This is a genomic window from Parasphingorhabdus sp., assembly GCF_048269915.1.
In the GTDB taxonomy this organism is placed as follows: Bacteria; Pseudomonadota; Alphaproteobacteria; order Sphingomonadales; family Sphingomonadaceae; genus Parasphingorhabdus.
Window position 1 is genome coordinate 56,308 of sequence record NZ_JBLWTY010000006.1, and the last position, 57,360, is coordinate 113,667.

Genomic DNA, 57,360 nt, shown 5'->3' on the forward strand with positions numbered 1-57,360 from the left:
TCGCGAAAATGCGAAAATCAAATGTCATAAAAACTCACCATTTCCTGTTTATCCGCATTTAGGCTATTGGCGGCCTGCTTTCTATAGCCGCTTACATCAGTGAGGATCATTCGTGCAAAAACCGACCCTAGTTACAGCTCTTACCGCGCTTATCACATTTTCCGGAACCGCAAATGCCGAACATCACACGGCAGAGGAGATGGACAGTCCGAAGCTCGTTGTCGCCATATCGGTTGACCAGTTTTCCGCCAACCTCTTCAGTGAGTATCGCAGTAGCTATACTGGCGGCATGAAACGCTTGGCAGATGGCGTGGTGTTTCCGTCCGGCTATCAGTCGCATGCGGCAACGGAAACCTGCCCCGGTCACAGCACGATCATGACCGGTGTACATTCCGGGCGCGCCGGGATCATTGGCAACAACTGGATAGATCTTTCGATCAAGCGCGACGACAAAACCGTCTATTGTGCAGAAGACGAGCGGGTTGCAGGCACCAGTTTTGGTGACATTACCGCCGCTACGCAAGGGGAATATATCGCCTCGGCCTGGCATTTGCTGGTGCCGACGCTGGGCGAACGACTCAAGAAAATCTCGCCGAAATCCCGCAATGTCGCTGTCGCTGGCAAGGATCGGGCAGCCCTGATGATGGGCGGCAAGGCCGTCGACGAGATATATTGGTGGAAAGGCAAGGGTTTTGCCACCGCAGAGGGTCGCAAGACATTGCCTTCTGTGGTTGCGCTCAACGAAGCAATCGCGGCAAAAATCGACACGGCACGCCCGGCTTATGCCACGCCGGCCCAATGCGTTGCGCACAGCGCCAAAATCATGCACGGCGATGGCCAGTCCGTCGGTGACTACGCGTTCCAGCGCCCCGACGGTGCGGCGAGCATTTACCGCGGTTCTCCGGACTTTGACGGTTCGATTATAGCGGCGGCGACGATTTTGGTGAAGGATCTTGCACTGGGGCAAGGCGAGGCGACAGATATATTGTCGATCGGACTGTCGGCAACCGATTATATCGGTCATGCCTTTGGCACAGAAGGTCTCGAAATGTGTATCCAGATGAGCGAGCTGGATCGCTCGCTCGGAGAGTTTTTTGATGTACTGGATGGTGAAGGCATTGATTATGTCGTCATGCTGACCGCAGATCATGGCGGTCTCGACCTGCCGGAGCGGATGAGCCTGCAGGGTGTCCCCACGGCACAGCGGATCGATCCCGATCTCAATGCGAAGACAATCGGCAAGACGGTCGCCGAAAGCCTGAATATGCCGGGCGACAAACCTGTGCTCTACGCAGATGGACCATTTGGCGACTATTATGTCAGCCTCGACCTCTCCGAAAAGCAGCGCGAGCAAGTCAAAAATAGTGCCATCGCGCTGATTGCTGCTCATCCTCAGGTCGAAGCGGTGTTTGATCATGATGAGCTTTTGGCGATTTCGGTGCCCAGCGGGTCGCCGGAGTCCTGGACTTTGGCGCAGCGGGCCAGAGCCTCCTTCAATCCGGACCGGTCGGGCGATTTTATCGTTCTGCTCAAAAAGGCGGTCACACCAATTGCCTCAACCGCGCGCGGCTATGTCGCAACCCATGGCAGTCCGTGGGATTATGACCGCCGCGTCCCGATCCTGTTCTGGCGGGCCGGTATGCAGCATTTTGAACAGCCTATGACCGTGATGACAGTCGATATTGCCCCGACTCTGGGTGCGCTTATCGGCGTGGAAATCCCGACGGGAGAAACCGACGGCAAATGTCTTGATATCGACGGTGGTCCGGCGAATAGCTGCGAATGAATCAGGGGCGGCTGGACTAGCGCCGCTGATAGCGGGTCAAGCCGTGCCCGAGGCTGTTGTTCGCAATCCGCAGCTGATCGCCGCTCCAGTCGGCGACGAACCAGGTCTTGCGTTGCACCCCCTTCGCTAGCGACGCGCTGTTGGAATGGATGTTGAGGCCTGCCGAGCTATGGTCTCTGTCTTCAGCCGCGATGGCGATGAAGGCGCTCCAGTTTTCCTTGTTTTTGCCCTGGACAAAGACATTGCCGCTGATCACCCCGGTTGCACCGGCCGGGAGATCAATCATGTAATTGGTCGCGCGACCCTGCGTGTCGTCAAAGCTGTTGTTGTTGATGGTCGCGCGGGGCGCCCGGCTTTTGACATAATGTCCGCCGTTGCCCTTCTCGAAGCGGCTGTTGGTCACCTTTAACGATCCAAAATCGCCGATATAAATGCTATGCGCGCAGGACAGGCCTCGATCGCAGCGGCCCAATCGCTGAAAGGTCGACCGGTCGATGACAATATCTGCGGTGGAATCATCGGCGCTTAATATGCCTTGTTCAGCGTTGCGGAACATAGCGTTGTAAACATAGAGGTCACCCCGTTCAATCCGGATACCGGCACCATTGCCATCGGGAACGCGCTGGTTTTGAAAAATAATCCCGTCGATCGTTGCCGCTTTTCCACGCAGGACGAGGCTGGCCTTGCCTTCGCAGACACCGCCATTGAAGACTGTTTGACCCGGTATAGACGCTTTATAGGTGATGCGCCCGGCTTTCTGGACTGCGCAATCCCCATAGGTGCCTGGTGCGATGACAATCGTTGCATTATTGCCGCCAACGGCATCGACTGCGTCGGCTAGCCGCGAATAGGATTTTCCGGTTTCTATCACCAAAAAGGGGTCTTCGCGCTGGGCTTGGGCAGCGGCGCCAACGGTGTTCGAGACTATGACGGCGGCAATTAAAAAGGCTTTAGGCTTCATCTCGGTCATCCTGAATCGAGAAAACACGGTAGCTTCCATATCGCCAGCCGCACAGTCAAACAATGCAATAGCCTAGCCTGTCCCAGATGAATTCAGGCTGAGCGAGAGAGGTTAAAGGGTTAATTTTGCAGGCTTACTCATTGAGATTGGGCCGTAACCACTGCCGTGCCTGATCGACCGACGCGCCGCGCCTTGTGGCATATTCTTCGACTTGCTCTTCGCTGATCCGCGCCACGCCGAAATAGTCAGCCTGTGGATGGGCGAAGTAGAAGCCGGAAACCGCGGCTGTTGGAGTCATCGCAAAACTACTGGTCAGCTCGATACCCGTGTTTGCGGTTGCATCCAGCATCTCGAACAGAATCGGTTTAAGGCTATGGTCCGGACAGGCCGGATAGCCGGGAGCGGGGCGGATACCCTGATATTTTTCATGAATCAGCTCCTTGTTGCTCAAATGTTCATCGGCTGCGTAACCCCACAGATCTTTGCGAACATGTTCGTGCATACGTTCGGCAAAGGCTTCGGCGAGCCGGTCGGCCAGTGCTTTTAGCAAAATGCTGTTATAGTCATCCTTGTCGGCCTCGAACCGCTGGACATGTTCGTCAATGCCATGGCCGGTGGTGACCGCGAAGCCGCCCATCCAGTCGTCGGCCGTATCGATGAAATCGGCAAGGCAGTTGTTGGATCGTCCACCGCGCTTGACCACCTGCTGGCGCAACATCGGCAAGGTGACTTCCTCATTTTGCGGTGCGACCAATATGTCGTCGCCATCCCGCCGGGCGCGCCAGAGGCCAGCCACGCCTTTCGCCGTCAGCCATTTCTCCTCGATGATCTTGTCGAGCATAGCCTGGGCATCGCGAAACAGGTCGCTGGCGCTTTCGCCGACGACCTTGTCGGTCAGGATGGCGGGATAATTGCCGGCCAGTTCCCAGGCGCGGAAAAACGGCGTCCAGTCGATATATTTGCGCAGTTCGGCGAGGTCCCAGTCATCATACACATGCAGCCCGGGTTTCGCTGGTGCAGAGGCCTTGAGGCTCATGTCGACCTGCGCGGCATTGGCGCGGGCTTGTTCCAGCGTTGCCAGCTTTTTGCCCGTCTTGCCCGCGCGTGCGATTCGCACCTGCTCATATTCTTCCCGCGTCTTGGCGACAAATCCGGTCGCCTGTGTGTCGCTGACAAGCTGGGAGGCCACGCCGACGGCACGGCTGGCATCAAGCACATGGATGGTCGGGCCAGTATAGGCTGGTTCGATGCGCAGCGCAGTGTGGGTTTTGGAGGTGGTCGCGCCGCCGATCAGCAGCGGCATCTGCATCTTGGCCCGCTCCATTTCTTCCGCGACGGTGACCATCTCGTCGAGCGACGGTGTGATGAGACCGGACAGGCCGATAATATCCGCGTCATTTTCGTTGGCGGCTTTCAGGATATCCGTCCATGCCACCATCACGCCGAGATCGATGACCTCGAAGCCGTTACACTGCAGCACGACGCCGACAATATTCTTGCCGATATCGTGTACGTCGCCCTTGACCGTGGCCATGATGATCTTGCCCTTGCCCTTGGCATTTTCATCCTTCTCGGCCTCGATATAGGGGAAAAGATGGGCGACCGCCTTTTTCATGACGCGCGCGGATTTGACCACCTGCGGCAGGAACATCTTGCCCGAACCGAAAAGATCGCCGACGACGTTCATGCCGTCCATCAACGGACCTTCGATGACCTCGATCGGACGCCCCTTGCGATCCTGAACCGCCAGCCGCATTTCCTCGGTATCCTCGATGATATGCGCGTCTATGCCTTTGACCAGCGCGTGTTCGAGACGTTTGTGTACCTCATAGCCGCGCCATTCCGCCGCCGCTTTTTCCGCCACCGCATCGGTGCCGCGGAATTTCTCGGCAAGGGTGATCAGCCGGTCGGTAGCGTCATCGCGCCGGTCGAGCACGACATCCTCGCAATGCTCGCGCAGTTCAGGGTCGATATCGTCGTAGATGTCCAGCTGCCCGGCGTTGACGATCGCCATGTCCATGCCCGCCGGGATCGCATGATAGAGAAAGACGCTGTGCATGGCCCGGCGTACCGGCTCGTTGCCGCGGAAACTGAACGACAGGTTGGACAGGCCGCCGGAAATATGGACATGCGGGCAGCGTGCCTTGATCTCGCGCGTGGCCTCGATAAAATCGAGGCCATAGCGGCGATGTTCTTCAATGCCGGTTGCCACGGCGAAGACGTTGGGATCAAAGATAATGTCTTCGGGGGGAAAGCCGATGCCGGTCAGCAGCTTGTAGGCCCGCTCGCAAATTTCGACCTTGCGGTCTTTGGTATCGGCCTGTCCGGTTTCATCAAATGCCATGACGACCACAGCGGCACCATAAGCCATGCATTTGCGGGCATGTTTGATGAATTCCTCTTCGCCTTCCTTCATCGAGATACTGTTGACGATCGGCTTGCCCGATACGCATTTCAGGCCGGCTTCGATCACCGACCATTTGCTGCTGTCGATCATCACCGGTACGCGCGCGATATCGGGTTCGGCTGAGATCAGCTTTAGAAAGGTGGTCATCGCATGTTCGGCGTCAAGCAGGCCCTCATCCATATTGATATCGATCACCTGCGCGCCGTTTTCGACCTGCTGGCGAGCGACTTCGACTGCGGCTTCATAGTCATCGTTTAGGATGAGCTTCTTGAATCGCGCAGAACCGGTAACATTGGTGCGTTCGCCAATGTTGACGAAATTGGTGGAAGATGATGTGGTCATGAGAAGGTTATTTCGTCCGATCGTTTTGGGCGATGCCGGGAGACATATATTCTATTCTATCTGCGTTACGGCGATGCGCGACGCCGGGTTTTCCGATTGTTCAAGCCGCCATGGTGAACGGCTCCAGTCCGGAGAGGCGGGTGCGAACAGAGATTGTTGGTATCTTGCGAGGTTCTTTTCCTGCCACGGCCTTGGCAATGGCTGCAATATGCGCAGGCGTGGTGCCACAGCACCCGCCGACAATATTGACCAGGCCATCCTTCAACCAGTCGCCGATCAGTTCCGCTGTTTCTTCCGGCAGTTCATCATATTCGCCCAGATCATTGGGCAGGCCGGCATTGGGATAAGCCATGATCAGGCAGTCCGCCTCTTTTGACAGCATCGCCAGATGCGGGCGGAGCTGGTCGGCACCGAAGGAGCAGTTCAGTCCGATAGTGAGTGGTTTCAGATGCCGCACCGCATGCCAGAAGGCCTCGACCGTATGACCCGACAGGTTGCGGCCGGACAGGTCGGTCAGGGTCATCGATATCATCAGCGGTACGTCCCGCCCGCTCGCTTCGGCGGCTTCCATAGCAGCCATGCCGGCGCATTTGGCGTTGAGCGTATCGAAAATCGTCTCGATCAAGAGAAAGTCGACCCCGCCGTCGATCAACGCATCGCATTGCGCGCGGTAGACGCCCTTAAGATAATCATATTCAATCTCCCGGAAGCCCGGATCATTGACGTCGGGCGACAGCGACAGCGTCTTGTTGGTCGGACCGACGGACCCGGCAACAAAGCGCGGCCGGCCATCCCTGGCTTCGGCCTTGTCGCAGGCTGCTCGCGCGATTTCTGCCGATTTGACGTTCAGATCACGCACCAGATGTTCGCAGCCATAATCGGCCTGGCTGATTTCGGTAGAGCTGAACGTATTGGTTTCCACAATATCAGCACCGGCTTCGAGATAGGCGGTGTGAATGGCCTCTATAATATCCGGCCGGGTGAGGCTGAGCAGATCATTATTGCCCTTCTGGTCATCGGTCAGTTCCAGATTGCCGCGATAGTCCCGTTCGCCCAGCCCGTAGTTCTGGATCGCCGTGCCATAGCCGCCATCGAATACCAATATACGTTCTGCTGCCAGTTTCTGTAATTGTTCGCGTGCGTTGGTCATGCCGCTTTCTCCTGTCGCCTACTGGCGGGCCGCTTGCCGAGCAAATGGCAAATGGCGTAGCTGAGTTCTGCCCGGTTGAGCGTGTAAAAATGAAATTGGCGCACTCCGCCCGCATAAAGCTTGCGGCAGAGTTCCGCCGCCACCGTGGCGGCGATCAATTGTCGTGCTGCGGGATGGTCGTCGAGACCTTCAAACAGGTCATTCATCCAGATCGGGATTTCAGCACCGCACATGCCAGCGAATTTGCGCGTCTGGGCGACATTGGAAACCGGCAATATGCCCGGAACAAGTTCGGCGTCTATTCCCGCTGCTGCCGCCGCGTCACGAAAACGGAAAAAAGCTTCGGCGGTGAAGAAAAATTGGGTGATGGCACGGCTCGCCCCAGCATCGAGTTTGCGCTTGAGATTGTCCAGATCACTTTGCGGACAATCGGCTTCGGGATGGGTCTCCGGATAGGCTGCGACAGATATTTCAAACGGCGCGATATCTTTCAGCCCTTTAACCAGATCCGCCGCGCTGGCATATCCCTGTGGATGGGGCTCAAAAGTGCTCCCCTCTGCGGGCGGGTCACCGCGCAACGCGACAATATGCCGAACACCAGCATCCCAATAAGATCGCGCAACTTCCGCAATTTCATCTTTGCTCGCATCGACGCAGGTCAGGTGGGCTGCAGCCGGAATATTGGTTTCCTTGGCGATCCTCGAGACTGTGCTGTGGGTGCGCTCACGGGTCGTGCCACCGGCACCATAGGTCACCGAAACAAATCGTGGATTGAGCGGTTCGAGCGTGACAACGCTATCCCACAATGTTTTTTCCATCTTTTCCGACTTGGGCGGAAAAAATTCAAACGAGACATCGGCATCCCCGCTCAGTCCGGCAAACAGAGGGACATCCAGTGCCCGTTTGGCTTCTTCCAGCTCGCTAAATGCCATTGGCCGTGTGGGATTGGTCATGCTGTTGCTCTTTTCAAATTTTCAATATCGGAAGCCAGATTGCCGGCATTCGGGTGCAGGCTGGGTATCGTCGATTTCCGTGCTACCCAGATTTTGACGGTCAGTTCGCCACCATCAAGCGTCCTTGTCTGTATCAGGGGAAGCTTTGCGGCGGCAAGCCATCGCTTCATGCTGTCATCGCTGAAGCCAAGGCGCGCATGAGCATGTTCGCTGCGCAGGTCTTCGCGATCATGCGCGGCAAAATCCGCAATCAGGACGGTTCCGCCGGGCTTCAAAACCCTGGATAATTCAGCCAATACCGCTTCGGGATGTTGTGCATAATGCAAAACCTGGTGGACAATGATACTGTCCACCGCACCATCGGCCACGGGTAACTGGTTGAAGTCGCCCTGTTTCAATTCCGTTTTTTTTATGAGCTTTGATCCGTTCTCGGTTTCGCTCTCAAGCAATTTTGCCCGAGCCAGCCGCAGCATTTCCGGGCTTTTATCGAGCGCAATGACGGATTGGGCCGATGGTCCAAAAAGCTCTACCATTCGCCCGGTGCCGGTGCCGACGTCCAGCATATTTCCGAGCTGTGTGTCCCGCAGCAAGGCAAGCATTGCCCGCTCGACCTCTTCTTCGGGCAAATGGAGGGACCGGATCGCATCCCATTCTTCAGCATGCGCCGAAAAATATCGTTCCGCCATATCCGCGCGTGCTTTGCGGACTAATGAAAGCTGGGCTTGATCTTGCATGGCCTGTTCGGACTTTGCGACCTTGTCCGAACGGAAAATACGGCCCAATATTTCTAGTTCGGATGCCGGCCCGGGTTTCAGGAAAACCCAGCTGCCTTCCTTTCGGCGTTCCGCTAATCCAGCTTCGTCCAATATTCTTATGTGCCGTGAAATACGGGGCTGACTTTGATCCAAAATCTGCGCGAGCTCGCCTACCGCCAATTCCATTTTTTGCAGCAACAGCACGATTCGGAGCCGCGTAGGATCGGCGAGTGCTCTAAAAATGTTCAAGATATGGTCCATGGTTGGATGGTTATATAAAGAAATCTTTATATCTGGTCAATTGGCTTGATCTTATGGGGTTGGCTTTTGTTTGCCATGATTAACAGGGCAGAATTTACAATAGTGAAAATAGCTGAACAGGTTCTTCGTTGCGTTCGTTTCGCCAAATCGCTAAAGAATTGTCCGCAGGTTGGTGGAGCTAGAAAACTCTCATCCTGCTTGGTTTTTGAGGAATAAAATAAAGGGTTATCCCAATGAAAAAAGTTACCACATCAATCGTTCTGGCTGCTGCACTCGGCCTGGCCGCATGTTCTGGCGCAGACAATGCTGAAGCTGGCGCAGAAGAAGCAGTAGAAGGCACAGAAGCAACCGCTGAAGAAGCCGCTGCTGATGCTATGGATGCTGCTGAAGGCACCGCAGACGCCATGGGCGAAGCTGCTGCCGATGCAACCGCCGAAGCTGGTGCTGCTGCTGACGCCGCTGGCGAAGCTGCAGTTGCTGCTGGTGAATCCGCTAAGGATGCTGCTGCCGCTGCTAAAGATGCTGCTAAAGATGCTGCCAAGAGCGCAGTAGACAAAGCTGCAGACGCTGCGAAAAAAGCAGTCGAGTAAGGCTTTAGGCATTTTAAAGAAAAAGGGCTGCCTCCTGGCGGCCCTTTTTTTTGTCTTTGGCCTCGGCTCGATTGGCATTAAGGAGAGCCAATGAGAAGTTTCTTCATCATTTTAATATTAGCAAGCTTGGCGGCGTGCGGCCCTGCACAGAATGATCCGGGACCTGGTGGCGTTACCGTTGGAGAAGCCAAGGCACTGGATGAAGCGGCAAAAATGCTGGATGAACGCAATGCGGCGCCTGAATCGCTCGCGAATGATGACGCTAAAACCGTCCCTGATGAAGGCGAATAGTCTTAGTTGGTGTGGTAGCGGCCGACGGCACGGGTTACCGCCTGCATAAGGCGCATGCGTTCAGGGATAGAAGCCGTCGTGTCACCGAGCATCACAACCACCGCGTAACGCGTCCCGTCCGGCGCAGTCATGATGCCGATATCATTATATCCGGTCGCGACTGAACCAAGCACTTGCCCGGTACCGGTTTTATGCAGGAATTCCCAGCCCGCAGGAACGCCAGCCTTCAAGCGGTTCGGACCGCTCCGTGTGCGTTTCAATATGGATTGCAATAAGCGGGTGGAATTTTCTGACAGCAGCTCGCCCCGGGCCAGTTTATCGAGCGCACGGGCAATCGCTAATGGACTGGCCCCGTCAACAGGATCGGCCAGATAGGCGTTGAGCGCCTGTTGGCGTTGCTCGACCGGTATTTTCGCGCGAGCCGCGTAGAACGTCCGCCGATAGGACAGATTTTGTTTCCATTCCATGCCGGCGATACCGCTTTGCAACAATCGCTCGCCCGGACCAAAACGGATTTTTCCGAGCGTGTTTTTATCAATGAACCGGCGGACGGCATCTGGCCCACCCGCATGGCGCAACAGAGCATCATTGGCCGTATTGTCGCTACTCGCGAGAGCTTTTTCGAGCAGAGTATAGACGGATTTCACAACCGCGCCCTCGCGTTCCACTTCAACCGCCATGGGTTGGTGGAACACCGTCAAATCTTCTTTGCCAATGCGGATGGAGTCGGACAATGATGCCCGGCCCTGGTCAACCTTGTCGAGCAGCGTCATGGCGACCCAAAGCTTTGAAACGCTCTGCTGGGGAAAATATTCGTCGATCCGGTGGCCAAATTCCCAATCACCATCAATCCGTTTGACAGCAATCCCGGTTTTTCCCGGGAAACTTCGCCAGAGATCAGCGATCTCTCGGACAAGCGCGGGGTTCGGGCGTTCACGAGATTGATCGGCGCGAGGCAGGGACGATGGTGAACGATTTTGATAGGTCGGCGGGATATTGGTGGGGCTGTTGCCTGCCGGCCGGTTAGGCGCGGACACACAAGCTGCCAGCGTCGCCGTCAGCAGCAAAGTCAATAATGGCCGAATTGGAATCATGCGCGGTCGATCATTTCCTGTTGGATAGTCCATGGGCTCTTGTAACTAAGCGGTATTTTCTGAACAGAGCCATAATTGCGGATTGCGGTGAACGATTCTCCTGCTGCGGCAGATTGTTGATGCCCGTGCCCAGGTCAGAGTATTCGAGACCAGACCGCACTTATTCTTTGATGCCAAAATTGATCCGCCGCGCAACGCTATAGTCGAGCGTGTTCACCACAAAATAGGATAGAGTCCAGCGCAGGCGGTTGAGAAAAGTACGCCGGGATTTGTGCAATTTTGGGGTGATAGGCTCGGCTTTTTCATATAATATGCCGAACACCGCGCGCGCGTGATTGGCAAAATTCGCATCTTCAATCCGCAGCATCATTTCGACATTGATAAACAGGCTGCGCAGATCGAAATTTGCGGACCCGACGTAAACGGCATCATCGACGATCACCAATTTTGTGTGAAGTAGCTTGGGTTGATATTCGAAAATGCGAGTGTGTCGCTTCAGCAGATATCCGTATAGCAACCGACTGGCCCCAATCGTTGCAGCATTGTCCGTTTTGCCGGGCAAGATGATCCGGCTCTCGCCGCCCCGTTTTGACAATCGGCCAATCCGCCGCAAAAGCCCTTGGCCCGGTGAAAAATAGGCGGTGACCAGATCAAGCTTGCAGCCGTTTTCAAGATCGTTCTTGATAGCGGCTGCCCAGCGGCTCAGGCGATTGCTCGGCCCGCCAAGCAGCCAGCGAAACTGGCCGTTGCCCGACTCCCAGTGCCGCACCATCCGCTGAAGCGACCGCAGATTGCCATTGTCCTGATAGACCCAGTGGGACAACAGACGAAAATAATCGACCAGCTTCTGAACCTCCGGTCCTTCAATTTCGAGCCCGAGATCCTCCCAGCTATCGTCGATCTGGGCGCCATCCTTGTCCCGCTGATGAAGATTGAAATATGGTTCGGCGATATTGAAGCCGCCGATCAAGGCGCTGCGGTCATCGGCGATAATCATTTTCTGATGATTGCGTACGAAGTAGCTGGTTGAAAAGCGCGGGCTGAAAAACTTGAATTTGCCCCCTGCGAGCAGCAGTTGGTCAAAGAATTTTCGCGGCGTACGGTTTGATCCGAAGCTGTCGACCATCATTTCGACGGCTACGCCACGTGCACAGGCTGCAATCAAAATGTCCATGATCATCTGACCAATGCGGTCATCCTCGAACATATAGAAGAATAGTTTGAGGCTTTTTTCTGCCCCTTCAAGCATGTCGACCAGTCCAGCGAGCCGTTCAGCTGCGGTGCGGACAAGCCTCAGGCGGTTGCCGCCGACATATGACCATTGCGGTGCATCGGGTTCCAATAGTCGAATGTTCATGGGAGGGATTGGCATGGCGTTGGCATAGATTATGATCGGCTTACCGACAAACCATTAGATTGTCTGGCAATGTTTGCGCGGCTCCAGTTTTGTTGACAAATCTCGCCCATATCCCTAAATGCAGGCCTCTTTTCCAAAAGTTTGCAGAATCAGGAGCGCCTTATGGCTCGCGTTACGGTTGAAGATTGCGTTGATAAAGTCACAAACCGGTTTGATCTGGTATTGTTTGCTGCCCAGCGTGCCCGCGAGATTTCCGGCGGCGCAGAGCTGACTGTAGACCGCGACCGCGATAAAAACCCGGTTGTCGCGCTGCGCGAAATCGCAGAGGAAACCGTCAAGCCGAAGGATCTGGAAGAAAGCCTGATCCAGTCGCTGCAGAAGGTTCTCATCGATGATGATGATACACCGGACGAAATCGGTTCGATCAGCCAGTCGGCAGAAGCCCTTCGCCTGACCGCCGCTGCACCACCGCGCAGCGCCGGAGTTGCCGGAGATTATGGACGCCGCTAAGCGGATCGCGTTACGGCGCAGGAAATTTTAAGACACAAAGAAAAGGCCGCCGGGTTGTTCCCGAGCGGCCTTTTCTTTGCGTCTTAATTCTTTGTGTCTCAAAACGCCTCGGTGCCGATCAAGCGCCCTGCGGCTTGGGATCGCCAAACGGGCCTTTTTTCTTCCGTCCCGCTTTCGGGATCGACGTGCCACCGGCGGGAATGGCTGCCGGTTTGACGACATCGCCATCTGGCCGCGAGAATTTTCCAGTCTTGATCAATTCGTCAATTTCTTCGCCCGACAGGGTTTCATATTCGAGCAGCGCATTGGCAAGCGCATGAAGTTGATCCTCATGCGTTGTCAGCAAATCCTTTGCCCGGTCATAGCTGTCATCAATCAACTTGCGAATTTCCAGATCGATCTTTTTCGCTGTTTCGTCGGACATATGAACGCGCTGGGACTGCGAATAGCCGAGAAAGGTTTCGCCCTGTTCCTCTTCATATTGCAGCGGCCCCATCTCGTCGGACATGCCCCACTGGGTGACCATGTCGCGCGCGAGTTTGGTCGCATACTGGATGTCGCCGGAAGCACCGGAGGATACCTTATCATAGCCAAAGATGATTTCCTCGGCGACACGGCCACCCATGGACACTGCCAGATTGGCGTGCATTTTGTCCCGATGATAGCTGTAATTGTCGCGCTCGGGCAGGCGCATGACCATGCCAAGGGCGCGGCCACGGGGAATGATCGTCGCCTTGTGGATGGGATCAGACGACGGTTCATGGATCGATACAATAGCATGGCCGGCTTCATGATAGGCGGTCATCTTCTTTTCGTCCTCGGTCATCACCATGGACTTGCGTTCGGTACCCATCATGACCTTGTCCTTGGCATCCTCAAACTCGCTCATCGCGACCATCCGCTTGCCGCGACGGGCGGCCATCAGCGCCGCCTCATTGACGAGGTTGGCCAGATCGGCACCGGAAAAACCGGGCGTACCGCGCGCAATGGTCCGGGAATCGACGTCCGGAGCCAGCGGCACTTTCTTCATATGGACTTCAAGAATTTTCTCCCGGCCTTCGATATCAGGGCGGGGCACGACGACCTGACGGTCAAAACGTCCGGGCCGGAGCAGGGCAGGGTCAAGGACGTCAGGCCGGTTGGTTGCGGCGATGATGATAATGCCTTCATTCGCTTCAAAACCGTCCATTTCTACCAATAACTGGTTCAGCGTCTGTTCGCGTTCGTCATTGCCATTGCCGAGGCCAGCGCCGCGATGGCGTCCGACGGCATCAATTTCGTCAATGAAGACAATGCAAGGCGCATTTTTCTTGGCCTGTTCGAACATGTCGCGGACCCGGCTCGCGCCGACGCCGACGAACATTTCGACAAAGTCGGAACCGGAAATGGTGAAAAACGGCACGCCTGCTTCGCCTGCGATAGCACGGGCCAGTAGCGTTTTACCGGTACCGGGCGAACCGACAAGCAATGCGCCCTTGGGGATCTGGCCACCAAGCTTGGCAAAGCGACCGGGATTTTTCAGAAATTCGACAATTTCTTCCAGCTCTTCGCGGGCCTCATCGATACCGGCGACGTCCTGAAACGTAACCTTGCCTTGCTTTTCGGTGAGCATTTTAGCCTTCGACTTGCCGAAACCCATGGCTCCGGAACCACTGCCTTTCTGCATCTGGCGCAGCACGAAAAAGGCGATGCCGAGAATTAGCAGGAAGGGCAGGGACTGCACGAGAATGATCTGCCAGATGCTGGCCTGCTCCTGTGGCTTGCCACTATATTCAACGCCTTTTTCATCCAGCAGGTTGACCAGCGACGGATCGCTGCCAACCGGCGTGGTGGAAAATTTGTCACCGTTGGTGAATTCGCCGGTGATCTGGTCCGGTGAGATGGCGACGCTTTTGACGCTGCCCTCTTCAACCTTGTTGCGGAAGGACGAATAGCTGATGCCTGACCCTGCATCATTTGCAGCACCTGCACCAAACATCGACACGGTAAGCAAAAGCGCAACGATGACGCCAGCCCAGATGAACATACTCTTCATCCAGGGATTGTCTTTGGGATCCTGTTCGTCATTCATTACGCATCTCGTCCTGTAATCATTGTTGTCGCGGGCGATGGGCATCAATCCGCGATTTTTACACTCCTACAAAGATAGTCCTTTTGCAGCGGATAACAATATGGAGGGCAATGTTTTTACCGATCAGTGTGATCGGCGCGGTTCTGGGTCGGGATGATTCAGAAAATCTATATATTTCTGCGTTCTGGAGCCGCTTGAAAAGACCACGCCCCATCGCTGCGGCACAAAATATCCCCGAGAGTAACGGTATCACCCTGTTTCAGCGCGATGATCGTCTGGTCGATCTGACTGCCGCGCGGAGAAAGTGCGGGTTTGCAAATATGCAGGCATTTGAGCAACAGACGTCGCTGAATCTCGTGTGGAAAATCGGTCTTGACCAGGATGCACCCGCTATCCGTCACCCGGATATGTTCTTCGCCAAGCAGATCGACGACCCATTCAATGGCCTCGCGTGCCGCGCCCAATGCATCGGCGCTCTGGCTGGCAAGAGCAATGTCAAACCCTTCCAGATCCCTGAGCGTATTGCGCACCCGGACACGATCAAAGCCCTGATCTTTGTTGGAAGGATCGTCGACCGCTTCAATGCCCGCGTCGGCGACATAGGATTCAAGTTCAGTTTTTCGAAAATGGAGCAAAGGCCGAATGATGTTGGCTCGCTTCGCCCTTATGCCCGACATGCCGTCAATACCGCTTCCGCGCAATATGCGCATGATCATCGTCTCGAGTTGATCGTCCGCATGATGTGCCGTCGCCAGCCAGTGGAGATGATTATCCTTCATCCAGTCTTGCAGCAATCCATAGCGCGCGCGCCGGGCGGCACTCTGAATACTGCCGCGGATCGGAACAACAGGTCGCAGAATATCGTGCGGGATGCCACGTTCGCGGCAAATTGAGGCGACAAATTCCGCTTCAGTCCGGGAGGCCGGACGCAGACCATGATCAACCGTTGCAGCGGCAATGCGCCCTGGAAAGTTTTTGTAGGCTAGCAGCAGCAAAGCCATACTGTCGGGACCACCGGAAACCGCCAAACCCAGTTTCTCATCGGTGGTTTCAAACCGGGGAATAAGCCGGACAAGAGCTTCTACAAACCGTTGGTTCAGCGAGGCGCTTTCATTGTCCATGATCTACTTGCAGTTGGCGGCGGCCTTGCCTGACGTCACCCGATCAGCGAGCCGACCACTAGCAGCCTCTGGATAGACATCCTGCAATTCTGCCAGAACCCGGCAGGCATCTGCTTTTTTGCCCAGTTGGACCAGCGCCGTGCTCAGAAAATAGAGGCTGTCGGGTGCACGCTCTCCGCGTGGTCTCTTCTGGTAATTTTCGTAGAGAGCGACCGAAGCTAGTGCCGGCTTCCCATCGTCAAGATAGGCGCGGCCCAGTAAATTCTGGGCGAAGCTGGCGCGGCGGTGACCAGGCTCATCCTCTGCCATTTTTTTTAATTGTGCTTGTGCTTCGGGATAGAATTTTGCGTCCCACAGCCGATACCCATAAATATACGCATCTTCCCCGCTATCCCCCGTATCCGGCTTCACGATCGCGGCTACCCCTACAACCCGTTCCGGATCGGGTGCAGCCTCTGTCACCGTTTTTGGTTCGGAACCGGAAGAGTTTGCGCTCGTCGGACCAGCAGCGGGCATATCCGTGGCTGCCAACCGATCTTCAATTTTTTTCAGTCGAAAGCCATTTTCCTCGACCTGGCCGGTGAGGTTTGCCAAGCTGTTCTCTAGCGCATCGACCCGCGCGATAAGGTCCGTAACCGCCGATGTCGTGTTCGCGTTTGCGGATGAAGAGGGGGCACTTTCAGCGGTGATTTCAGGCTCGAAATAGCGGGTCGAACCACCAGGGAAAACCTTGCGCTGAATTGCACGTATCTCCTGCTCGAGCCGTTCGACACGTTTGTCTACATTTGCGTTCTGGGCCGCAGCTGGCGCACTGATGAGCAAGCTGGTGAGCAGGATTGTGATACCGAATCTCTTCATCGAAGTCTCCGCTGGTTTTGGCGCATATTAACCATATACTACGCTGAAAAGTAAAGAAAAACTACCCCTCGGTCGGCGCAATTCCGTAGCGCACTGCCCTGTCCTGGCACGTGCGTCGCTCAATCAACCGATAAGTCTTCCGCCGGATTGCTCGCGTCCGCACGGGCAAGCAAAGCCGCGGCACTGACGCCGACATCCTTGATTGTGCGTTCCGCAGTGCCCAGTTGCGGTACAACCTGACCATCTATGGTGACGGTTAATGCGTCGGGGCGTCCGGTAAGAATCTGTGGATTGTCGGCATCCGCCGGTACAGTGAAAGTGTCGCCAGCTGCCATTTGGTCTTCGAACAGACGTTCGCCCTCGGCATCATAAATTTTGATCCAGACCGTTTCGGTTGCGGTCAGGACTACGGTTCCTTCGCTTGATGGCGTTGGTGCTTTTTCATCGATATTCTGCAAATTGTTATTGTCCGAGGCGGTTTCTATCGCTGTGACATTTCCATCATCCGGAAGGTCATTTGCTTCCGTGGGATTAAGGACCAGCGTGCGCCAAACCAGATAACCCGCGAGCACCAATGCCGCGATGCCTGCGGCAGTCCAAACCAGAAAGCGGGGAGGGATGCTGGACGGGTTGGCCGGAGCATATCCGCTCATCTCAGGCTGGAAAGCCCCATGTCCTTGCTCTTCCATTTCTGCCCGTAGCTGGCTTCCGATTGAAGCATCGCTCAATCCGACCGTCCGCGCGAAGGACTTGGCAAAGCCGATCGCATAAGTGCGACCGGGAAGAGCTTCAAAATCGCCATTTTCGATTGATGCCAGATGGCGCTGCGGAATCCGGGTCTTTTTTGCAATATCTTCCAGCGACAAATTTTTCTGCTCGCGTGCCCGGCGCAATAGTTCACCGGTATTGTGCAGATTTAGTTCGACATTTTCGTCGTCATTGGTTTCTTCGGCCACTCTATACTCCCTTGGCCGGATCATTTTGCGACCCTTTTCGCGCACTTCCGGATAATCCATTGAAAAAAGCCAGTTTGGTGAACAAAAGTCAATGGCTATCATGGCCGATATGCTGCATTTTTGCGATTTTCGGTCAATCGGCGGAAAAATCACCCGCTGCCCGTCTGAATTAGGGTCAATCCAGGTCAACACCATTCTGAATCGCCCATTGTTCCAAGATCGCCCTTGGTTCTGCCGGTGCGTCGTTCAAAATCTCTTGGACGGCCAGTCTGGCCTTGCCGAGGTCCAGAGACCGCACCATCGCCTTGATCGGGCCAACCGAAGCCGGGGTAATGGACAAATTGCGGATTCCCAGCCCTAGAAGTGCAAGGGCGTCCAGGGGGCGGCCCCCCATTTCGCCACAAACACTGAGGTTGATGTCGAACCGTTGGGCATTGTCTGACACGCGGCGCACGAACCGGAGGATGGCGGGGCTCATCCAATCGAACCGCTCTGCCAGTTTCGGGTTACTGCGGTCTGCGGCGAACAGGAATTGGGTGAGATCATTGGTCCCGATTGACAGAAAATCGATTCGGTCAGCCATTAAATCAAGGCATTCGGCCAAGGCGGGGACTTCGAGCATCGCACCATATCGAACCTGCACGGGCGGCATTTTCTTCTGGGTTTGCAAATAGGCACGCTGATTTTCAAACACTGCCTTGGCTTTGTCAAACTCCCATGGCTCGGCGACCATCGGGAACATGACATTTAATTTGCGGCCAGCCGCTGCCTCCATCAAAGCGCGCGCCTGCACTTTCATCAACGTATCCCGTTCCAGCCCGATGCGAATGGCGCGCCACCCCATGGCGGGATTATCTTCCTTGAACTCGCTTGCCTGAAAATAGGGCAGGGGTTTGTCCCCGCCGATGTCGATGGTCCGGAATATGACCGGCTTGTCACCGGCCGCATCCAATACATCGCGGTAAAATCGCGTCTGGCCTGCCCGTCCAGGCATTGTTGCGGCGACGAGGAATTGAAATTCTGTCCGGAACAGCCCAATCCCGTCCGCACCGGTCAAGTTGAGCAGCGCCAGATCGTCGCGCAAACCAGCGTTGATGTTGACGGTGATCCGTACGCCGTCCTTTGTTATGGCTTCTTTGTCCCGCAGTTCGGAATAGGCGGCGCGCTTTCGATGGGTGAGCTCGAGTTGAGCTTCAAAAGCTTCCTCCATGGAAGGTGTGGGTCTCACAAACACGGCATTTTCATCGACATTGAGCAGAAGATGATCATCTTCCCGCACGACTTGCCGGATATTCTTGACCTGGCCGAGAATGGGAATGCCCATTGCGCGCGCAATGATTGTTACATGGGCAGTCAGCGAGCCTTCCTCCAGAACAACGCCTTTCAGCTTCCGCCGGTCATATTCCAGCAGCTCTGCGGGACCCAGATTGCGGGCAATCAAAATCGTGTCCTGCCGCAGACCCGTTTTGGCTGCGGTGCCCATTTGTCCAGAAACAATGCGCAGCAAGCGGTTGGCGAGGTCTTCCAGGTCGTGCATGCGCTCCGCCAGCAGCGGATCGTCAATCTGCCGCATTCGCATGCGGGTGTGCTGCTGCACTCTTTCGATCGCTGCTTCCGCCGTTAGGCCACTGTCGATCGCTTCATTGATCCGTCGACTCCAGCCTTCATCATAGGCAAACATCTTGTATGTCTCGAGCACTTCCTCATGCTCACCACCGACCCCGAATTCTGCCTGACTGGTCATCTGGTCGATCTGGTTGCGCATCTTGTCGAACGCGGAATAGACGCGATGCCGTTCGGCCTCGGTATCTTCTGCAACCGTATGTTCAATTTTCACTCTTGGCTGGTGAAATACGGCCTGGCCGCTGGCCTTGCCCTTGACCAGTTGCAGTCCCGAGAGACGCGTGGCCCCAAAGTCGGGTATTGCTGTTTCTTGCGCGAAATTGTCATCGACAAATTCGGCGCTTGTGATCAGTTCCGACAACACCATCGCCGCGGTTTGAAAGGCTTCAATTTCCTCTTCGGAATAGCGTCGCGGGTCGACATGCTGCGCGCATAACACGCCGATTGCCTGCTGGTTCCGGATGATCGGTACGCCGGCAAAGCTATGAAATTTCTCTTCGCCGGTCTCGGGCCGATATTGAAAATCGGGATGGCTGGCCGCCTCGTCGAGGTTTAGCGTCTCGACATTTTTTGCGATATAGCCGGTCAGGCCCTCTCCCATCGCGAGTTTTGTAACATGTACTGCTTCCGCATTCAGTCCGCGGGTGGCAAATAATTCCAATACCCCGTCGCGTCGCAAGTAGATTGAGCAGACCTCGCTGCTTACCGCCTCTGCGATTGTATCGACCACCTTGTTCAATTTTATCTGCGCATTGCCGCGCGATGCCATGATGGCTCGCAGGCCAGTCAGGATGCTGCGGGCTGTCTTGGTACTGGATGGATCTGTTGCGGGCATGATTTTCGCCTAGCAGAAAGGCCAAGTGAGTGCGATATCGAAAAGCGGCCTATCGACTAAAACGGATTATATTGCTGCCTGTTCAGTGGGAGCGGGGTCGTGCGCTCACGGCTAATTGAGCAATTCTTCTTTCACTCTAAGCTTCTCTTTTTTGAGGCTATGGATTCGAATTGTGTCGGGAAACGGCCGGGTTTCTTCTTCGTTGATCTTGCGTTCCAGCGCTTCATGCTTGTTGCGCAATGCTGACATGTGATTCTGAATCATTAAAGTCTCCTCAAAAATGTTGTTTTTGAAATTGAAAGAGGATGAAAGCTTCCTTTCCTGTTACCCCAGCATATTTTGCTGGCGTCCTGCTTCATGATTAATTTGTCTTGGTTTCGACAGGAACCATGAATAGGATTAGAATTGCAAAATTGTTGCACCGACGCAAGAGGCGAGGTTGATCCGGCATGGGGAAGAGCGATGAAGAGTTGCAAACGCAGCTTGAACTGCTGAAAATTGAACATCGCGATCTTGACCAGGCCATCGCCGCGCTGATCGAAGCCGGTAGTCCGGACCAGCTCCGGACCGCGCGACTCAAGAAGAGAAAATTGCAATTGCGCGACCGCATTATTTTGCTCGAAAACCAACTTATTCCGGATATTATAGCCTGAAGCAACGCTAGCCCGCGGGATTGGCAGTTGTTAACCAAGACTATCCACCAGTTAACCCCAGAATTCCGCACGTGTCAGATTGAAACAAAGATGTCTCCGGTCCGTCAGCGGACTGGAATTAACTGTCATTGGCCGGTGTTAATTTGCTACGGAGCAAATATGGCGGACCGTGAATCACTGTTGACCCTGAAGCTGCTGGACGCGCTTTATACTGAAGCGATGGTGCTTGCGGATGAGGCGCGGTCCTATTTCGAATCGGGCCGCTTCAATGACGAATCGAACGAAGACAGTCTTCTCGCGGTTTCTTTTTCCTGTGAATCACTCAAAGTCACAACGCGATTGATGCACTGCATCGCCTGGTTGTTGAACCAGAAAGCCCTGCACAGCGGCGAGCTGACTGAAGGAGAATCCTGGAACCATGATCGTGCGCTCGGTTTTGCGCCAGCGACCGATCGCTTGTTGGTGGAGCGCTTTCCGGAAGAAGCACGTCAGGTCATCATGGCTAGCGAAGAATTGTTTCAACGCCTGCAACGCCTCTCGGCGCGTCTGCAACTCGAAATGGAAGCCGAGTCTGCGGTACGAGACATGTTCCGCCGGTTGCAGAGCGCCTTTTAGCGGGACGAAAACCGCTCAGGCCTGCGCTGCTTCCTTTTGCGCCATCGTCGGATAGTCGACATATCCTTCCGGTCCCTGGCTGTACCAAGTCGGGGTGAAATCGATCGGATTGAGTTCAGCGCCTGCTTTAAACCGTTCCAGCAGATCAGGATTTGTCATGAACGTCCGCCCGAAACTGATCGCATCCGCCTTGTTGTCCGCCAGTGCTGCGGTTGCATTATCGTAAAAATAGTCGCTGTTCAAAACGAGCGGGCCGTTGAACACCGGACGGATATCGGGGCTGACCGCCGGAACATCGGTATTGCCATAAGTGCCGTGGGCAGGGGGCTCGCGCAGTTCGAGGAATGCGACCCCGATCTGGCTGAGCAATCTGGCTGCTGCAGTGAAGGTTTCGACCGGTGTCGCGTCATCGGCGCCTTGGGAATCGCCGTTGGGGGACAGGCGAACGGCAACCCGGTCACCGCCCACTGCATCGACGAGACGTTGGGTCACTTCTCCGAGCAGGCGGATCCGGTTTTCAACCGGGCCGCCATATTCATCGGTTCGCAAATTGGTGCCGGAACGGATGAACTGGTCAATCAGATAGCCGTTGGCGGCATGCAGTTGCACGCCGTCAAATCCGGCTTTGATCGCATTTTCCGCGGCATTTTGATAATCGTCCAGCAGGCCGGGAATTTCGGAGATTTCCAGAGGGCGTGCTTCCACATAATCTCTCTTGCCGGCATAAGTGCGCACACTGCCTGGCGCGGTCGTTGCCGAAGCTGACACCGGTTGTTCGCCGTTCAGGAAGTCGGGATGCACGATGCGGCCCATATGCCACAACTGGCAGATGATGCGGCCACCGGCTTGATGGACCTGTTCGACCACCGGCTTCCAGGCTTCGGTCTGTGCTTCGCTCCATATTCCCGGCGCGAACGGGGTGCCAAGGCCCTGCGGACTGATTCCGGTCGCTTCGGAAATGATCAGCCCGGCACCGGCGCGCTGGCTGTAATATTCCCCCATGATCGGAGTTGGGACAAAGTCGACGGTCGCCCGACAGCGGGTAAGCGGGGCCATGAACGCGCGGTTTGGGGCCTCGATGGCACCAACGGTGATCGGATCGAACAATGTGGTCAAGATGGAATTCCCTGAAACTGGAAGGGTGAACTGTTAACTAGACAATTAAGAGGCCATTCCTGCAAATGCAATGGTTTGAAACCCAGCAATTTCTGTCTATGTTGATAGCTCTGATTTCAAAGGAACTCTCATGTCCGTATCGCTTCCCGAAGATCCAACGCTGGATGAAGTGCGCGCCTTTCTCGCACCTCGATTGGCCGCACAGGCGGCATTTGACGGTTGGAACGAAAAGGCCGTTTTGGCAGCTGCGGAACTGGCTGGCGTGGATCATGATCTGGCCAGACTCGCGTTTAATGCAGGCCCGGTCGACATGATTGATGCCTGGTTTCAGGCGATTGATGCAAAAATGGCGGTGAAATATAGTGCCGATGAACTCGCCGCGATGAAAGTGCGGGACCGGATCAAGGCGCTCGTTGAAGCAAGACTCGAAGCCTTGGAAGGGGATCGCGAAGGATTACGGCGCGCGCTGGCGATACTGGCCGCACCACCCCATTTGCGCAAAGCGGCAAAAATGGGCTGGCGGGCAGCCGACAAGATGTGGCGGCTCGCCGGGGACACGGCAACCGACTATAACCATTATACCAAACGGACGCTGCTATCGGGCGTTTACGGCAGTACCCTCAGCGTTTTTCTGGATGATGAAAGCCAGGACCATTCTGACACCCGGACCTTTTTGGATCGCCGGATTGAAAATGTGATGCAGTTCGAGAAGGCCAAGGCCAAAGTCGTGGGCAGGGGTGGCGACCGTTTCAGTATCGCGCGTTTCATTGGTCGATTGCGCTATCGGGGAGCTTGAAGGCAAGCGCGCTTGCGGGGGCATTTCGGCATAGCTTGATGCGCCACTCAGTCGATATCTCCAAGATGCGGCATACCCACACAAAAAGACTCGCCAAACCTAGTCTATATTGATAATCAATCGCAATTAGAAAGGCCCCGCGCGATAAATGCCCATATCCACGACTCTAGACCAGCTGCCACTCAAGCAAAATGCCGAAGTGGTAGCGATTGACTGGAATGCAATTTCCGAGACCGAAGGGCGGCGTTTGCGGGCGCTCGGAATTGATGAAGGAGTGGCGGTCGAGAAATTACACAAAGGGATGTTTGGCCTGAATGATCCGATCGCGCTGAAAGTCGGAAGAATGATGATTGCTGTCCGAAAAGCTCATGCGCAAGTAATATCCGTTCAGCCGATTCCGGTAACGACCTTAGCCTGATCCATGACCGAAGCAGTCCCCCTCATTGTCCTCGCGGGCAACCCCAATTCGGGCAAAAGCGCCCTGTTCAACGCATTAACCGGTGCACGCCAGAAGATTGCCAATTATCCCGGTGTAACGGTGGAGCGCAAATCCGGTCATTTTTCTTTTGCTGACGGACGGCATGCCGAACTGGTCGATTTGCCGGGTAGCTACAGCCTTGATCCCACCAGCCCGGATGAGGAAGTGACGCGCGGAGTGATCATGGGGTTGCAGAAGGGTGAGCGCAAACCCGATGCCATTGTCATTGTGCTTGATGCTGCCAATCTCGACAATCATTTACGCTTTGCCCTGGAAGTAATCGCGCTCGGGCAACCGGTCGTCGTGGCGCTGAACATGATGGATCTGGCGGAACGGGACGGCTTAACCCTGGACCCGGCAAGACTTGAAGAGGCCTTGGGGGTTCCCGTGGTCCCGACTGTCGCGGTGCGGCGCCGCGGGTTAGAGCATCTGACCGCTGCGCTGGAAAGCCGGCTTCGCCAGAAATCGGGCGTGCTCAAGCCTATCGTCGTCAAAGAACGTGATCATGGCCTGCTCAAACAGGCCAAACAGATTGCCAATCAGGCGATAATTTCTGAAACCGCCAGTCGGCGCTGGTCGGAGCGGGCAGACAATCTGTTCCTTCATCCCTATGCCGGGCCATTGATTCTGTTCGCGGTCTTGTTCACCATGTTTCAGGCCGTTTTCGCCTGGTCCGAAGCGCCGATCGGCTGGATCGAAAGCGCCAGCGAATGGGTCGCGACGGCGGTGGAAACGAATATGGTGCCGGGATTTTTTCGGGATTTTATCATTGAAGGGGCTATCGCCGGCGTCGGTTCGGTGGTGGTGTTTTTGCCGCAGATTCTGATCCTCTTCCTCTTCATCTTGCTACTCGAAGCCAGCGGCTACATGACCCGTGCTGCTTTTATCATGGATCGTTTGATGGCTGGCGTTGGTCTGTCCGGACGGAGCTTCATTCCGCTGTTGTCGTCATTCGCCTGTGCAATCCCCGGAATCATGGCAACGCGCAGTATCTCCGACCCGAGAGATCGCCTGACCACGATATTGGTGGCACCGCTGATGACCTGCTCGGCACGGCTTCCTGTTTATGCAATCATCATAGGTGCGTTCATTCCGCCCGAGACGGTCGGCCCGGGCATTGGTTTGCAGGGACTGGTATTGTTCGGGCTTTATGTATTCGGCATTTTGGGTGCGATGATCGTCGCGCTGGTGTTGCGTTCGACGGTGACCAAGGGGCCGAACAGCGGCTTTCTGATGGAGATGCCGAAATATCAGCTGCCCAGCCTGCGCGACATAATGATCGGACTGTGGCAGCGTGCCTGGATTTTCTTGCGCCGTGCCGGAACGATCATTTTTGCCTCGACCGTAGTTCTATGGCTTCTGCTGACCTTTCCAAAGGTACCCGAAGACAGCGGCATGAGCCAAGTGGATTATAGCGTTGCAGGGCGTATCACCAATGTCATTGCACCCATTGTCAAGCCGGTCGGCTTCGACCGGGATATTGCACTCGCGCTGATTCCCGCCATGGCCGCGCGGGAAGTGGCGGTGGCAGCCCTGGCTACCACTTATGCGATCGACGCCCCGGATGAAGAGGCGGAGGCCAAATCGCTGACCGAGCGTCTGCAAAGCCGCTGGTCGCTGCCGACCGCGCTGGCCTTTCTCGCCTGGTTTGTATTTGCGCCGCAATGTATCTCAACCATTGCCGTCACCCGCCGGGAAACCAATGGCTGGAAATGGCCAACCTTCATGGTCATCTATCTTTTTGCGCTCGCTTATGCTGCAGCCGGTATTACATATTGGAGTGCCGTCGCGCTCGGTCTATAGAGTCCCCCAAGAATCGATAACCACGTTATATTTTTAGGGAATTTGAAATGGCCGGCGGCATCAACAAAGTCATCATCGTAGGAAATCTGGGCAAGGATCCGGAAGTACGTACCTTCGCAAATGGCGGCAAGGTCTGCAATTTCAGCGTAGCGACTTCAGAAAGCTGGAAGGATCGCCAGACCGGCGAACGCAAGGAAAAGACCGAGTGGCACAATATCTCGATCTATAACGAAGGCCTTGCCGGGGTTGCCGAAAAATATCTGCGCAAGGGCAGCAAGGTCTATCTCGAAGGCAAGCTGCAGACCCGTAAATGGCAGGACCAGTCCGGCAATGACCGCTATTCGACCGACGTTGTGCTGCAGGGCTTTGACGCCAAAATGGAAATGCTCGACAGCCGCCAGGGCGGCGGTGGCCAGGGTGGCGGCTCGAACGATGGCTGGGGCGGCGGACAATCCGGCGGTGGTTCCGGTGGTGGTTCGAACGACAGCTGGGGCCAGACCGGCGGCGGTTCCGGCGGTGGTCAGGGCGGCGGCGCCTTTGACAGCGATCTGGACGACGACGTTCCGTTCTAGGTCATTTCGGTCAGACTGAAAGAGACAGAGCCGGCGCTATCCAGAAAGCGGATAGGGCCGGTTTTCATTTCTGTGATCAGTCCCGATTTTCCACAAGGGCCTTCATCTGCGTCAGACCGGTTTTGCTGTCGCGTTCCAGAGCCTTTTTCACAAGCAAACGGATCAGAAACCGCCCGATGACGGATTGGCTGCGACTGAAGAATTTCCAGTGCAGTGAAGTTTCATTTTCCGATTCAGCGGACAGATGAACTTCCATTCGGGGATGGAGCGGGGCGAAGACTCCCTCTGTCACGAACAGCTCCGGTTGCCGGCTTTCTACGACCTTGATGGCGATTAATCCGTCTCGCCCTGTCGGCAAGCGGATGGCTTCCCTGTAGACTTTTCCAACCGTTCCGTGCGGCAGCTCGTTTGCAGACTCGATCGAGATGACCTTCGGGTACCATGAAGCGTAATTCTCGTGATTGGCCAGAAAGGCGAAAACCTGGGAAATCGGGGCTTTAATCGTGAGCGTCTGATCGACCAATGGGAGATATTGTTTTTTGTTCATCAATCAAAGTTGACATATAATGTTCAAAGTGTAAACCTAAATCATCATGACGAGCTTCACGACCACCAATGGCAAGCTGCTGGACGGGGCTATGCAGCAGTTTAACCGCCACGGTTTTGCCAAGACATCGATGTCGGATATCGCTGCCGCTGCTGGCATTTCACGGACTTCGCTCTACAAGCATTTCTCCACCAAGGAGGAGGTGTTCAAGGGTCTGAGCGAACGGATCAACGGGCGGGTATATGATGCGGTCGTCGAAGCATTTTCGGAGCAGGGGGCCTGGGATGCCCGGCTGCTTCGCGCGATCAATGCCCGCGTCAGCTGGGTCTATCAATTGTTGCACGATTCCGAATATGGACGGGAGCTGATCGACGAGAAAAACCGTATCTGCGGCGGAGAAATACTTGCGGCAAACGACCGGTTCCAGTCACTCGTCGCGGGTTTGATCGGGGAACAGGTCCATGACCGGGGACGCGCCGATCTCCTCGCCGGCCTGCTCATCCAATCGGTCAACGGCGTACTCGAAAAAGCTGAAACCAGTCGGGAGGCGCAAGCCAATGTCACCTTGCTGGTGGAGGTATTCTGCCGGGGATTGATGACGGGTTGAACAGAAAGCTCGAACGGACTGGATCACTGGCAATCGCTTGCCTCTATAATTGATGCCCCGTCCGGTCGCGCTTGGTATCAAGATAAAATTCATTATGTGGATTGGCGGCGATCTTGACCGGCAGGCGTTCTTCAACCGTTACGCCGGACGCTTCCAATCCCGCCACTTTCTCGGGATTGTTGGTCAGCAGTTTGACCTTCGGAATATTGAGCAACTCGAGCATTCGCGCCGCTATCGAAAAATCTCTGGCATCAATGGCGAAGCCCAGCCGTTGATTGGCATCGACCGTGTCAAAGCCCTGATCCTGCAAGGCATAGGCGCGCAGCTTGTTGATCAGGCCGATGCCGCGGCCTTCCTGGCGCAGATAGAGCAATACGCCCCAGCTGGCTTCGCCCATCTGCTCGAGCGCCGCGTGCAGTTGCGGGCCGCAGTCGCATTTCAGGCTACCGAGCACGTCGCCGGTCAGACATTCGCTGTGCAGGCGGACGACCGGCGTTGTCTCGTCGCGCTTGCCGACGACCAGCGCGACATGGTCGGTGGCGTCGGCGTCGCTGCGAAAGCCATAAATATGCGCCTCGCTATTGGCCGCGACCGGCAGTCTCGCATGGGCGCTGATGGCCAGTGCATTGGAATCGGCATAGGCTGCAGCATCTTCGGCCTGGAGCTGATCTTCGGCATCATCGACAATCAAAAATGCAGGGAGAAGGCCTCCTTGCCGGGCAAGTTCCATCGCCGCCTTGGCCGCCTGCGGGTTAGACAGCGGCTCGCTGCGAAACGGGCCTTTCAGCGGATATTGCATATCCAGCACCGGATCGACAATGGCGATGATTTCGGCAGCGGAAACTGGCGCGGGCAGGCTGATCTGGATCGGCAGACTGGGATCGGCCGCAGAAAACTGATTGAGCAGCTTGAGCGTATCTGCGCGGCTGGCTGAAATCAGCAGCGAGGCAGTCCCTGATGAAGGCAGGGCCTCGGCCAGCATCCCGGTCTCCACTGGCAGCAGGTTGAGCCGTTCGCCATCGGCTTCCACACCAATAGGCCAACCCCGCCGGAGCGCGTCAATCGCGCGGGCGGCGCGACGGCCGGCAGCCTTCTGGGCCTCGTCGAGAGGCGTTGCGTTCAAAATTTGAATTCCGTGATCAGTGGCGCATGGTCGGATGGCTTGCCCCAGCTGCGCGCATCTTCCAGCACAACATGGCTGACCGCCTTGTCCGCAAGTTCCGGACTGACCCAGACATGATCAAGACGGCGGCCCTTGTCTGATGCGCGCCAGTCTTTGGCGCGGTAGCTCCACCAGGTGTAGAGCCGCTCCGGATCGGGGATCAGCTTGCGACCGATATCGACCCAGCCATGGGCATCGCGCAGCTTGTAGAGGTGGTCAATCTCGATCTGGGTGTGGCTGACGACATTGATCAGCGCCTTGTGGCTCCAGACGTCGGATTCCAGTGGTGCGACATTGAAGTCTCCCATCAGGATCGTGGGTTCTTTGAGGTTTTTCGACCATTCGGTCATCCGCCCGAAGAAATCGAGCTTTTGCCCGAATTTCGGATTGATCTCGCGGTCGGCAATTTCGCCGCCCGCGGGGATATAGACATTCTCGATGCGCACCCCATTTTCCAGCACCGCGCCAATATGGCGGGCTTCGCCATTATCCTGCCAGTCAAACCGTTGGTCCTTGTGCAGCGGAATACGACTGATAGTGGCAACACCGTGGTGCATTGGCTGACCATGCAATATCTGGTGGTTATAGCCGAGGCGCCGGAACATCCCTTCGGGAAATTGGTCATCGCGCACCTTGGTTTCCTGCAGGCACAGGATATCAGGCGCTTCCTCTGTCAGGAATCGTTCGACAATGTCGAGGCGGGCACGGACGCTGTTAATATTCCAGCTGACGACTTTAAGGGTATCACTCATGGCGAGTCTACTAGCCACGGTCGCGCAGAAACCCAAGCCCAAAGGCAATAGAGTTGCATGGTAATTTACCGGGTCTGAAAAGTAAAACCCCCACCTCCGGGGGCATTAAGGAGGTGGGGGCTAACTCGCGTTCGTCACGCATAGGATGCGTTGAAACATATTTCGTCAGGTAACAGGGGGAAGACCTGACTGTCTCTTCGCATCCTGTGTTTGGTTATACTCGTGTGTTTCTGTCGCAAATATGAACGAGATATGCGGGTTGTTCTGCTGGTCGGCAACCCGCCTCGTTTCATCGCTTGCCGCGACTTTTTCGCCGGGGATCGACCCAGTTGAAACTGCTGTTGGCGACCGGAATCCCGAATTTCTGGTTTGAGAGGCGGATCGATGTGCGGTTATTTTTGGAATCCAGCGACACCCAGCCATCAAGGCTCAATCCGCCGGGCGCGCCGGGCTGTTTCGTGAAGACCATCGTGATTATGCCATATTCCGGACGCTTGGGGTCACGCACTTCGACGCTGAGCACATTGGGATTGCGAGTCGGAACGATCTTTCCGTATTTTGACAAATCCCGTTCCGGATTGAGCAGCGCGGCGAGCGGGCTGTTGCTGATTGGCCAGCGCTGTACCTGATTAACGTCATAGTCGATCAACGTCAGGGCTTTTCCGTCCCCCACGATCAGCAGATTGGCGTCCTTCTGATACTGAAAACGAACTTTTCCGGGTTGTTTCAGGGTGAGCGTCCCGGTCAGCAACTGGCCGCTGCGATCGGTCTGGGTGAAATTCGCCGTCATGGTCGACATGGACCGCAAATGGGTCGAGATTTTTGCCAGGCTGTCGGAAGGGCTTTGCTGGGCGGTGGCAGGCAGGCTTGCAGTCAGGGCCAAAGGCGCAGCGATCAAGGCGAAACCATATTTCAACATTTTGAAAACTCCAGATTATTCAGGTGATCGCCTAGCCGCCGGCGATTGAACAGCGGCTGAATTATTTTGTCAGCAAAGGACTAGAGCGGTTCACCATTTTGATCGCGTAGCACCTCGCGGCGACCGATATGGTTAGGCGGGCTGATATAATCATCTTCCTCCATCCGGTCGATGATCCGGGCGGCGGAATTATAGCCGATCCGCAATTGTCGCTGTAGCCAGCTGGTTGACACTTTCTGGCTCTCAAAGACGATCTGGCAGGCCTGAGCATATTGCCGGTCTTCCTTGTTATCGCTCAGGTCAGCGCCGTCGAGAGCAAAGCTGCCATCTTCCGGTTCCTCGGTCACCGCCTGAATATAGTCGGGCGCGCCCTGTGAACGCCAGTGGTCGGCGACGCGCCGCACCTCGTCATCCGAAACAAACGGTCCGTGAACACGCGTCAGTTGCTTGCCGCCGGGCATATAAAGCATATCGCCCTTGCCAAGCAGCTGTTCAGCGCCCTGTTCACCGAGGATCGTGCGGGAATCGATTTTTGAAGTGACGTGGAAGCTGATCCGGGTCGGCAGGTTCGCCTTGATGACGCCGGTAATGACGTCAACCGACGGCCTTTGCGTGGCCATGATCAGGTGAATGCCCGCCGCGCGCGCCTTTTGCGCGAGTCTCTGGATCAGGAACTCGACTTCCTTGCCCGCGGTCATCATCAGGTCGGCAAGCTCGTCGACGATGATCACGATCTGCGGCAGCACTTCAAAGTCGAGCTGCTCTTCCTCGTAAATCGGGCGGGAGGTCTCGGGGTCATAGCCAGTCTGCACCCGACGACCGAGCGGCTGTCCCTTGGCCTTTGCGGCCTTTACCTTCTCATTATAATTGGCAAGATTGCGGACCGAGATGGAAGACATCATGCGATAGCGTTCTTCCATCTGTTCGACCGCCCACTTGAGCGCGCGAATGGCCTTGGCCGGTTCGGTCACCACCGGCGACAGCAAATGGGGGATGTCGTCATAGGTGCTGAGTTCCAGCATCTTCGGATCGATCATGATCATTTTGCAATCTTCGGGGGTCAGCCGATAGAGCAGCGACAAAATCATGCAGTTCAGACCGACAGATTTACCCGAACCGGTCGTGCCTGCCACGAGCAGGTGCGGCATCGGAGCCAGGTCTGCGATGACCGGGTCGCCGGAAATATTCTTGCCGAGGATGATCGGCAGCTTGCCGGTCTGGTCGGCGAAACTGTCGCTGCCGATCATCTCGTGCAACACAACCATTTCGCGGTTGGTATTGGGCAGTTCAATCCCCATGACCGTACGCCCCGGAATAGCGGCAACGCGCGCCGATAATGCTGACATATTGCGAGCAATATCTTCGGCCAGCTGAATGACACGGCTCGCCTTGATACCGGGAGCGGGTTCCAGCTCATACATCGTGACCACCGGACCGGGTCGTACAGCATTGATTGTGCCCTTGACGTGAAAATCATCAAGCACGGATTCCAGCAGGCGCGCATTGCGCTCCAGTCCGGCTTTGTCGATCACATTGTTGGTTTGTTCGGGTGCAGGGGTAAGCAGGTCCAGCGAAGGCAGCACATAGGGACCGAAAAAATCACCTTGCTTGGCTTTGTCGGCGCTGGCTTTTTTCGGCGGCAATGCGCGGTCGCTGATCTCCGGCGGTGGCCGGTTGTCCGGTTTTACGGATCTGCGTGGTGCCGGCTCTTTTGGCGTTTTGATGACGTCGGGGCGTTCAGGCTCTATCACAAGCCCCTCATCTTTTTTGGCAAATGGGTTTTGCACCGACGGGATTTTGAAGGAGGCTCCGGAGAACAGAGGTTTGTCGAGCCGCAGGCTGCTATAGCCGAGGAAGAGACCACCAGCCAGAGTGACGGCAATCAGGATGCCGGAAATCAGACCGCTCCAGCTGGCAGATACCGCATTGAGGCCCGCGCTGGTGCCATTGGCCAGCAGCATTCCTGCAAGGCCGCCGGGGCCTGAGGGCAGTTCCATTTGGGAATCGGGGAACCATAAAGCCAGACCGGCACCAACCAGCAATGTCGCGAGCAGGCACCGGAGCAATTGTTGCTTCCAGCCAGGCTGTGCAATGTCTCGCCACAGCCGATTGGCCAGCACCAGCAGCAGTGGCAGGAACAGAATGACTGGCAACCCGATCAGCGACAAAAGCAAATCCGACGTATAGGAACCAAAAAGGCCCATCCAATTATGGTCGACGCTGCCTGCGGCCGTATTGAATGAAGGATCACTGGGAGAGTAGCTGATCAACGCAAACGCGAGAAACACGGTCGCCAGAATAGTCACGATGGCTCCAATCAGGGCGCCGCTGCGTAGCAGGCTGAGACGCATGATCTCGCGCCAATTCGCTTGTTTGGCTTTTTCCGCCATAATATACTCCTGCGCATCGCCCCAGCCCAAGGCGTGCATTAACTATAGGCTCCTTTGCGCGAATCGGGGACTCGCCGTCAAGTTTCTTGGCGTTATTTTACCGGATTTGCCTTTCCTTCCGTGCGGTCGATGCCTACCTAGATCGTATATTTTGGCTCGGAAAGGCGAACTCCATGGGATTTGATTCTCGCAATAGCGATATCATTATACTGGGCGCGGGCATGATTGGTCTGACTCAGGCACTGACGCTTGCTGCTCATGGATTGTGCGTCTCGATCATTGACCGCGCTGAACCGGCAGACCTGGTTAACCCGCAAAATGATGCCCGGGTTTCCGCGATCAACAGCGCGAGCTGGAACATGTTTGACGCCATCGGCCTGGCCAGCAAACTGAGACCGAATGGCTGTGACATCGCGAAAATATTGGTGAATGACGGGCTGAAACCCGGCACCCTGGATTTTGTCCCGGGTGCGGATGAAGGCCCGATGGGCATCATGGTCGAAAATGCCGTGCTTCGTCGCCTCTTGTTCGAGGCAGCACAGGCGCATGAAAATATTGCGCTGCATCTTTCGTCGCAAGTTGCATCCTGCGACCGCAATGCGCATCGCGTCGAGATCACGCTTGATGGTGGAGAACAGCTCGCCGCCCCGCTTCTGATTGCCGCCGATGGGCGTGGTAGCCGGATGCGCGAGGAGGCCGGGATCATCATGGCGCACTGGCAATATGATCACAACGCGATTGTCTGCAAGATTGCGCATGAAAAGCCGCATGGCAACACAGCCTATGAACTGTTCTTTCCGTCCGGACCCTTTGCGCTGCTCCCGATGCTCGATGATGCGGACGGCAGGCATCGTTCGGCCGTCGTATGGACAGTGTCCCGGAAAGATGGTCCTGCCTATGCGAACATCAACAAACGCGCATTCGTCGCCGAAATGATGAAGAAGACCGGTGGCTTTCTTGGCGAGATCGAGTTGCTGACCGATCGCCCGACTTACCCTTTGGGCTTCCATCATAGTTCGCATCTGACCGCCGAGCGGCTGGTGCTGGTCGGCGATGCTGGTCACGGCATCCATCCGATCGCGGGACAGGGGCTCAATCTAGGCCTCCGTGATGTTGCGGCTCTGACCGAATGTCTCGTCGATGGTGCCCGCACCGGCCTTGATCTCGGCGATGCGCAGATTCTTGCGCGCTACGACCGGTGGCGGAGCCTTGACAATATGATGGTTTCTGCAGCGACCGATATGCTTACCCGTCTGTTCGGCCTGCCGGGAGAAACCTCCTCCGCAATCCGGCGTATGGGAATCGGGCTGGTCCAGCGTATCGCCCCGCTCAAGGCGCAATTTATGGCGGAGGCCAAAGGAGAAACCGGCGATTTGCCCAAATTGCTTCGGGGGGAGATGGTCTAGGGGCAGCCGCCTAGCGAGAACCCTGGCCGTCATCGATTTTGATCACGGTTCCGGTCACTGCATCCGAAGAAGGCGACACCAGATAGAGCAAAGTGCTGTCCATCTGTTCGGGTTGGCCCAGGCGCTTGCGCGGAAAATGAACAGAAAAGTCGCCCATCCGGTCGAGCATGCCATCCATCATGTCCGATGAAAAGGCGCCCGGTGCGATCCCGTTGACATTGATGTGGAATTTCGACCATTCAACTGCCAGTGTTTCGGTTATCCGCACTACCCCTGCCTTGGTTGTCGAATAAAGTGCGGCACCATGACCGTCATAATGGGACGCGGCCATCGAGGCGATATTGACGATCCGGCCCAGCATTTTCTTTTCGATCAGCGGCCGGGCAAATTCGTTCGAGAGAATGAAGACGCTGCGCAAATTGGTGTCCAACACGTCATCAATCAATTCGATCGACATCCGCGTGGCGCGTTCCGCGTCGACGATCCCGGCATTATTGATCAATATGTCCGGCTGGCCGAGCAACTCGGTCACGGTCGGGATGATAGCCTGAAGCTGTGCGGCATCGCGTACATCTAGCGCAAAGGCTTCTGCCGCCCCGCCGTCGGCGGAGATCTCTGCGACCAGATCATCAAGCTTGTCTTTACGGCGTGCCGTGCAAGCGACCTTCGCCCCGCAGGCCGCCAGCACTTTGGCGAAGCGGCGTCCCAATCCGGCCGATGCACCAGTCACGATGGCAGTACGCCCTGTGAGATCGATGGAAAAATTGGGTCGGGTCATAAGCCAGGCATCCTCTGCAAAATTTTTGCAGAGGATGCCCGGAGCGATGCGATAAACGCAAGTGCTATATTAGTTGTTCAAGTCTTCCTGGGCGATCGGTACGATCTTGATTTCGACACGGCGGTTTGCTGCCCGGCCTTGTTCCGTGCTGTTGCTGGCAATCGGCTGGCTTTCACCATAGCCCTTGGCGGCCAGGCGCGCGCGCTGAACGCCGCTGTTCGCGAGGAAATTGGCAACCGATTCCGCCCGCCGTTCGGATAGCGACTGATTATAGGCGTCACTGCCGGTGCTGTCGGTATGGCCGAGCACGTCGACGTAGCTTTTCTCATAGCGGGAAAGCGTGTCGGCAACGTTGCTCAGAGTGGTTTGAAAGGCAGGATCGATCGCGCTGCTGTCGACAGCAAAGGTCACGTTCGACGGCATGTTGAGGATCAGGTTATCGCCTTCGCGGGTCACGTCGATCCCGGTGCCGGCGGTCTGTTCGCGCAGCTTTTTTTCCTGCTCGTCCATGTAATAGCCGATGCCCGCACCGGCGAGACCACCGAGTCCAGCGCCCACGATCTTGGCCGTCCGGTCATTGCGTCCACCCAATATGTCACCGAGCAGATAGCCGCCCACGACGCCGCCCAAGCCGCCAATGGCTGCTTTTGAAATAGTACGATTCCCGGTTTCCGGGTTTGTTACACAGCCGCTGGTTAACGCCAAAGCGCCTAGTGAAGCTGCTGTAATTATTGATCTATTCATCCGCATTTTCTTTTCCCTTGTAGATCTTCTTGTCGATCAGGAGAACGCCCCATCGGCCAGAAGGTTCCCCTTAACGCAGTATAAATGAACAGCTACTGACAGCAAACTTGAGATTCTGTAAAACTTGCTGCTAAAGGGTTTATGGCATTTCGCCCTTTCAATGGACATTATGACACCCTTTCCCTGGTTTGATGTTGCGATCATTATTCTGCTGGTTCTGATCAACGGCGTATTTGCCATGTCGGAGTTGGCAATAGTATCTGCTCGCAAGGCTCATTTGCACAGTCTCGTGGATCAAGGCAGTCGCGGTGCAAAAACCGCGCTGCGCCTGGCAAGCGATCCCGGCAAATTTCTGTCTACGGTGCAAATAGGCATAACCCTGATCGGTATTGTCGCCGGCGCGTTTTCTGGCGCCAGTCTGGGCGGTCCCGTGGCCGAACGGTTGCAGGCGTTGGGAATGAGTGCGGATCTGTCGATCACCGTCGGCTTCGTGCTGGTGATCGGCCTGACCACTTATGCATCGCTGGTGGTTGGCGAGCTGGTGCCCAAACAAATTGCCCTGCGTTCGGCAGAGCGCATTGCGGTGATCATGGCGCAGCCGATGGCGACACTGGCGCGTATTTCCGCTCCTCTCGTCTGGCTGCTGGACAATAGCAGTGCGCTGGTCTTCCGCTTGCTGGGGATGAAACGCGACGAGAAAAGCCATGTCACCGCTGATGAATTGCAGATGGTTTTCGCGGAAGCAACACGTTCCGGCGTGATCGAGGAGCATGAGCGGGCCGTTATCGCCGGTGTCGTGCGGATGGCCGACCGGCCGATCCGCGAAGTAATGACTCCGCGGACTGAGGTGGACTGGCTCAATATCGATGCAACAACCGAAGAAATTCACAAGCTGTTGATTGAATCGCCGCACAGTCGGATTCCTGTAGCGGAAGATTCGGTCGATAATATCCAGGGTGTCGTCCAGGCGCGCGATATTGTTGCGGCGCAATTGGGTGGTGAAGTGCTGGATTTGCGCAAGTTGATGAGGCCACTTGAAAAAGTGCCGGATCAACTGGATGCGCTTGACGCGCTGGACATCCTGCGGGAAGCCGACGTTCCCATGGTTTTGGTACACGACGAATATGGTCATTTCGAAGGCATTGTGACGCCCAATGACTTGCTGAGCTCCATCGCCGGTGAATTTATCTCCGACCAGGATGAAAAAACCCAGCGGAGCCTGATCGAACGGGCGGATGGCAGCTATCTGATTTCCGGGGCCATGGCGATCGACGCATTGGCTGAGCGGTTGGGCATCAGGTTATCCGAGGATCGTGACTATGCGACCGTTGCCGGTCACGCACTGGCGCAATTGCGCCATCTGCCGGAAGAAGGCGAGACTTTTGAAGATCAGGACTGGATATTCGAGATTGTCGACATGGATGGCCGGAAGATCGACAAGCTGATCGTCCGGGCCAGCAACCCCGAAATGGATTGATCAGAGCTTGCCGTATTTCTTTTCAAATCCGGCAATATCATCCTTGGCGAGAAATTTTGCCTGATCGATCCATGCGTCTCTTGTGATGCGGCCGCTGAACGAACCCAGATATTGATCGACCTCTGAAATTTCGGCCTCTTTCCAGCCGGCAATTTGATCGAAGCGCGTGACGCCCAGACTGATCAGAAGCGTATTTAATTTTGGACCAACACCCTTGATAAGGCGCAGATTATCAGGCTCTCCGACAGATGCCGGAATATTCGGCCTGTCGGCGGGAACCGGAGCAGCTTTCGGTTCTACGGCCGGTTTCGCAGGCGGCGCAGGGGATGCGACTGCCGTCGGAGCGGGGGCAGGCGCCGGTGTCGGCAAGGCCGTTGCAGGCTTGGCCGGTTCCGGCTGCGGTTCCGCCGGGCGGACCGGTTCACCCGCTTTCTCAAGCAGTCCGTCTTCGGCATCAAAACTATCAACCACAGGGGTTTCCCGGCCGGTTGCAGCCCAGACCCAGAAGGCAGTGACCACACCGATCAGCAGTGCAATCAGGTAAAATAGCCAATTGGCTGAAATCAACGTTATCATTTTGTCAAAACCCCGTTCTGAATATTAGTTATTGCCCCTGGTGGCTAATGAGCGTCATTGCCACGGCCCCAGACGAGCCAGCCAATCGCGAGGCCAATTGCAAAAGTCACAAGCAGGAGCAACAGATTTTCAAGTAAAAGTGGCATGGACTAATTCCCCTGTTGCGCTTCAGCATCATTTTTCGGCAAGCGGTCGGCGGATCCAATCCGGAATTCAATCCGGCGATTTTCCGCATCAGCGGCCGCATCCGTACCTTTTGCGCGAGGCCTGCTGGACCCGTAGCCGGTTGCCGTAATCAGCGCGCTGGAAATCCCGCGCTCAACCAAACCGGCTTTGATGCGATCGGCCCGTTCCTGCGACATCGTCCTGTTGATTGCGCTATCGCCATTGTCGTCGGTATGACCTTCCACGGATATCGATAGCCCGCCGCAGGGTTTTAGAGCCATCGCGACCTTGTCGAGGACCTGATTGGATTCGGGCGACACATAGGCACTGCCCGAACGAAAGCTGATTTTTGCCGATGCGATAATTTCATCCACATCATCCTGGCATTTCGCAATTTTTGCACGGGTGGCAGGGGGCAAGCCAGATTCAGTGATGCCGTCTCCACCGTCTTTTTCCAATATATCATCACCCTTCCAGCGGGCGTTTGAGACGCCGGGTATAGCCCTGACTACGTTCAGCGCCTCCTCTTTGGAAATGTCTGTTAGATCGCCATCGAGAATGGCGCGGCGGGACAGGGGCGCGCGACTGAAACTGACGCGGGCTGCGTCCAGTCCCCGCGCTGCCAATTCGGTCTGGGCCTTTTGTTCCAGACCGGAGACAAATTTATCCCCCGTTGCAGCATGGCCCACCAGCGCCAAAATCACTGTTGCCGCTGCACCAATTGAAATCTTGCTTCCGCTTTTCATTGGCTTGTCCCGGTCCCTTGTCTCACTCATCGCCATTTGTCGAAATGATTAATTAAAATGCCGGATAATGACGCCCGAGTCTAGTTGGGTAGCGATGGTTTGCCAGGGTCTGGCCATCGAAACCGTCTCTTTGTGGTACAAAAACGCGCACGATTAGGTTGGCCAATCCACTTTTCCGGGCCCTGTCGCTTCTAGCTGCGGCTACGACTTTGTGCCAGATCATTCAGTTTGCGAAATTCCTGACGCCAAAAATCTCCACCATCGCCGCTGAGCAATCCGATATTCTGAAAGTCATAATCGCCGAGATATTCGTCGCCGCGCAGCTTTTGACCAAAGGCGGCAACCGCCACGGCAAAGGCCATGTCGCCGGTCGGATACTTTGCCGATCGCAGCCCTTCCGATGCTATCTGGCGGCGGATCAACCGTGACTTGTCTCCGTCGGGCAATTTGTAGCGCAACTTAACCTGCGCCACCTCGCCGCTCAGGTCCCCCTGGCTGTCGATGGCCCTGTTGGCCGGATAGCGCCGCTCGGGAAGCCAGCCAGCTGCCTTGACCGGCATGATTTCATAAAGCGCGGTCACCTGGTGGCCGGCGCCAATATCTCCCGCGTCAATCCGGTCATTGGTAAAGTCTTCTTCGGCGAGCAGGCGGTTTTCATAGCCGATCAGGCGATATTCTTTAACATGTAGCGGATTAAACTCGACCTGGATTTTGACATCCTTGGCGATGGTGAACAGCGTCGAGCTCAGTTCGGCGCCCAGCACTTTGCGGGCCTCCATAGCGCTGTCAATATAGGCATAATTGCCATTGCCGACATTGGCGATGCCCTCCATCAACTCATCGCGGATATTGCCGCTGCCGTAGCCGAGCATGGTTAGCGTAACGCCGCTTTCGCGCTGTTTCGCGACATATTTTTTGAGCTCATCGGTGTTCGACGTGCCGACGTTGAAGTCGCCATCGGTGGCCATGATGATCCGGTTGATCCCACCTTTGAGGAAATTGTCTCGCGCGGTGGAATAGGCCAGTTTGAGGGCATCGCCGCCTGCGGTAGACCCGCGGGCATATAGGCAATCAACAGCCTCTTTGACATGATCCTTGTTCGAGGTGGGGGCTAGCAGCAGTCCAACGGTCCCGGAGTAAACCACGATCGATACCCGGTCATCGCTGCGCAATTCATTGGCGAGGGCGGTCAGAGTCGATTTGACCAGCGGCAGCTTGTTCTGACTGTTCATCGAGCCGGAAACGTCGATCAGGAAAACCAGATTGGCGCGGGGGCGTTCGCTGGCGGCTACATCATAGCCACGCAGGCCGATGCGCAGCAACCGGCTGGCATCATTCCAGGGGGTAGTCGAAATATCTGTGGTGATGCTGAACGGCGTTTCCCGGTTTTTCGGCCGCGGATAATCATAGCGGAAATAGTTGATCATTTCCTCGGTTCGGACGGCCGCTTGCGGCGGCAATTGTCCATCGTTGAGAAAGCGCCGGACATTGGAATAGCTGCCGGTATCGACGTCGATGGCAAAAGTGGAAACCGGCTCGTCAGCAACCCGTTTGATGCTGGCAACGGCCTTGCCATCATAACGCTCGCGGTCCTGCGTTCCGGGCCGTGGCCTTGGATAGGGATAGGGTGCGATACGGCGTTCGGCCAATACTCCGCTTGCTACCGATTTTGCGGCTGGAGAAGATACCATTGGCGGTGGCGGTGGCGGTGGCGGCGGCGGTGGCGGTGGCGCCGATTGTGTATTTCGGGAACCGGTTACCGTGACATAGGATGCAGCAGAGTTGTTCTCATTGATGCGAGAGAAAATGCTGCAGTTCACCGGATGGGGCGGAGCCGGTCGGGCAATCGATCGCGCATCCACTGACGGTGTCGCCGACGTCAGTGACAATCCGGCTACCGCCAGTACCGCCATGGTTTTTCCCAGAAAATTGATATGCTGCATAGGTTCCTCCCGCTTTCCGACCCGAAGACAAAGCTGCCAGACCCAGCCTGACTGGAAAATGAACGTATGATATAAGGTTACATTTTGGCCGCTTCATGCTCCGTCGCGGCCGGAAATTTTACCACGAACCGCCAGCTATAGCCGCGATATTGCCGGATGAATTCGCTCTGCGTTCCGGTTTCGATGTCCAGTTCTTTCAGAAATGCGCGGAGATGTTTACGCGGTTCGACATGGAATAGCGCCAGCCATTGTTGCAGCAGGTAGCGAAATGGCGCGGGCAGTTCTTCCGACTGGCCGAAATCGACAATATGCAATTCGCCGCCGGGGGCGAGCAGCGTCAGCGCTTGCCGGATCGCGCCCTGCCAGTCCGGAATCATAGACAGGCAGAAGGACAGGAATATCCGGTCGAATGCCCGATGTTCTCTCGGCATGGCCAAGGCCGGGCTTTCCGCATCTCCGTGAAACAGGGCGATCCGGTCCTCGACACCGTGACGCACGAGATTTTTGCGTGCCGCCTTGAGCATTTCGGAACTGATGTCAAAGCCGAAAAAGGAAGCCTCCGGCCAGAATTTTATTGCCTGAATGAGATTGCGGGCCGTGCCACAACCGATTTCCAGAACAGTGCCCCCGGCTGGCGGTTGCAAGGCGCTGATCAGTTCATCACGACCGAGCAGATAATATTTGCGAGTCAAATCATAGATGCCGCTTTGGCTGCGGTAGACATGATCCATCAAGTCGCCGTGCCGCTGGCTGTCGCGTTCGCGCAAAATATCACCCATCAAGCTCATTTCAGTCGATACAGGTGCATAGCGCCGTAAATAGCGGAACGGTCCCTGCGGGTCAGCGCCTGGGATTGCGTTTCGGCATAATCCCACTGGCCGAGCAGTTCATCGGACACGCGTCCGGGCAATAATGTTTCTTCTCCCGCAGTGCGGAACAACACGCGTGCCCCCGGTCTGGCGGTTCGGCTAATTTCGCTCCAAAGACGGTTGAGCTGCTTGTCAGTCATCCAATCCTGCGCGTCGAGCAGGACATAGCGGTCGAGTGAACCGGCGTCCCGACCGGCGAGAAATTCGATGAAATTCTGATGCCGGATATCGAGCCTTTTGCTGCGCTCGCCAAGCCAATCGAAGCTGGCCTGTTCAAGATAGGGCGGTACGGAGCCCGGTTCCGCGCTCTGATAGGCGCGGCCAAAGGCCTGTTGCGCGAAATAATTATCCTTGATCGCAAAATCGCAAGCCAGCTTGCGGGTGCGGTCATGGAGCACGTCCGCCATATGGCGGTCGCCGGCTAGCGCCCGATATTGCGCCGGCGGGATACCAAGGCCGAATAAAGCCATCGGGTTGGAGCACAGGAACCGCAGGAGTTTCTTCCGGAACAGTGGCGCGATTTTCTGTTCAAATAGCGCAATCTGCTCTTCGCGTGTCCGGGCGGTCATCATCACCGACGGTTTCGCTCCTCCAAGCCGCCCGAGAAAATGCACCAGGCCGATAAAATTGCCGAGCAGGCCCTTGCGGTAAAAACCCGTTGCGAAGCCATTGATCCGCCGCCGCCCGAAATGATCGCGCCCGTCCCAATATTTGCGCGAAGCCTCATCCAGATGGGGCTGCAGCTGGTCGTAATAGACCGCCAGATTATCCTTGCTGTTGGCCTGACCGAAAAAACGGTAAAATTCACTATGGTCCGTCAACTGCCGGGCCGCGACCGACTTCAACCGGTTTAACGCGATATGCGCGGCATTGAGATCAACCACTGTGACCTTCGCCGGATTGGCGCGCAGATAGGATAATGCATTGCATCCGCCGCTGGCGATGGTGACAATATGGCTGTTTGGCTGGATATCCAGCGCCTCCATATCGGCAACCGGGTCTTCCCATATCTGGGGATAGACCAGGCCGCGAAACATCAGTGAAAAAGTCCGCTCCAGCAACCCGGCCTTGCTCGCGCGGTTTTGCATTATTGCATCGTTCAATATGGTCGATTGTTTAACGGAACCGGCTTGCGCGCTCATGGAGCCTCCTCAATGGCTTTGATGATTCCGCTAAAATTAGGCTGGTCGGGTGACAGCGACATGACCGGTGAGTGACAAGTTTAAGACGCGGGCGTTGATGCAGCTTTCACCGTAATTTCGTTGAATAGAATATACTCAACTTAACTAATGAATTAAATACAGTAGAATCTGATGAACCCTAGTTTAACAGATGTATGAATTCAGTGAATGGTGAATGAATAGAGCATTCAGAAACTCCGTTCGTCTCTGTTTTTCGGTCATGCTGCCCCATTGTAAGGGAGCCTAATCTCACATCTCTGCGTTTTTTGCTCACCACATTAGGAGAAATGAGATGATCAATAACAATAACGCTTTGATCGGTAATGGCTCGCCGCGCAAAACCGCAGGCCGGCTGTCAATGATAAGCATTGTGGCGATTTCCGTCGGCATGGGGGCTGCGCCCGTCCATGCCCAGGACATGACAGCGCAAGATATGACCGCTTCACCAGCGCCGGTACAGACGCCTCCTGTCGTTTTTTCACCTCCTGCGCCGGCATCACCGCCGATGATGGAAGCGCCCTCGGCAAGCAATCTTCCGCCTGCCAACGCGGACGCAACACCGCCAGTCACTTCCGACCGAGCCGCGGATTTGGCCCGTGAGGGTGGTTTCAATGCCGAAACTGTCGCGCCCGAAGCGCTTGCGCAGATCGAGCGTGAGCAGCGAGAGCGCAAGGCCGCGGCAGAAAAAGCAGCGGCGGCAGCCGTGAAAGCGCAGGTCAAAACATCAAGCGGCGTGACCACGGCCTCGGCGAGCACCGGTGCCGATGCCGAAAACCTCGTGAATAGCGTGAGTTCTTCTCCGGACGCGCCTGATCTTGCCGTCGCCAATGGCGAGCTTTCGCCGTTCCCGGATAGGGAAGCGGCACCGGCAATGGCAGCATCGTCCAAAACATTCCCCGGTGATAGCATGGAAGCTCCTTCCGGTGAGACCGACTGGGGCCTGTTTGCGGCACTGGCCGCGATGCTGGGTATTGGCGGTGCTGGTGCCTTTGCAGTCAGCCGCCGCCGCAAAGGCAACCACCCGCAAGCCGCCGCAAGCAGCAGCAGCAATCCCCTTCCTGCTTCGCTAAATGCGGCGATTATGCCGGAGCTGCGCCGCGAGCCTTTGGATGTTGCGCCGACCCAAGCGCAGCCGAGCGCGCCCCTCTCGACCGTCAAGGCGGATTTTGCCGAATTTGTCGCGAACCTGCCGGCATTCGACGCACCGCTGGGCAAGGCCGACCGCAGCACAAAACTCGGCCAGCGCCGTGTCGCAGCAGCGCCGCGCCCCTATCTGGGCAAGGCCGACCTGTCGCGCAGCGCAGGATATTTCATGGCCAATGTCGACTCCATGCCGACGCCGCAAAACCCCTTCCTCACCCGCCCAAACCGTCTGAAACGCGCGCGCTTCCTCGACGGAAAGCTTGCCAGTACCAGCAGCCCCCTGCGCAATGGCCAGGCCAGACTGAGCGGTAAAATGCAAGTCTCGCGTCCGCTGGAACCGGCTTTTAGCTAGACCGTTTCTCACGGTTGCATGGAAAGGGTGGTCCTGAAAACCGGGGCCGCCCTTTCTTGATTTGGAGCCACGCTGACAATGCGCCAAATGGTTCAAGTGGCGATAGAAGAATATTCTGTCACCATGATTCAATATGGACCAAAATGTGGTTAGCCTTGTTCCCGCGCGACCTCGCGCCAGCCGATATCGCGCCGGCAGAAGCCGCTCTCAAAATCCACCTGGTCGACCGCAGCATAGGCTTTGGCCTGCGCTTCGGTGGCGTTTGATCCCAATGCGGTGACATTCAGCACGCGACCGCCATTGGCGACAAGTTCGCCGTCTACTTCTGCCGTGCCGGCATGGAATATCTTCGCGCCTTCCCGCTCGGCTCTTGCCAGATTCCGGATCTGGCCGCCTTTTTCCGGCGTGCCGGGGTAGCCATTGGCGGCCATCACTACCGTCAGCGCGGTTTCCGGGGCGAAATCCGGGGCGCTGGTCTGGGCGAGGTCGCCCTTGGCGGTCGCCATCATCAGCTTGGCGAGATCGCTTTCCAGCCGCATCACCAGCACCTGGCATTCCGGGTCGCCAAAGCGGGCGTTATATTCAATCAGCTGCGGGCCGGTGTCGGTCAGCATCAGGCCGGCGAACAGGACGCCGCTATAGGGCGTGCCCTCGGCAGCCAATGTATCGACGGTCGGCTGGATGATCTGTTCCATCACCTGCTTTTGCAGGGCGGGGGTGAGGACGGGGGCAGGGCTGTAGGCGCCCATGCCGCCGGTGTTCGGGCCGACATCGCCTTCGCCGACGCGCTTGTGATCCTGGGCCGAACCGAAGGGGACAACATTCTCGCCGTCGGTGATCGCGAAGAAGCTGGCTTCCTCGCCGGTCAGAAATTCCTCGATCACGACCTCGGCGCCGGCTTCGCCAAAGCTGCCGTCGAACATGTCGCGGATCGCGGTTTCGGCTTGTTCGCGGGTTTCGGCGATGATCACGCCCTTTCCGGCGGCCAGGCCATCGGCCTTGATCACGACGGGAATGGAGAAATCGTTCAGCGCGGCCAGCGCGTCGGCGGCGTTGGTGGTGCGGACATAGCCAGCGGTCGGGATGTGGGCGCGGGCGCATAGATCCTTGGTAAAGCCTTTCGAGCCTTCCAGCTGTGCCGCCGCCTTGTCCGGGCCGAAGACCAATATGTCGGCGGCGCGCAGGCTGTTGCCGAGCCCGTCGACCAACGGCGCTTCGGGGCCTACGACGACGAGATCGATGCGCTTGTTCTGGCAGAATTGGACGACCGCATCATGGTCGGCAACGTCGAGCGTGACCAGATCGGCATGCTGCGCGATACCCGGATTGCCGGGGGCGGCGAATAATTTCTCCAGAGAAGGGGATTGCGCCAGCTTCCAGGCCAAGGCATGTTCGCGGCCGCCGGAGCCAATTAACAGGATATTCATGGACGATTCCCTTTCACTAGACGCGAAGCTGTTAGCCGAGAGCGGGCAGGGTGACAACGCCCCGCCGCTCAGCGTTTCGGAAATATCCGGAGCGCTCAAGCGGGTGGTCGAGGATCGCTTCGGCTATGTCCGGATTCGCGGCGAAATTTCAGGCTTCAAGCGCGCCGCATCCGGCCATGTCTATCTGGCGCTGAAGGATGACAAGGCCGTTCTCGACGGGGTGATGTGGAAGGGCAATGCCGGGCGGCTCGCCTTCCGACCGGAAGACGGGATCGAGGTCGTGGTCTCGGGCAAGCTGACCACCTATCCGGGCCGCTCCAAATATCAGGTCGTGATCGACAAGATGGAACTGGCGGGCGAGGGCGCGCTGATGGCTTTGTTCGAGAAGCTCAAGGCCAAGCTGCTTGCCGAAGGCCTGTTCGACCAGGACCGCAAGAAGCCGATCCCGTTCCTGCCGAAAACCATTGGCGTGGTCACATCGCCGACCGGCTCGGTGATCCGCGATATTCTCCATCGGCTGGCGGACCGTTGCCCCAGCCATGTGATCGTCTGGCCGGTGCTGGTGCAGGGCGAAGGTGCGGCGAAACAGATTTCTACCGTCATTCGCGGCTTCTCCGACATGGCGCCGGACGGGCCGGTCGCCCGGCCCGATCTGGTGATCGTTGCGCGCGGTGGCGGGTCGATCGAGGACCTGTGGAGCTTCAACGAGGAGATCGTGGTCCGGGCGGTTGCAGATTGTTCGATCCCGATCATTTCCGCCGTGGGTCACGAGACCGACACGACGCTCTGTGATTTTGCCGCCGACCTGCGCGCGCCAACGCCGACCGCTGCCGCCGAAATGGCGGTACCGGTGCGGGCCGAATGGCTGGCGACCCTGTCGGAAGCCAAGGCGCGGATGGCGCGCAGCGTGCAGCGCGGGCTGACCACGGCGCAGGAACGGCTGGAGGCGCAACGCCGGTTGATGCCTGCGCTGACCGATTTGCTCCGCCCTCATCAGCAGCGGGTGGATGAAATATCCGAACAGATGAAATATCGCATGAGCCAGAATATCGCGCACGCCCGCAGCCGCTTCTCTGCGAGCGCGGGAGCCTTGCGGCCTTCTATATTGAAGCAGCGGCTGGAGCGGTCTCAGGAACGGTTCAATCGGCTCGATTTGCCGACTAGCCTGGTTCAACGACCACTGGACGAGGCACGACAGCGGCTGGACGCGCTGTGGCGGCTGGCCGAGCAGGTGTCTCCGGACGGTCCGCTGAAAAGAGGATATGCGCGCGTGTCCGGCGCAGATGGTAGCCTGATCGCCAATCGCGCCGCCGCGCTGAAAGCGGTCGATCTTGAACTTCATTTTCAGGATGGGTCGATCGGCGCCCATATATCCGAAACCGGATCGGCCAAAAAGTCGTCTAAGAAAAAGTCGTCCCAACCAACGTCGAGTCGCATCAAAAACCAGCCGGATGACAGGCAGCAGGATTTATTCTAGGCGAATTTGCGATATGCAGGGGTTGTCTATGACAATCATGTTCGTAAATCGCAGGTAAAGGCTTGAAGAGGTAAAAGCGTCCAATGTTAATGTCCAATCGCAACAAAGTGGCCAAGCTGCACTATATGCCCAATGGCTTCCGGCCTTTGTCATCCGGCGACCATGTTCTTTGCGCAGTCAGTGGAGAGGTGATTCCACTGGATGAACTGCGCTACTGGAGCGTGGAAAAACAGGAGCCTTATGCCACGGCACAGATTTCGGCGCGCGCGCATCTGCCGGAAAGCGAACAGTGATACACAAGCTAAAGACCATTTTTGCCCTCCTGACTATTTCGACTGCCGCTATTCCAGCCGCAATTGTCTACGCTGAAGCGGATGACACCGCTCCGTCTGCTTTTCGGGAAGCGGTCAAATTTGGTTTTAGCGGCGAAGCGATTCAGGGCGGGGTCATGATCGGTGATGCGCCAGTCGGGACCCGTAGCCTCACCTTTGACGGAAACTCGATTCCGATCGACAAAGATGGCAAGTTCATTATTGCCTTCAACCGCGATGCCGGACAGGCCGCGCAGTTGGTGGCGACATTGGACAATGGTCAAACCGTCAGGAAATTCATCAATGTCGCGCCACGCAGGTGGCAGATTGAGCATGTGAAAATCAATCGCCGCGCACGTACCGCCAGCGAAGCCTTCAAGCAGCGTCGCGCACCCGAGCTAGCGCAAATCAACGCCGCGCGCAGGGTCAGGAGCGACAGCGCTGGCTGGCGTCAGAATTTCGTCTGGCCGGTAAAGGGTCGGATTTCGGGCATGTTCGGCAACCAGCGGATATATAATGGTGATCCCGGCAGCTATCACAGCGGTATCGACATTGCTGCGCCGACCGGCACTTATTATGTCGCACCTGCCGACGGGGTTGTGACGCTGGCTGCATCCAGTCCATTCACGCTGGAAGGCAATTTGCTGATGATCGACCATGGCATGGGGCTCAACAGCGCCTTTCTTCATGGCTCGGAAATTTTGGTAAAACCCGGGCAGGTCGTAAAGCGCGGAGAGCCTATTGGCCGTATCGGCGCAACCGGCAGCGCAACCGGTCCGCATCTTCACTGGTCGATGAAATGGAATCAGGCGAGAATTGACCCGATTTTGCTGACCGGGCCGATGGATTAGTTGGCGATTTCGTCGCAGTTTACTGTACGATCCGTTTGACCTTGAATCCACGGCCATCATTCACCTTGGCCAGAAAACTCCCCAGTGCCGCCCGTTCAATAGTGATCGTATCGCCGGCCTTCGGGCGCCGCATGGTGCTGCGCGGTGGTTCGGTCTGCTGCCAAACAGCCCCGTCTTCCAGGTGGATTAGCCATTTGCCACTGCGAATCGTGCGCGCAGACTGGATGATTCCTTCTATTTGTTCAATCTGATCGCCTTCATCGCCATCACCATCGAACAGCTTGATGCGCGGGAGCGCAAGTCCGAACAAGCCTCGTCGGGCCTCGCGAACTTGCTCGCGATCTGCAATAACAACCTGGTTGGTCGATTGGGCCGTCTGCAGGGCAGCAACTTTTTCATCATAGCAAGCCAGGCGGGCTGTCGGTTCGGCAATATCCCTGCAAGCCACCATGTCCGTATAGATCGTCGGTGGCGCGGTTAAAGCCTTCCTGCGGTCCAGTTCCTGCGCCATTGCAGGGCTGTCGAGGCTAGCCGTCACAGTAACGGCCGCTGAAAGCATGCTTGCGAAGTACCATTTAGAACTAGCCATGTCCGATTTTCCTATCCTTCGATTTTCTGATTTCTGTGACATAAGCAATGATGACAACAGTGGCAATTCATTGTTCGCCGACCAATATCGCGGCTCTCCGTGCAGCGAAGCAAGGGGCAGTAGCCAGCCTGAATGCTATTGTTTCAGGCGCTTTGAACACTGTGACAAAATAGTTACATTCTCTACAAAAACCGCGCGCTTCCCTGAACAGAAGCTTTACAGGTCACAAGCCTTGTTGCAATTGACTGCTAACTCGGTGGTCAAATCCGTGCGTTTGGGGCGTGCAGATTGCCATCGGTCAACAACCGGGGCTTGGCCATAATGGCTAGCCTCTCCAGAATAAGGGACTGGATTACATGAGAAAATTTTCAAACCTTAAGGCATCTGCTGCGCCAATGGTGCTCGGACTCGCTATGGTTTCTTCTCCTGCTTTCGCGCAGGATCAGGACGTGCAAGACGCTGACGCAGCTGAAGAAAGCGTCATCGTCGTAACGGGTTCGCGCATCAGCAACCCTAACCTGGAGCTTTCCAGCCCGGTTGGTGTTGTGACCTCCGAAGAACTGGAGCTGCGTCAGACCAACACCGCTGAACAGTTCCTGCGCGAACTGCCATCGGCAATTCCATCAACCGGTTCTGCAGTGAACAACGGTAACGGCGGTTCTTCCTTCGTTAACCTTCGCGGCATCGGTTCGCAGCGCAATCTGGTTCTGCTCGACGGACGTCGCTTCGTTCCTGCTGACACAACCGGTCGTGTTGACCTTAACAGCATTCCGCTGGCGGTTATCGAGCGTACCGACGTTCTGACCGGTGGTGCAACGACTACTTATGGTGCGGACGCAATTTCCGGTGTTGTCAACTTCATCACCAAGCGTGACTTTGCTGGCGTTGAAATGAATGTTTCCGAGCAGATCACTGAAGAAGGCGACGGAAACGTATTCCGTACCGATCTTACCATTGGTGCCAATTTTGATGATGGCCGCGGTAATGTCGTTCTGAGCGTTGGCTACCAGGACCAGGACGCTGTTTACCAGGGTGACCGTTCATTCGGTGAGTTCAACATCAGCTCCTACACCGGTGAAGCTGGTGGTTCTTCGAACGCCATTCCTGCTGTGATCGTTGGCCCCATTCCGGGTGGCTTTGGTCAGATCGCTCCCGACGGCCAGACCGTTTTGAGCGGCGTGTTCGATCGTCCGTTTAACTTCAACCCTTTCAACATTTTCCAGACTCCATTCGAACGGTTCAACATTTTTGGTTCCGGTCGCTATGAAATCAATGAAAATGTCGAGCTTTACTCGCAGGCTGCTTTCTCGAAGCAGACGGTTGAAACGATCATCGCTCCCGGTGGCTCGTTCTTCAACAACTACAACATCAACCTGAACAACCCGACCATTCCGATTGGCATTGCCAACCAGTTCTGTGCGGGTCTCGGTTTGACGGCCGCTGAGTGTACCGCTGGCATCAACACGCCATTCGGTCCAACTCTGGCTGACGGCAGCCCGAACCCTGATTTCGTGAACATCAACACGCAGGTTCGTCGTCGTACGATCGAAGCTGGTACGCGTAACTCTTCCTACACTTCGACCCTGTTCAACATGGTCGTGGGTGCGCGTGGCGCGATCACCGACAACATCAACTATGATGTTTCGGCTACCTATGGTGAAAGCGAGCGTATCCAGACCCAGACCGGTTTTGCCCGTCGTTCGCGTCTGGACGATGCACTCTATGCCCTGCCAGACGGAACCTGTATTTCCGGCAACGAAGGCTGCGCACCGATCAATCTTTTCGGCCTCGAAGGTGATCTTGGTTCGCAAGACGCGATCGATTATGTGTTCAACCTGACGCAACAGGTTATCACCAAGACTTCGATCGCTACGGTAAACGGATCGGTAACCGGCGACCTTGGTTTCGGTCTTGCTGAGACCCCGGTTCAATTCGCTGTTGGTGGTGAATATCGGAAATTTACCGCTACACGTGTTTCCGATGATGCGTCGAAAACACCGGGTGCAGTTGTGGGTGCCGGTGGTGCCGCTCCGGACATTTTCGGTAGCTATGATGTCTATGACGCATTTGGCGAACTGAGCATTCCGGTATTTGAAGGGGAATCTTTTGCAGAAAGCCTCACCATTGATCTCGGTGCCCGTTATTCCGATTACTCCACCGCGGGTACGGAATTCACCTGGAAAGCTGGCGGTGCTTGGGAAGTTATTCCTGGCCTGACCTTCCGTGGTAACTATCAGCGTTCGTCGCGTGCACCGAATATCGGTGAGCTGTTTGCACCGGTTTCGACTGGATTGAGCAACTTGGGTAGTGACCCTTGTGCGGGTGCTGCGCCGACCGGCGGATTGCTTGAGGCTTGTATCCTGCAAGTTGGTGCAGGAACCGCAGGTGCTGCAGCGATCGCAGCGGGTACGTTGCTCCAGCCTGCTGCAGGCCAGATCAATGTCACCACAGGTGGCAACCCAGATCTGGGCACTGAAACCGCCAAAACCTGGACGGTTGGCGTAGCCTTCCAGCCAGATGCCGTTCCTGGACTGGCCCTGACTGTTGATTATTTCAACATCAAGGTCACCGAAGCTGTGTCGGCGCCAACTGTGAGCGATGCTATGGATGCTTGTTTCCTTGCTCCATCGGCAAGCAACCCTTTCTGTAGCATGGAATACATTTCGCGTAATCCGGCAACAGGTGGTCTCGACGGTGATCCGTCAACAACCAAAGGCTTGATCCTGCAACAAAGCAACCTTGGTCGTATCGCTACGGATGGTATTGATGCCACCCTGCGGTATAGCACGGACATCAATGACATGATCGGTCTGAGCCTTTCATTCGATGGTACCTGGACGAACAAAAATACGTTCCAGGCAACTTCTATCGCTGACAACCGCGATTGCGTTGGCTTCTATTCCGTTAACTGTGGTTCGCCTCAGTCGGAATTCGCCTTCTCCCAGCGTACGTCTGTGACATTTGACGAAGACTATACATTGTCATTGCGCTGGCGCTATCTGAGCGGAATCGAGTATGAGCCTTCTGTGTATGCAGCAGAGGTTGCTGCTGCCGCTGAGGCTAATGCGGCTGATCCGACGGATTGTCCCGATTTCCTCGGTGCCGACCCTGACGGCTGTATTGTGAATCCTGAATTCACGACCATCCCAGCTGAACATTATTTCGATCTGTCATTCCAGTGGGATATCAGTGAAAACGTATTGTTCACACTGACGGCGCAGAACTTGTTGAACAACAAACCGAAACTGGTTGGTTCGGATATTGGTTCGACATCGTTCAACTCCGGTAACGTATATCCATCGTCTTATGATGCTCTGGGTCGTCGTTATGGCGCGAGCGTGAAATTCACTTTCTAATCCCGGCGATTAGATTCGAAATGAAGAGGGCGGGCCATTTGGTCCGCCCTTTTTCTTTGGGCTGTTGAGTCTTTGCCAGTTTCATGTTAGATTTGCTGCATCTGCTAACATGGGGTTTCAGATGATATTCAAATTTGCTCCATGCATTTTTGTGTTCCCGGTAGCAGTATTGGGTGCTTCGCCACTATCCGCTATGGTGCAGCAGCGGCATCCCGAAGAAAAAGAAATTCAACAGGCTCCAGCGAGCTACATTACTGTGAAGGAGCTTTTCGGAGAGCAATCGGCGACGTTGGAGCAGTCTAGTTCGTCGAGAGATGTTACTGATCGACGAGATTTCGAATATGTATGGTGTCCGCTTGAGCCTGTAGTTCATTCAATTTAACAGTTTAATTAAGAAAAGTTTGGAATAATTATGAGAATTTTCGTTCAAACCCTGATATTCGGAGCGCTCGCCGCGACCTCTTTTGCTAGCCCTTCGGCTCTGGCCTCCGATGGAGACAAGGCCGAAGAACAGACGAAGAAACCGAAAAAAATCACTGACCGCCGCCATCCGGACTATGTCCGTTGCCGGAGTGAGCCGATCATCGGATCGCTTGCGCGTAAACGCCGCGTTTGCATGACCAACGCCAAATGGAAAGAATATGTGAAGGTAGGTGCACGGGATTCTAGGCAGTTTGTAGAAGACATGCAGGTGGGCGAAAACACCAGCAACTGATAAAATTCGATAGGTTGTAGTTTTGCGCCGTCAGCCGAATAGTCGGCAATCCAGATTCATCGGGATTTGCTGGCTATCGGCAACGGCCTTGGCCCATTGGGTCACCATCTCGATTTCCGCGCCGTGCAGGGCGGCCATCTCTCTTTGCTCCGACTGGCGCGCCTTGGCATCGAAAGCCGCTCCTGGTTTGGCCTGGTCAAGCTTGGAGTGGCTGTTGAAAGCCGGTCCCTCGAGGGTTGCCGAGATTTCTTCCCCGCCCATGCCGAGATCGTAAAAACGGTTGAGCGCCTCGAGCGTATTTCTCTGACTGGCGAGAAAGCTGTCGCTGTCGAGCAGCCGCACGCGGTCGGAACCGATCGTCTCGATAATTTTGGCAAAGGCTGCATGCTGGGACAGCCACCCGATCGCGGCGACCTGCAGGTCGGTTAGCTGCAACAGCTCTTCCTGAGAAAAACCGCCGATGGCATAGCCGTCCTTCAGCGTGTCGATGAGCACGTCGCGGACCCAGATACGGCCCCACATTTCCTTTTTGGCAATGGATGTTAAGAAAGATTCCAGCGGCGCGTATAGCAGCAGAGCCTTGGCGTCGGGACGCAGTCGCAGCGCCGGAATGGCCAGTGGCGTGCAGATATTGGATGGCTTGACGATCACCGCCCGATCCCTGCCCATGGGCCGCTCGAGAAGCTTCAGGGACTGGTCCAGTACGGCGGTCAGTTTCCGGTTGTCGGCACCCCGCCGCCGCCATCCGATCATGTCATTGAGCAGGACCGGCTCCTTCAGGCCCATAGAGACACCCGGAATGTCAAAGGCTCGCGCCAGCATCGTCGAGCAGCAATAGGCGGAATGGAAAATGAAATGGACGGGCGCGGTTGGCATGGACATTTGCGCCACATCCGCCCGGCTGATCAGATCATAATTGTCCACGTTCGGAAGATGCTGGTCGGTGATAAAAGTGCACTTGCGGTGCACTTCGCGCGGCACATGGACAAAGCGGAAACCATCGGCGACCTCGTCGTAACGATGCGCCAGATAATCGGCATCGCCGATGATTTCGGCTTGTCGTGCGGTCAAACTCATCAGGGCTATCTGCCCGTCGAAAGCATGATGCGCAAGACTAAGCTGCGCTCACGGGTTCCATCTTCAACGCGCCGTCGCCTTCGTCAATCTTCACCGTGCTGCCATCCGGCACTTCGCCGCGCAGGATCAGGTCAGCAAGCGGATCCTGGAGATATTTCTGGATCGCCCGCTTGAGCGGTCTTGCGCCGTAGACCGGATCATAGCCGACCCGTCCCAGCCAGCGCCGGGCCGCATCGGTCAGGTCCAGTTCGATCTTGCGGTCCTTGAGCAATTTTTGCACCCGCAGGACCTGGATATCGACAATCGGTGCCATATGTTCCTCGGCAAGCCGGTGGAACAGGATGATTTCATCCAGACGGTTGAGGAACTCGGGCCGGAAATGGGCGCGGACGACTTCCATCACCTGCGGCTCGACATCCTTGACCGTCTCGCCATCCTTGAGGTTCGCCATATACTGGCTGCCCAGATTGGAGGTCAGGATGATCAATGTATTGGAGAAATCCACCACGCGGCCCTGACCGTCGGTCAGACGACCGTCGTCGAGCACCTGCAGCAGCACGTTGAACACGTCGCCATGCGCCTTTTCGACTTCGTCGAACAGGATGACCTGATAGGGGCGCCTGCGTACCGCTTCGGTCAATACGCCGCCTTCATCATAGCCGACGTAGCCCGGAGGCGCGCCGATCAGGCGCGACACACTGTGTTTTTCCATAAATTCGGACATGTCGATGCGAACCATCGCCTGATCATCGTCGAATAGAAATTCGGCTAGCGCCTTGGTCAGCTCGGTTTTGCCGACGCCGGTGGGGCCGAGGAACAGGAAGCTGCCCAGCGGCCGGTTCGGATCCTGCAAACCGGCACGGCTCCGGCGGACCGCAGCGGACACTGCGTCAATTGCGTCTTTCTGTCCGATCACGCGCTCACCGATCAAGTCTTCCATGGCGAGCAATTTCTCGCGTTCCCCTTCGAGCATCTTGTCGACTGGGATGCCGGTCCATTTGGAAACCACGGCAGCAATATCTTCGGAGGTAACTTCCTCGCGCAGCATCGCGCCCTCGGTATCGCCGGCGGCTTCTTCGAGTGCTTTCACCAGATTGGGGATCGTGCCGTAGCTCAGTTCGCCGGCCTTGGCGAGATCGCCAGCCCGTTCGGCCTGTTCCAGTTCGAGCCGGGCATGATCCAGCTGTTCCTTGAGGTTGGATTCCGCATGGATCTTGTCTTTTTCGCCCTGCCAGCGGGTGGTCAGTTCGGCGCTATGCTGCTCCAGTTCGGCAAGTTCCTTTTCCAGCGTTTCGAGACGGCCCCTTGACGCTTCATCGCTTTCCTTGGACAGGGCCTCGCGTTCGATCTTGAGCTGGATGATCCGCCGGTCGAGCGTTTCAATTTCTTCCGGCTTGGACTCCACTTCCATACGGATGCGCGAAGCGGCCTCGTCCATCAGGTCAATGGCTTTGTCGGGCAGGAAGCGATCAGGAATATAGCGATTGGAAAGCGTAGCAGCGCTGACAATAGCGCCGTCGGTGATCCGCACGCCATGGTGCAGTTCGTATTTTTCTTTCAATCCGCGCAGAATCGAAACCGTATCTTCCACCGTCGGTTCGCCAATGAACACGGGCTGGAACCGGCGCTGCAGAGCAGCGTCTTTCTCGACATATTTCTGATATTCTTTGAGCGTGGTGGCGCCGATACAATGGAGCTCGCCGCGTGCCAGCGCAGGCTTGAGCAGGTTGGATGCGTCCATCGAGCCCTCCGAAGCGCCAGCCCCGACGAGCGTATGCATTTCGTCGATGAACAGGATGATCTCGCCTTCGGCACCCCGTACTTCGTCAAGCACGCCTTTCAGCCGTTCCTCAAACTCACCGCGATATTTCGCTCCGGCAATCAGCGCGCCCATGTCGAGCGCCATCAACCGGCGGTCTTTCAGACTATCGGGCACATCACCATTGGCGATGCGCAAGGCCATGCCTTCGGCGATGGCGGTCTTGCCGACACCGGGTTCACCGATCAGCACGGGGTTGTTCTTGGTCCGGCGCGCCAATATCTGGATCGTGCGACGGATTTCCTCGTCGCGGCCGATCACCGGATCAAGCTTGCCGTCGCGCGCGGACTGGGTCAGGTCAGTGGTATATTTCTCCATCGCTTCGTAGCGATCTTCGGCCGAGGCGGTGTCTGCGGTTTTCCCTCCGCGCAATTCGTTGATCGCGCTGTTCAGCGCATCGGCGGTCACGCCAGCCGCTGCAAAAGCCTTGCCTGCCGCCGTATCCTTGGACAGCACCAGCGCGAGCAGGAGCCGTTCTACGGTGACATAGCTGTCTCCGGCCTTTTCGGCGATCTGTTCGGCCTGATCGAGCACGCGCACCGCGTCATTGTTCAACCCAGGAGTTTGCTGTGCTCCGCTGCCAGAAACTGCGGCAATCTTGCCGAGCGCAGCGTCAATGTCCTGATGGGCTTGCTTGGCATCGCCGCCGGCCTTGGTGATCAATCCGGCAGCCATGCCCTGATCATCCTCGAGCAGCGCCTTGGCAAGGTGGGCAGCCGTGATCTGCTGATGACTCATCCGGATGGCAACGGTCTGTGCGGATTGCAAAAAGCCTTTGGCCCGGTCGGTGAATTTCTCAAGGTTCATAGGTTCGTCCTGTTCAATCTCAATAACTTAATCGCAATATGGTGTTGCAAACGTGCAACACAACCGCATTGAGCACTTTTTCCTCGGATTTTATATGGTAAGCGCTTGCAAGAGTAAAAGTATAGGCAGTCTATGTTGCGTTCCGGGAGGGAAAAATACGTGAAAACACTTAAGCGGCTCGGCATCGGATTGCTGATCACTCTGGTCCTGACGGCTGTTGGCCTTGCCATATGGGAGCCGTTGAGCATCGAAGAAGCCGCCGCTCCCACGAAACAGGCCTATGAAGCCCGTATCGTCCGTGATGAATTTGGTGTGCCGCATATTTTTGGCAAGACTGACGCAGATGTCGCTTATGGTGTGGCCTATGCCCATGCCGAAGACGATTTTTCGACGCTGCAGGAAGTGACTGCGATGACGCGGGGGCGAATGGCCACGCTCAATGGTACGGAAAGCGCACCAATCGACTATATTGCCGCTTTGCTAGACGTGCGCGGAACCGTGACACGCAAATATGATGATCTCCCGCAGGACGTCCGTTCCCTGCTCGACGGCTATGCGTCAGGGCTCAACGCCTATGCCGGTGAGCATCCTGAAGAGATCAAGCTAACCAAATTATTCCCGGTCAATGGCCAGGATATTGCCGCCGGGTTTGTGTTGCGCTCGCCATTTTTCTTCGGCTTGAACAATCCGATCGAAGCGCTGGTCGAGAACAGGGATTTGCCGCGCGAAGGCGGTCCGCGGCTGTCCGATGAGCGGGCAAAAAAATCCATCCATCCGCTCAGCCCGGAAAAAATAATCGATGGCCAGTCCGTCACGCCGGTCGGTCCCGATCCGGACGAAAATGGCTCCAATGCCTACGCCATTGCACCGGAACTGTCGCCAGAGGGCAAGACGCGCCTGATCTCCAACTCACACCAGCCTTTGCGCGGCAATGTTGCCTGGTACGAGCTGGTCGTGCACAGCGACGAGGGCTGGGATTTTGCCGGAGCCAATTTCCCGGGATCGCCTTTTCCGTTTCTCGGGCATAATAAATATCTCGGCTGGACCAACACCGTCAATCGCCCCGATCTGATCGACATCTACAAGCTCACGCTGAACGAAACGAAAGACGCGTATCGCTTTGACGGCGAATGGAAGCCGCTCGAAAAGAAGCGCGTCTGGCTCAAAATCAAATTTGGTCCCTTTGTCATTCCTTATCCGCAGGTCGCTTATCGCTCCAT

General features: G+C 56.2%; 51 protein-coding genes (2 of these 51 cut by a window edge). 20 read left to right on the plus strand and 31 right to left on the minus strand.

Features of this window, described 5'->3' with window-relative positions:
• On the minus strand, nt 1–28 hold the beginning of the coding sequence (locus ACN0WX_RS13075; protein ID WP_417622778.1) for a protein-disulfide reductase DsbD family protein. It extends 2,090 nt beyond the left edge of the window; 28 of the gene's 2,118 nt are visible here — the first part of the coding sequence; its start codon is at nt 26–28; the stop codon falls past the left edge of the window.
• An 84-nt stretch (nt 29–112) separates the two neighbouring features.
• Here ACN0WX_RS13075 and ACN0WX_RS13080 point away from each other — a divergent pair, with 84 nt between their 5' ends.
• Nucleotides 113–1,786, plus strand: a complete 1,674-nt coding sequence (locus ACN0WX_RS13080; protein WP_417622779.1) for an alkaline phosphatase family protein — start codon at nt 113–115, stop codon at nt 1,784–1,786.
• 16 nt (nt 1,787–1,802) lie between these two features.
• Here the strand turns inward: ACN0WX_RS13080 and ACN0WX_RS13085 are convergent, their stop codons facing one another.
• The 5 genes from ACN0WX_RS13085 to ACN0WX_RS13105 form a co-directional block, all read right to left on the minus strand.
• Nucleotides 1,803–2,747: a right-handed parallel beta-helix repeat-containing protein gene (locus tag ACN0WX_RS13085; protein WP_417622780.1), complete on the minus strand. Its 945-nt coding sequence runs from the start codon at nt 2,745–2,747 to the stop codon at nt 1,803–1,805.
• Nucleotides 2,748–2,880: 133 nt separating this feature from the next.
• A complete protein-coding gene (gene metH / locus ACN0WX_RS13090; RefSeq protein ID WP_417622781.1) occupies nt 2,881–5,496 on the minus strand; it encodes a methionine synthase in 2,616 nt (871 codons plus the stop codon).
• A gap of 100 nt (nt 5,497–5,596) precedes the next feature.
• Nucleotides 5,597–6,646, minus strand: coding sequence for a homocysteine S-methyltransferase family protein (locus ACN0WX_RS13095; protein ID WP_417622782.1), 1,050 nt, complete (start codon nt 6,644–6,646; stop codon nt 5,597–5,599).
• Nucleotides 6,643–7,599, minus strand: coding sequence for a methylenetetrahydrofolate reductase (gene metF / locus ACN0WX_RS13100; protein WP_417622783.1), 957 nt, complete (start codon nt 7,597–7,599; stop codon nt 6,643–6,645). The genes ACN0WX_RS13095 and metF overlap by 4 nt, the downstream gene beginning before the upstream one ends.
• Nucleotides 7,596–8,615, minus strand: a complete 1,020-nt coding sequence (locus ACN0WX_RS13105; protein ID WP_417622784.1) for an ArsR/SmtB family transcription factor — start codon at nt 8,613–8,615, stop codon at nt 7,596–7,598. The genes metF and ACN0WX_RS13105 overlap by 4 nt, the downstream gene beginning before the upstream one ends.
• Nucleotides 8,616–8,848: 233 nt before the next feature.
• Between ACN0WX_RS13105 and ACN0WX_RS13110 the strand changes: the two genes are divergently transcribed.
• Together ACN0WX_RS13110 and ACN0WX_RS13115 are read left to right on the plus strand one after the other, a co-directional pair.
• Complete coding sequence (locus ACN0WX_RS13110; protein WP_417622785.1) at nt 8,849–9,205, plus strand: hypothetical protein; 357 nt, start codon at nt 8,849–8,851, stop codon at nt 9,203–9,205.
• Nucleotides 9,206–9,295: 90 nt separating this feature from the next.
• Entirely contained in the window at nt 9,296–9,496 is a 201-nt protein-coding gene (locus ACN0WX_RS13115) for a hypothetical protein (RefSeq protein ID WP_417622786.1), read from the plus strand.
• 2 nt (nt 9,497–9,498) lie between these two features.
• Here the strand turns inward: ACN0WX_RS13115 and ACN0WX_RS13120 are convergent, their stop codons facing one another.
• Together ACN0WX_RS13120 and ACN0WX_RS13125 are read right to left on the minus strand one after the other, a co-directional pair.
• Entirely contained in the window at nt 9,499–10,590 is a 1,092-nt protein-coding gene (locus ACN0WX_RS13120) for a serine hydrolase (RefSeq protein WP_417622787.1), read from the minus strand.
• A gap of 160 nt (nt 10,591–10,750) precedes the next feature.
• Nucleotides 10,751–11,947, minus strand: a complete 1,197-nt coding sequence (locus ACN0WX_RS13125; RefSeq protein WP_417622788.1) for a phospholipase D-like domain-containing protein — start codon at nt 11,945–11,947, stop codon at nt 10,751–10,753.
• A 162-nt stretch (nt 11,948–12,109) separates the two neighbouring features.
• Here ACN0WX_RS13125 and rpoZ point away from each other — a divergent pair, with 162 nt between their 5' ends.
• A complete protein-coding gene (rpoZ, locus tag ACN0WX_RS13130; protein ID WP_417622789.1) occupies nt 12,110–12,457 on the plus strand; it encodes a DNA-directed RNA polymerase subunit omega in 348 nt (115 codons plus the stop codon).
• Nucleotides 12,458–12,575: 118 nt separating this feature from the next.
• On the opposite strand, the gene ftsH is transcribed toward rpoZ, so the two are convergent.
• The 6 genes from ftsH to ACN0WX_RS13160 form a co-directional block, all read right to left on the minus strand.
• Nucleotides 12,576–14,528: an ATP-dependent zinc metalloprotease FtsH gene (ftsH, locus tag ACN0WX_RS13135; protein ID WP_417622790.1), complete on the minus strand. Its 1,953-nt coding sequence runs from the start codon at nt 14,526–14,528 to the stop codon at nt 12,576–12,578.
• A gap of 167 nt (nt 14,529–14,695) precedes the next feature.
• The gene (gene tilS / locus ACN0WX_RS13140; RefSeq protein ID WP_417622791.1) at nt 14,696–15,649 is read right to left on the minus strand and encodes a tRNA lysidine(34) synthetase TilS; all 954 of its coding nucleotides are present in this window, start codon (nt 15,647–15,649) and stop codon (nt 14,696–14,698) included.
• A 3-nt stretch (nt 15,650–15,652) separates the two neighbouring features.
• On the minus strand, nt 15,653–16,507 hold the full coding sequence (locus ACN0WX_RS13145) for a hypothetical protein (protein ID WP_417622792.1): 855 nt from the start codon (nt 16,505–16,507) through the stop codon (nt 15,653–15,655).
• A gap of 119 nt (nt 16,508–16,626) precedes the next feature.
• Nucleotides 16,627–17,463, minus strand: coding sequence for a helix-turn-helix domain-containing protein (locus tag ACN0WX_RS13150; RefSeq protein ID WP_417622793.1), 837 nt, complete (start codon nt 17,461–17,463; stop codon nt 16,627–16,629).
• 175 nt (nt 17,464–17,638) lie between these two features.
• Nucleotides 17,639–19,921, minus strand: a complete 2,283-nt coding sequence (ptsP, locus tag ACN0WX_RS13155) for a phosphoenolpyruvate--protein phosphotransferase (RefSeq protein ID WP_417622794.1) — start codon at nt 19,919–19,921, stop codon at nt 17,639–17,641.
• A gap of 111 nt (nt 19,922–20,032) precedes the next feature.
• Nucleotides 20,033–20,185: a YdcH family protein gene (locus tag ACN0WX_RS13160; RefSeq protein ID WP_417622795.1), complete on the minus strand. Its 153-nt coding sequence runs from the start codon at nt 20,183–20,185 to the stop codon at nt 20,033–20,035.
• Nucleotides 20,186–20,370: 185 nt separating this feature from the next.
• On the opposite strand from ACN0WX_RS13160, the gene ACN0WX_RS13165 reads away from it, so the two are divergent.
• Both ACN0WX_RS13165 and ACN0WX_RS13170 read left to right on the plus strand, forming a co-directional pair.
• Nucleotides 20,371–20,574, plus strand: coding sequence for a YdcH family protein (locus tag ACN0WX_RS13165; protein ID WP_417622796.1), 204 nt, complete (start codon nt 20,371–20,373; stop codon nt 20,572–20,574).
• Nucleotides 20,575–20,733: 159 nt separating this feature from the next.
• Nucleotides 20,734–21,189 (plus strand): DUF1465 family protein, encoded by a 456-nt coding sequence (locus tag ACN0WX_RS13170; RefSeq protein WP_417622797.1) that lies wholly within the window; start codon nt 20,734–20,736, stop codon nt 21,187–21,189.
• Between the two features lie 15 nt (nt 21,190–21,204).
• Here the strand turns inward: ACN0WX_RS13170 and ACN0WX_RS13175 are convergent, their stop codons facing one another.
• Complete coding sequence (locus ACN0WX_RS13175; RefSeq protein WP_417622798.1) at nt 21,205–22,305, minus strand: alkene reductase; 1,101 nt, start codon at nt 22,303–22,305, stop codon at nt 21,205–21,207.
• A 130-nt stretch (nt 22,306–22,435) separates the two neighbouring features.
• Here ACN0WX_RS13175 and ACN0WX_RS13180 point away from each other — a divergent pair, with 130 nt between their 5' ends.
• From ACN0WX_RS13180 to ssb, 4 genes are all read left to right on the plus strand, one after another.
• Entirely contained in the window at nt 22,436–23,101 is a 666-nt protein-coding gene (locus ACN0WX_RS13180; RefSeq protein ID WP_417622799.1) for a COQ9 family protein, read from the plus strand.
• 148 nt (nt 23,102–23,249) lie between these two features.
• Entirely contained in the window at nt 23,250–23,519 is a 270-nt protein-coding gene (locus ACN0WX_RS13185) for a FeoA family protein (RefSeq protein ID WP_417622800.1), read from the plus strand.
• 3 nt (nt 23,520–23,522) lie between these two features.
• Nucleotides 23,523–25,382, plus strand: coding sequence for a ferrous iron transporter B (feoB, locus tag ACN0WX_RS13190; RefSeq protein ID WP_417622801.1), 1,860 nt, complete (start codon nt 23,523–23,525; stop codon nt 25,380–25,382).
• A gap of 47 nt (nt 25,383–25,429) precedes the next feature.
• Nucleotides 25,430–25,954, plus strand: a complete 525-nt coding sequence (ssb, locus tag ACN0WX_RS13195; RefSeq protein WP_417622802.1) for a single-stranded DNA-binding protein — start codon at nt 25,430–25,432, stop codon at nt 25,952–25,954.
• Between the two features lie 76 nt (nt 25,955–26,030).
• Here ssb and ACN0WX_RS13200 read toward each other — a convergent pair whose 3' ends face one another.
• Nucleotides 26,031–26,501 carry an SRPBCC family protein gene (locus ACN0WX_RS13200; protein WP_417622803.1) on the minus strand — a complete coding sequence of 157 codons (471 nt, stop codon included), beginning with the start codon at nt 26,499–26,501 and terminating at the stop codon, nt 26,031–26,033.
• Between the two features lie 46 nt (nt 26,502–26,547).
• Here ACN0WX_RS13200 and ACN0WX_RS13205 point away from each other — a divergent pair, with 46 nt between their 5' ends.
• Complete coding sequence (locus ACN0WX_RS13205) at nt 26,548–27,108, plus strand: TetR/AcrR family transcriptional regulator (protein WP_417622804.1); 561 nt, start codon at nt 26,548–26,550, stop codon at nt 27,106–27,108.
• Between the two features lie 43 nt (nt 27,109–27,151).
• Here the strand turns inward: ACN0WX_RS13205 and ribA are convergent, their stop codons facing one another.
• The 4 genes from ribA to ACN0WX_RS13225 all read right to left on the minus strand — a co-directional run bounded on the left by ribA (nt 27,152) and on the right by ACN0WX_RS13225 (nt 32,331).
• Entirely contained in the window at nt 27,152–28,231 is a 1,080-nt protein-coding gene (gene ribA / locus ACN0WX_RS13210; protein ID WP_417622805.1) for a GTP cyclohydrolase II, read from the minus strand.
• Nucleotides 28,228–29,022, minus strand: coding sequence for an exodeoxyribonuclease III (xth, locus tag ACN0WX_RS13215; RefSeq protein ID WP_417622806.1), 795 nt, complete (start codon nt 29,020–29,022; stop codon nt 28,228–28,230). The genes ribA and xth overlap by 4 nt, the downstream gene beginning before the upstream one ends.
• A 289-nt stretch (nt 29,023–29,311) precedes the next feature.
• Entirely contained in the window at nt 29,312–29,941 is a 630-nt protein-coding gene (locus ACN0WX_RS13220) for a LolA family protein (RefSeq protein ID WP_417622807.1), read from the minus strand.
• Between the two features lie 80 nt (nt 29,942–30,021).
• Nucleotides 30,022–32,331 (minus strand): DNA translocase FtsK, encoded by a 2,310-nt coding sequence (locus ACN0WX_RS13225; RefSeq protein WP_417622852.1) that lies wholly within the window; start codon nt 32,329–32,331, stop codon nt 30,022–30,024.
• 173 nt (nt 32,332–32,504) lie between these two features.
• Between ACN0WX_RS13225 and ACN0WX_RS13230 the strand changes: the two genes are divergently transcribed.
• Nucleotides 32,505–33,737, plus strand: a complete 1,233-nt coding sequence (locus ACN0WX_RS13230) for an FAD-dependent monooxygenase (RefSeq protein ID WP_417622808.1) — start codon at nt 32,505–32,507, stop codon at nt 33,735–33,737.
• A gap of 10 nt (nt 33,738–33,747) precedes the next feature.
• Here the strand turns inward: ACN0WX_RS13230 and ACN0WX_RS13235 are convergent, their stop codons facing one another.
• On the minus strand, nt 33,748–34,515 hold the full coding sequence (locus ACN0WX_RS13235; RefSeq protein WP_417622809.1) for an SDR family NAD(P)-dependent oxidoreductase: 768 nt from the start codon (nt 34,513–34,515) through the stop codon (nt 33,748–33,750).
• 69 nt (nt 34,516–34,584) lie between these two features.
• Nucleotides 34,585–35,265: an OmpA family protein gene (locus tag ACN0WX_RS13240; protein ID WP_417622810.1), complete on the minus strand. Its 681-nt coding sequence runs from the start codon at nt 35,263–35,265 to the stop codon at nt 34,585–34,587.
• A 154-nt stretch (nt 35,266–35,419) separates the two neighbouring features.
• On the opposite strand from ACN0WX_RS13240, the gene ACN0WX_RS13245 reads away from it, so the two are divergent.
• Complete coding sequence (locus ACN0WX_RS13245) at nt 35,420–36,736, plus strand: hemolysin family protein (RefSeq protein WP_417622811.1); 1,317 nt, start codon at nt 35,420–35,422, stop codon at nt 36,734–36,736.
• Here the strand turns inward: ACN0WX_RS13245 and ACN0WX_RS13250 are convergent, their stop codons facing one another.
• The 5 genes from ACN0WX_RS13250 to ACN0WX_RS13270 all read right to left on the minus strand — a co-directional run bounded on the left by ACN0WX_RS13250 (nt 36,737) and on the right by ACN0WX_RS13270 (nt 42,177).
• Entirely contained in the window at nt 36,737–37,312 is a 576-nt protein-coding gene (locus ACN0WX_RS13250; protein ID WP_417622812.1) for a hypothetical protein, read from the minus strand.
• 149 nt (nt 37,313–37,461) lie between these two features.
• On the minus strand, nt 37,462–38,223 hold the full coding sequence (locus ACN0WX_RS13255) for an OmpA family protein (RefSeq protein WP_417622813.1): 762 nt from the start codon (nt 38,221–38,223) through the stop codon (nt 37,462–37,464).
• Nucleotides 38,224–38,414: 191 nt separating this feature from the next.
• Nucleotides 38,415–40,166 (minus strand): vWA domain-containing protein, encoded by a 1,752-nt coding sequence (locus tag ACN0WX_RS13260; protein ID WP_417622814.1) that lies wholly within the window; start codon nt 40,164–40,166, stop codon nt 38,415–38,417.
• Nucleotides 40,167–40,243: 77 nt separating this feature from the next.
• Nucleotides 40,244–40,945, minus strand: coding sequence for a class I SAM-dependent methyltransferase (locus tag ACN0WX_RS13265; RefSeq protein WP_417622815.1), 702 nt, complete (start codon nt 40,943–40,945; stop codon nt 40,244–40,246).
• A 5-nt stretch (nt 40,946–40,950) separates the two neighbouring features.
• Nucleotides 40,951–42,177, minus strand: coding sequence for a DUF3419 family protein (locus tag ACN0WX_RS13270; protein WP_417622816.1), 1,227 nt, complete (start codon nt 42,175–42,177; stop codon nt 40,951–40,953).
• Between the two features lie 331 nt (nt 42,178–42,508).
• Here ACN0WX_RS13270 and ACN0WX_RS13275 point away from each other — a divergent pair, with 331 nt between their 5' ends.
• Entirely contained in the window at nt 42,509–43,711 is a 1,203-nt protein-coding gene (locus tag ACN0WX_RS13275; RefSeq protein ID WP_417622817.1) for a hypothetical protein, read from the plus strand.
• Nucleotides 43,712–43,860: 149 nt separating this feature from the next.
• On the opposite strand, the gene purD is transcribed toward ACN0WX_RS13275, so the two are convergent.
• Nucleotides 43,861–45,138 carry a phosphoribosylamine--glycine ligase gene (purD, locus tag ACN0WX_RS13280; RefSeq protein ID WP_417622818.1) on the minus strand — a complete coding sequence of 426 codons (1,278 nt, stop codon included), beginning with the start codon at nt 45,136–45,138 and terminating at the stop codon, nt 43,861–43,863.
• Between purD and xseA the strand changes: the two genes are divergently transcribed.
• The 3 genes from xseA to ACN0WX_RS13295 all read left to right on the plus strand — a co-directional run bounded on the left by xseA (nt 45,137) and on the right by ACN0WX_RS13295 (nt 47,777).
• Nucleotides 45,137–46,615, plus strand: coding sequence for an exodeoxyribonuclease VII large subunit (gene xseA, locus ACN0WX_RS13285; RefSeq protein ID WP_417622819.1), 1,479 nt, complete (start codon nt 45,137–45,139; stop codon nt 46,613–46,615). The genes purD and xseA overlap by 2 nt on opposite strands.
• An 83-nt stretch (nt 46,616–46,698) precedes the next feature.
• Complete coding sequence (locus ACN0WX_RS13290; protein WP_417622820.1) at nt 46,699–46,908, plus strand: DUF2093 domain-containing protein; 210 nt, start codon at nt 46,699–46,701, stop codon at nt 46,906–46,908.
• Nucleotides 46,905–47,777, plus strand: a complete 873-nt coding sequence (locus tag ACN0WX_RS13295; protein WP_417622821.1) for a M23 family metallopeptidase — start codon at nt 46,905–46,907, stop codon at nt 47,775–47,777. The genes ACN0WX_RS13290 and ACN0WX_RS13295 overlap by 4 nt, the downstream gene beginning before the upstream one ends.
• 19 nt (nt 47,778–47,796) lie before the next feature.
• On the opposite strand, the gene ACN0WX_RS13300 is transcribed toward ACN0WX_RS13295, so the two are convergent.
• Complete coding sequence (locus tag ACN0WX_RS13300; protein ID WP_417622822.1) at nt 47,797–48,366, minus strand: hypothetical protein; 570 nt, start codon at nt 48,364–48,366, stop codon at nt 47,797–47,799.
• Nucleotides 48,367–48,722: 356 nt separating this feature from the next.
• Here ACN0WX_RS13300 and ACN0WX_RS13305 point away from each other — a divergent pair, with 356 nt between their 5' ends.
• Nucleotides 48,723–51,722: a TonB-dependent receptor domain-containing protein gene (locus ACN0WX_RS13305; RefSeq protein ID WP_417622823.1), complete on the plus strand. Its 3,000-nt coding sequence runs from the start codon at nt 48,723–48,725 to the stop codon at nt 51,720–51,722.
• Nucleotides 51,723–52,134: 412 nt separating this feature from the next.
• The gene (locus ACN0WX_RS13310; RefSeq protein ID WP_417622824.1) at nt 52,135–52,437 is read left to right on the plus strand and encodes a hypothetical protein; all 303 of its coding nucleotides are present in this window, start codon (nt 52,135–52,137) and stop codon (nt 52,435–52,437) included.
• A gap of 30 nt (nt 52,438–52,467) precedes the next feature.
• Here the strand turns inward: ACN0WX_RS13310 and ACN0WX_RS13315 are convergent, their stop codons facing one another.
• Both ACN0WX_RS13315 and clpB read right to left on the minus strand, forming a co-directional pair.
• Nucleotides 52,468–53,514, minus strand: coding sequence for a hypothetical protein (locus ACN0WX_RS13315; protein ID WP_417622825.1), 1,047 nt, complete (start codon nt 53,512–53,514; stop codon nt 52,468–52,470).
• Nucleotides 53,515–53,551: 37 nt separating this feature from the next.
• Complete coding sequence (clpB, locus tag ACN0WX_RS13320; protein WP_417622826.1) at nt 53,552–56,140, minus strand: ATP-dependent chaperone ClpB; 2,589 nt, start codon at nt 56,138–56,140, stop codon at nt 53,552–53,554.
• 159 nt (nt 56,141–56,299) lie between these two features.
• On the opposite strand from clpB, the gene ACN0WX_RS13325 reads away from it, so the two are divergent.
• On the plus strand, nt 56,300–57,360 hold the start of the coding sequence (locus tag ACN0WX_RS13325) for an acylase (protein ID WP_417622827.1). Its footprint extends 1,159 nt past the window's final position; only the first 1,061 of its 2,220 coding nucleotides appear in the window; the start codon lies at nt 56,300–56,302; its stop codon lies off the right edge, out of view.

What these genes read in the sequence shown, in the direction of transcription:
- ACN0WX_RS13185 (WP_417622800.1), top strand. Translation starts at nt 23,250, where the DNA reads ATGCCCATATCCACGACTCTAGACCAGCTGCCACTCAAGCAAAATGCC.
- purD (WP_417622818.1), bottom strand. Translation starts at nt 45,138, where the DNA reads ATGAATATCCTGTTAATTGGCTCCGGCGGCCGCGAACATGCCTTGGCC.
- ACN0WX_RS13120 (WP_417622787.1), bottom strand. Translation starts at nt 10,590, where the DNA reads ATGATTCCAATTCGGCCATTATTGACTTTGCTGCTGACGGCGACGCTG.
- xseA (WP_417622819.1), top strand. Translation starts at nt 45,137, where the DNA reads ATGGACGATTCCCTTTCACTAGACGCGAAGCTGTTAGCCGAGAGCGGG.
- ACN0WX_RS13270 (WP_417622816.1), bottom strand. Translation starts at nt 42,177, where the DNA reads ATGAGCGCGCAAGCCGGTTCCGTTAAACAATCGACCATATTGAACGAT.
- ACN0WX_RS13310 (WP_417622824.1), top strand. Translation starts at nt 52,135, where the DNA reads ATGAGAATTTTCGTTCAAACCCTGATATTCGGAGCGCTCGCCGCGACC.
- ACN0WX_RS13220 (WP_417622807.1), bottom strand. Translation starts at nt 29,941, where the DNA reads ATGTTGAAATATGGTTTCGCCTTGATCGCTGCGCCTTTGGCCCTGACT.
- ACN0WX_RS13225 (WP_417622852.1), bottom strand. Translation starts at nt 32,331, where the DNA reads ATGGCGGAAAAAGCCAAACAAGCGAATTGGCGCGAGATCATGCGTCTC.
- ACN0WX_RS13240 (WP_417622810.1), bottom strand. Translation starts at nt 35,265, where the DNA reads ATGCGGATGAATAGATCAATAATTACAGCAGCTTCACTAGGCGCTTTG.
- ACN0WX_RS13300 (WP_417622822.1), bottom strand. Translation starts at nt 48,366, where the DNA reads ATGGCTAGTTCTAAATGGTACTTCGCAAGCATGCTTTCAGCGGCCGTT.
- ptsP (WP_417622794.1), bottom strand. Translation starts at nt 19,921, where the DNA reads ATGCCCGCAACAGATCCATCCAGTACCAAGACAGCCCGCAGCATCCTG.
- metF (WP_417622783.1), bottom strand. Translation starts at nt 7,599, where the DNA reads ATGACCAATCCCACACGGCCAATGGCATTTAGCGAGCTGGAAGAAGCC.
- ACN0WX_RS13255 (WP_417622813.1), bottom strand. Translation starts at nt 38,223, where the DNA reads ATGAAAAGCGGAAGCAAGATTTCAATTGGTGCAGCGGCAACAGTGATT.
- ACN0WX_RS13205 (WP_417622804.1), top strand. Translation starts at nt 26,548, where the DNA reads ATGACGAGCTTCACGACCACCAATGGCAAGCTGCTGGACGGGGCTATG.
- ACN0WX_RS13200 (WP_417622803.1), bottom strand. Translation starts at nt 26,501, where the DNA reads ATGAACAAAAAACAATATCTCCCATTGGTCGATCAGACGCTCACGATT.
- ACN0WX_RS13235 (WP_417622809.1), bottom strand. Translation starts at nt 34,515, where the DNA reads ATGACCCGACCCAATTTTTCCATCGATCTCACAGGGCGTACTGCCATC.
- ACN0WX_RS13265 (WP_417622815.1), bottom strand. Translation starts at nt 40,945, where the DNA reads ATGGGTGATATTTTGCGCGAACGCGACAGCCAGCGGCACGGCGACTTG.
- ACN0WX_RS13115 (WP_417622786.1), top strand. Translation starts at nt 9,296, where the DNA reads ATGAGAAGTTTCTTCATCATTTTAATATTAGCAAGCTTGGCGGCGTGC.
- metH (WP_417622781.1), bottom strand. Translation starts at nt 5,496, where the DNA reads ATGACCACATCATCTTCCACCAATTTCGTCAACATTGGCGAACGCACC.
- rpoZ (WP_417622789.1), top strand. Translation starts at nt 12,110, where the DNA reads ATGGCTCGCGTTACGGTTGAAGATTGCGTTGATAAAGTCACAAACCGG.
- ACN0WX_RS13290 (WP_417622820.1), top strand. Translation starts at nt 46,699, where the DNA reads ATGTTAATGTCCAATCGCAACAAAGTGGCCAAGCTGCACTATATGCCC.
- ssb (WP_417622802.1), top strand. Translation starts at nt 25,430, where the DNA reads ATGGCCGGCGGCATCAACAAAGTCATCATCGTAGGAAATCTGGGCAAG.
- feoB (WP_417622801.1), top strand. Translation starts at nt 23,523, where the DNA reads ATGACCGAAGCAGTCCCCCTCATTGTCCTCGCGGGCAACCCCAATTCG.
- ACN0WX_RS13110 (WP_417622785.1), top strand. Translation starts at nt 8,849, where the DNA reads ATGAAAAAAGTTACCACATCAATCGTTCTGGCTGCTGCACTCGGCCTG.
- clpB (WP_417622826.1), bottom strand. Translation starts at nt 56,140, where the DNA reads ATGAACCTTGAGAAATTCACCGACCGGGCCAAAGGCTTTTTGCAATCC.
- ACN0WX_RS13315 (WP_417622825.1), bottom strand. Translation starts at nt 53,514, where the DNA reads ATGAGTTTGACCGCACGACAAGCCGAAATCATCGGCGATGCCGATTAT.
- ACN0WX_RS13145 (WP_417622792.1), bottom strand. Translation starts at nt 16,507, where the DNA reads ATGAAGAGATTCGGTATCACAATCCTGCTCACCAGCTTGCTCATCAGT.
- ACN0WX_RS13230 (WP_417622808.1), top strand. Translation starts at nt 32,505, where the DNA reads ATGGGATTTGATTCTCGCAATAGCGATATCATTATACTGGGCGCGGGC.
- ACN0WX_RS13170 (WP_417622797.1), top strand. Translation starts at nt 20,734, where the DNA reads ATGGCGGACCGTGAATCACTGTTGACCCTGAAGCTGCTGGACGCGCTT.
- ACN0WX_RS13105 (WP_417622784.1), bottom strand. Translation starts at nt 8,615, where the DNA reads ATGGACCATATCTTGAACATTTTTAGAGCACTCGCCGATCCTACGCGG.
- ACN0WX_RS13260 (WP_417622814.1), bottom strand. Translation starts at nt 40,166, where the DNA reads ATGCAGCATATCAATTTTCTGGGAAAAACCATGGCGGTACTGGCGGTA.
- ACN0WX_RS13305 (WP_417622823.1), top strand. Translation starts at nt 48,723, where the DNA reads ATGAGAAAATTTTCAAACCTTAAGGCATCTGCTGCGCCAATGGTGCTC.
- ACN0WX_RS13095 (WP_417622782.1), bottom strand. Translation starts at nt 6,646, where the DNA reads ATGACCAACGCACGCGAACAATTACAGAAACTGGCAGCAGAACGTATA.
- ACN0WX_RS13245 (WP_417622811.1), top strand. Translation starts at nt 35,420, where the DNA reads ATGGACATTATGACACCCTTTCCCTGGTTTGATGTTGCGATCATTATT.
- ACN0WX_RS13085 (WP_417622780.1), bottom strand. Translation starts at nt 2,747, where the DNA reads ATGAAGCCTAAAGCCTTTTTAATTGCCGCCGTCATAGTCTCGAACACC.
- xth (WP_417622806.1), bottom strand. Translation starts at nt 29,022, where the DNA reads ATGAGTGATACCCTTAAAGTCGTCAGCTGGAATATTAACAGCGTCCGT.
- ACN0WX_RS13275 (WP_417622817.1), top strand. Translation starts at nt 42,509, where the DNA reads ATGATCAATAACAATAACGCTTTGATCGGTAATGGCTCGCCGCGCAAA.
- tilS (WP_417622791.1), bottom strand. Translation starts at nt 15,649, where the DNA reads ATGGACAATGAAAGCGCCTCGCTGAACCAACGGTTTGTAGAAGCTCTT.
- ACN0WX_RS13165 (WP_417622796.1), top strand. Translation starts at nt 20,371, where the DNA reads ATGGGGAAGAGCGATGAAGAGTTGCAAACGCAGCTTGAACTGCTGAAA.
- ACN0WX_RS13180 (WP_417622799.1), top strand. Translation starts at nt 22,436, where the DNA reads ATGTCCGTATCGCTTCCCGAAGATCCAACGCTGGATGAAGTGCGCGCC.
- ACN0WX_RS13250 (WP_417622812.1), bottom strand. Translation starts at nt 37,312, where the DNA reads ATGATAACGTTGATTTCAGCCAATTGGCTATTTTACCTGATTGCACTG.
- ACN0WX_RS13125 (WP_417622788.1), bottom strand. Translation starts at nt 11,947, where the DNA reads ATGAACATTCGACTATTGGAACCCGATGCACCGCAATGGTCATATGTC.
- ACN0WX_RS13160 (WP_417622795.1), bottom strand. Translation starts at nt 20,185, where the DNA reads ATGATTCAGAATCACATGTCAGCATTGCGCAACAAGCATGAAGCGCTG.
- ftsH (WP_417622790.1), bottom strand. Translation starts at nt 14,528, where the DNA reads ATGAATGACGAACAGGATCCCAAAGACAATCCCTGGATGAAGAGTATG.